The organism is Propionibacterium acidifaciens DSM 21887 (assembly GCF_000426605.1).
Classification (GTDB): domain Bacteria; phylum Actinomycetota; class Actinomycetes; order Propionibacteriales; family Propionibacteriaceae; genus Propionibacterium; species Propionibacterium acidifaciens.
Genome location: NZ_AUFR01000026.1, coordinates 1 through 44,298, shown reverse-complemented (window position 1 = coordinate 44,298; position 44,298 = coordinate 1). Strand labels below are relative to the sequence as shown.

Here is a 44,298-nt window from a genome sequence, read left to right as displayed (position 1 = left end):
ATCAACGGCTTCTCCCTCGTCGCCTCGCTCGGCGCCACGGCCTGGCTCTTCGAGGGCGGGCACCTCGGGCTGCCGAGGACACCCGGGCTGCAGACCTTCATCGTGGCCTGCCTGGCCGCCTTCGGCTTCGGCCTGGCGATGGACTACGAGGTCTTCCTGCTGGCCCGCATCAGCGAGTACTGGCGGGCCGGGTACGACAACGACGAGGCCGTGGCCCGCGGGCTGCAGCGCTCGGGCCGCATCATCACCTCGGCCGCCGCGATCATCATCGCCGTCTTCCTCGGCTTCGTCTCGGGCGAGATGATCTCCATCAAGGAACTCGGGGTGGGGCTGACCATCATGGTCGCCGCCGATGCGACGCTCGTGCGGCTGCTGCTCGTGCCGGCGACGATGACCGTGCTCGGCCAGTGGAACTGGTGGGCGCCGAAACCGCTGGCCGGGCTCTACGACCACTTCCGCCAGGAGAACTGAACCGCCGCACGACGGCCCTCCTGTCCGCAAGGCCGCGCGCAGATCCCACCCCCGCGGACGCCGCGTCCCACGAACGCCCGCTCCCCGGGCAGCCGAGAGCAGGTGCACCGACCCCGGCCCTGCCCGGGACGCGGGATCCGCTGACCCGCACGCCGAAAGGAAAGACCGATGAGAGCACTGATCACGGGCGCAACCGGATTCGTGGGCAGGAGCCTGGTGGAGGACCTCCTCGACCGGGGGCACGACGTCCGGGTCCTCGCACCAGACGCCCGGGGCGCGCGAGCACTGCTCCCGGAAGCGGTCGCCGTCCACCCGGGCGCGCCCGCCGACGAGGACTCCGTCCGGAATGCGAGCTCGGGGGTGGACACGATCTTCCACCTCGCCGAGAGCGAGCACCCGAGCTCCCACCGGAGCTACGAGTCCTACTCGAAGAACCTGCTCGGCACCGCGAACATCCTGTCCGCGGCCGAGCTGGACACGAGGATCTCACGCATCGTCATCCAGAGTTCGATCGCGGCCACCGGGCCCTCCAGGGACGGCCTCCCCCTCACCGAGGAGAGCGAGCTGAGACCGCTCACGAACTACGGCCGTTGCCAGGCGAACATGGAGGTCGCCGCGCTCCGGCACCGCGCCGAGACGGGAAGCCCCGTGGTCATCATCAGATCCGCCATGACATACGGCGAGGGCGACCGGAACTGGCAGCCCTTCTTCGAGCTCATCGAGAAGTCGTCCCGCCACGGCCTGCCGCTGCTCATCCCCGGCCGCCACCGGAATCTGTCGGATTTCTGCTATGTCAAGAACCTGACCCGCGGAATGATCGACGCGGCCCAGTCGGAGAACACCGTGGGAAGAACCTATTTCCTCTCCGACGCACGGCCGTACGCCTTTCAGGAGATCATTGATGCGGTGGCGGGGGCGTACCATCTGGAACCGCCCCGGAGAAGCCTCCCGCGGGCCCCGCTGCTGGGGGCCTCCCACGTGCTCGACGCCCTTGCCGGGATCTTCGGGTTCACCTCGCCGCTGACGCCGCGGGACGTCCGGTGGATGACGACGAACTACTGGATCTGCTCCTGCGGGAAGGCGCGCACGGACTTCGGCTACTCCCCGGAGTTCGACCTCGTGGCGGGCCTCGGGAGAACCGTACGGTGGCTGGAGAACGGCGCGGCCGTTCCGCGAGGAGCCGGCCGGGACGAGTCACCGGTGGAGGAGTAGTCGGCGGCCCCGTCACCGCGCCCACCGGGCGGACCGCCCATGAACCCGCCGGCGGGAACCGTCCGCGGCATCGACGGACGGACCTCCCGGCTCCGCCCGGGCCGCCGAGCGAACCGGATGCCGTCCGGCCCGACGCAGCCGAGTCCCATGATCGACCGGAGCCGTCCGGGCCCTGCCGTGCCCGGGAGAACCCCTCCGCGCCGGCGCCGGGTGCGCGCTGCGCAGTTGAGGGCCGGGCCCCGGGCAGACGGCGGCGCCAAGAACCCCTTGGCGCCGCGCGCCGCCGAGAACAGCCTTCCGGCGGGGCATCACCCATCGAACGAAGAGGAACTGATGAAATGCACAGAGTCGTGATCACCGGTGTGGGGGCCGTGTCGGCGTACGGGCTGGGGGCCCGCACGCTGTGGCGCTCCGTCGTGAGCGGCAGGAGCGCCGTGGACAGCCTGCGCTCACTGGCCGGGTACGAGATGTCCTCCCCGCCGCTCGGAGCGGAATTCCAGGACTTCGACTTCACCACGGCGCTCCCCGGGGCCGAGGCCTACGCGCACCTGACCGACCGCGGTACGCAGTTCGCCCTCGTCGCGGCCCAGGAGGCGTTCGACGACGCCCGGCTGGGGTCCGCCCTCGGGGAGACGATCCCGAACGACCGGTTCGGCGTCTACCTGGGAACGACGACGGCCGGGATTCTGAGCGCCACCGACATGGCCGTCTCGCATCTCACCCGGACCCCGCTCCCGGACTTCTCGCTCGCGCACGCCTTCTGCCCGGGGGCCTGGCCCGATCTGATCGCCCACCGCTTCTCCGCCGATGGGATCATGCGTTCGGTGAGCACCAGCTGCTATGCCGGTGGTGAATCGGTCGGGCTGGGCTTCCGGGACGTCAAGGAGGGCCGGACGACGGTGGCGCTCGCCGGAGGCTGCGACGCCCCCATCGCCATCACCAACTACATGAGCTTCCAGATCATCGGAGCGACGTCCCGGTGGACCGGCGATCCCGCCCGCGCCTGCAAGCCGTTCTCCGCCGATCGGGACGGCATGGTCTTCGGCGAGGGCTCCGGATTCCTCGTCCTCGAGGACCTGGACTCGGCGTTGGCGCGGAACGCGCGCATCTACGGCGAGATCATCGGCTACGCCGCGACATCCGACGGCGAGGACATGGTGCGTCCCTCCCACGACGGAAGCCGCTGGGCGGATGCCATCCGGCAGGCCCTCGCCGAGGCGTCCATCGCTCCGGACCGGATCGACTACGTCAGCTGCCACGGGACCGGCACCCGCGAGAACGACCGGGCGGAGGTCCGGGCGATCACGGACGCGCTGGGCCGGACCGATGTGCCGATCGGCTCCATCAAATCGATGATCGGCCATGCGTTCGGGGGAGCGAGCGCGTTGGAGCTGGTGTGCCTGGGCATGATCCTCGTCGACAAGATCCTTCCACCGACCATCAACTACTCCGCCCCCGATCCCGAGTGCGACATCGACTGCGTGCCGAACGAGGCGCGTCCCGTCACCCGATGCGACTACGCGCTGAAGACGGCGACCGGATTCGGGGGATCGAACATGGCACTCGTGATGGCAGGCTGGGAGGACTGACATGAGACTGCACGTGACCGGCCTGGGATACTCGTCCGGGGGCACCAGTGGGGCCGATTCCCTCTGGGACGGACTGATCGCGAAATCGAGCTCACTCAGGCACCACTCGCGGCCCTCGGGGAAGCGGTTCCTGTCCTCGGTGCCGGCGAGGGTGCCGCTGGACAGGTACCCCGAGCTCGGCAGACGCACCCGGTACATGGACGACCAGATCATCTACGCGACGACGACCGCGCTCGACTGCGCGGAGGCGATGTCCATCCGGAGGCTCTCCTCGCAGGATCATCTGGACCCCTCGGACATCGGCGTCATCATGGGGACGGCCTTCGCGCAGATAGGTTTCGGCATCAAGCAGGTGATGAAGGTGGTCGAGGGCAGGCCGAAGAGGATATCCCCGCGCACGGGCATGGCGTTCTACTTCGGATCGAGCGTGGGGGAGATCTCCTGCGCCCTGGGCACGAGGGGGGAGAACTGCGCCGTCACGACGGGGTCGTGCATCGGATCCGACGCCCTGGACCTCGCGTCCCAGACGATCGAGGGCGGGCGGAACAGGGCTGTCCTCGTCGGCGCGGCGGAGGCGGTCCCCCTGGATCTGCTCGTCGACTACTGCGCGGACTCCCTGACCTTCTGCGACACCGAGTACGAGCCGTTCTCCGCGCGACGGACCGGATTCGCGCCCAGCAACGGCGGCGCCGTCATCGGGGTCGAGGACCCGCGGGTCGCGGTCGAGAGGGGAGCGACCCCCCTCGCCAGCGTGACCGCCATCGGCACCCTGAACGCGGGCAGGGCGCTGTTCTCCCGCGACGCCCGCATCGACGCCGAGTACCGCAGGCTCATCACCGGGCTCGTCGACAGGGCGCGCATCGGCCTCTCGGACATCGACCTGGTCATCCCGACGGCGGACGGCGACCCGAGCACGACGGACTCGGAACTCGCCGCTGTCACCGGGCTCCTCCCGACCGCTCGGGGGCTGATCTACACGCCGAACCCGATCACGGGCTACGGAATCAGCTTCAGCATCATCACCAACATCATCACCGCCGTGCTCTGCCTGCGGCATCAGCAGGTTCCGGGGCTCGCCTGCAGCGCCGCGGAGAACCACGAGGAGTGGTTCGTCGGGGACGACACCGAGGACCGGACCATCAGGAACGTCCTCATCCTGCACCGGAGCCTTTTCGGAAGCAGGATCTCCGGGCTCGTGCTGTCGGCCGCGGACGGATGAGGCGCGGACGGACTCGTCGGTCGCGGCCCAGGACGGCTCGTCCGTCCGCGGCGGGGTCGCGGCCGTTCTCCGTGATCTCCGGGACCCCGCCGTCGGGGTGAGACGGCGCCCGGCCCGCGCGCCCGGGCCGTAGGACGGCGGGAGGCGGCCGGGCCCGGGCGCGGGTCCCCGATGCCCCCGTCGCGCGCCAGGGCCGCGCGACGGGGCCGCACGGCGCCGGTCGGGCCCGGCCGTCGGGGACGCGCCCTCGACGGCCGGCTTGAACCCGGGTCCGATAATTGAGCCGGTCGTCAGGCGGTCGCATCGGACGATCCGGGCAGCCGGCGGGTCGCCGGCCGGCGCCGGAGCCGACGAGGAGAACGAAGGAACAAGTGCCTTTCAACACGGAGAACCATCTCATCCGCATCGAGGACTCCCCGAGGGTCTTCAACCGCATGAAGATCCTGTTCACCCTCATGATCCTGCTGGCCATGGAGCTCATGGCCGTCTCGTCGATCAACGTCGCGCTGCCGACCATCGAAACGGCGATCGGCGCCTCGAACACCTCGATGCAGTGGATGCTCTCGGGTTACGCGCTGCTGTTCGGCATGGTCCTCGTCGCCGCCGGCCGCATCGGCGACGTGCTCGGGCGCGGCACCCTCTGGATCATCGGCGTGGCCATCTTCAGCCTCGGCTCGCTGGCGTGCGGCGTCGTCGACAACCCCCATCTGCTCAACCTGGCCCGCATCGCGCAGGGCTTCGGCGCCGGCGTCTACAATCCGCAGACGATCGGCATGATCCAGCAGTACTTCAAGGGCCAGGCCCGCGCGAAAGCGTTCAGTGTCTTCGGACTCGTCATCTCGGCGTCGGTGACGGCCGGCCCGCTGCTCACGGGCATCATCATCCGCATGGTCGGCCCCGAGAACGGCTGGCGCGCCTCCTTCATCTGGAACTTCCCGCTGGGCCTGCTCGGCATCGTCCTGGCGCTGCGCTGGTTCCCCTTCGAGAGCGAGCGGCGCCGGGCCCGCGAGCGGCGCGAGGGCACGGCGCGGGCCCGCCATCTCGACCTCGACCCGCTCGCCGTCGCCCTGCTCATGGCGGCGGTGCTGTGCATCATGCTGCCGTTCATGATCAAGACGGGCCCGTCCTTCGCCCTCCTGGCCCCCGGCGCCGCGCTCATGTGGCTGTGGGTGCGCTGGGAACGCTCCTACAAGGCCCGCGGCCGTCAGCCGATGGTCGACCTGGCGCTGTTCCGCCACCGCTCCTTCACCCACGCCACCGCCATCAGCGGCATGCAGTTCCTCGGCGGCACCTCGGTCTTCGTCCTCGTGGCCCTGTTCATCCAGAACGGCATGGGCGCCTCGGCCCTCGCCGCCGGCATGATCGGCCTGCCGAACGCGCTCGTCTCGGCCGTCACCTCGATCGCCACCGGGCGCATGGCGCTGGCCAAGGGCCGCACCATCGTCATCGTCGGCCTGTCGTGCATGGTGGCCGGTGTCGTCCTCACGGCGGCCACGGCAGCCTTCACGATCGAGCACGGGTACAGCTTCTGGTGGCTCATGGCCCCGCTGACCCTCATCGGCTTCGGCAACGGTTGCATGACGGGCTGCATCCAGACCCTCTCGATGATCGAGATCCCCCCGGCCGAGGGCGGTGTCGCGGGCGGCGTCAAGTCCACGGCCGAGCGCATCACGACGGCCATCGGCAACGCCGTGACGACCGCCATCTTCTACTCGCTCGTCTCCTCGGGCTGGACGAGGGCCCTCACGAGCGCCTATGCGGCGATCACCGTGTTCATCGCGATCTCGCTGGCACTGGCCGTCTTCGACCGCGTGAGCCTCGGCCGCGGCGCCCTCAAGGAACGCCGGGCGTAGGCGCGGAGCCGCTCGATGGGCGCCGGCATGGGCACGGCGAGCGCGCGTCCCGCTCACATGTCCACCGCCTACGATGAGCGGGTGCACTCAGCCGCGTCCGCGCAGACCCGGCGCGCCCGGCCGTCCTGGCCGGTCGCGCTGGCGGTGCTGCTCGCCCTCGTCGCGGGGCTGCTCGGCGCGGGCGCCGCGCCGGCGTCCGCCGACGGCACGAGCGCCGACCTCACGATCACCGGTCTGGACCCGGCGACCGTCCGCGTCCCGAGCGAGGTGACGCTCTCCGGGACGCTCACGAACACCGGCCCGAACCGGCTCGCCGGAGCCACGGTGCGCCTGTGGAGCGCCCGCGGGCCCATCACCAACGGCGACGCCCTCAGCAACGCGCTGTCCGCCGAGCAGGACGTCACGAGCACCCCGCCCGTGCCCGGTGCCGAGGCGTCCGCGACGGTCGCCGACCTGGACGCCGGGGCGTCGGCCCCGTACTCGCTCAGGGCCTCGTCCGAGGCGCTCGGTCTCATGAGCGCCTCCAGCGCCTATCTCGTGGGGGCGATGCTCGTCGACGCCGAGGGGGGGCTCATCGCCTCGGCCCGCACCGTCATCACCTGCCCGGGAGAGGGCGGCTACCAAGCGGCGACAGTCGCCGTGCTGTCCAGCGCGCCCTCGCTCGTGCCCTCCACCGACGACGGCGCGGCCGGCCAGGCCGTCCTCACCGACGACCACCTGGCCGCCGAGATCGCCGGGGGCGGCCGCCTCGACCTCATCGCCGACCTGGCGGAGGCCGACGACGTCTCGAGCCTCATCGACCCGCTCCTGTGGGACGAGCTGACGGCCATGTCGTCCGGCTACCAGGTGCGCACCGGGCCCGGCACGACCGCCGACGGCACCGGCCAGGCGGCGGCCGCCTCGTTCCTCGACCGGCTGCGGCGCATCGCCGCGAACGGGCGCAGCCACCGCACCCTGTACGGTTCCCCCGACGTCACCGCCGCTGCGGCCGCCGGGCGGGGCGAGCTCGTCGGCGCCGCGGAGGACGCCCTGCCGGCCGCCCACCCGCTGGCCGTCCTGCCCCTGGCCGTCGTCACGGACGGCTCGTCCACCTCGCAGGCGATCGTCGACCTCCTCGACGGGGTCGACCCCGGACTCGTCCTGGCCCCCGATCTCGACGCCGACGGCGAGTACTACCGGGTGGACGACCTCGCGATGCTGGCCACCCACGAGTCCATCGCCCAGGGCAGCGCCGGGGACGGCTCGGACTCCGACGCCCAGCGCGCCGCCCGCCTGCGGGCCGAGCAGCTCGTCTACTCGCTGTCGGGCTCCCCGGCGGTCGACGTCGTCGCCACGGCGGACGCCGCCCGAGCCGAACTGGCCGGCGCCGACGGGCGCGCCCGCGTCACCGTCGACGAGCTCACCGCCTCGCAGCAGCCGGTCACGACCAGCGCCCAGGACACGGCGCCGAGCAGCCCGACCGACCGCTCCGGGCCCGAGCGCACGGCCCGCGGCGACCTCGGCGTCTACGAGGAGCTCACCGGCCGGGGCCCGGGCATCGACGCGGACGCCCTGACGCTGGCCGCGTGGAGCTCGTCCTTCCCCAGCGACGCCGACGCGGACGAGTACGTCCGGACGGCCCTCGCGCCGATCAGCCAGGCGCTCTCCTCGGGCGAGGTGAGCGTCCACATCAGCGAGCGTCTCGTCATCCCCGACGACGACAGCGCCCTGCCCGTGTCGGTCACCAACACCATGAGCGTTCCGGTCAGGGTGCGCATCCACTTCGCGTCCGACAATCCGGGACGCATCTCCATCGACGACACCGACGTGCTCGAGATCGGGGCGGGCGAGTCGGTCACCGTGCGCATCGCCCCGCGGGCGACGAGCAACGGCGACGTGCAGATGAACGCCGTTGTCATGACCACCGGCGAGCACGCCACCGAGCTCGGGCCGCGCAGCGAGTTCGTCGTCTCGGCCAACAGTTCGGGGCGCGTCGCCTGGGTGATCATCATCGCCTCGGGCATAGTCCTCATGGCGGCGACCGCCCTGCGCGTCAAGCAGGTGCGTCACGAACGCGCCCGGGCCGTGGAAGACGCGGCCCGCGGCAGACGGGCCGCGGAGTGAGGAGCCGTTCGGCGGGCCGGTCGGGCGCCCGGTCGATTCGAGGGCACACTGGGACCAGTCCAGCCGACCAGGCCGGCCAGGCAGCGAGGAATGACATGGAGCGAGCGCAGCAGGGGCCCCGGCCCGGCGGTCCGGCGGCCGCGCCCGCCGGCGGCGACGTGCTCGCCGAGCGCTACCACCTCGACGAGCAGCTCGACGTCATCGGTTTCGCCACCACCTGGCGCGGCCGTGACGCGATGCTCTCGAGGTCGGTGATCGTCCACGTCCTCGATCCCCGGGCGCCCACGACGCCGGAGGTCCTCTCGGCCGCCCGGCGCGCCTCGGTGGCCACCGACTCGCGGTTCCTGAGGGTCCTCGACGCCCTCGACGAGCCGATCCCCTTCATCGTCTGCGAGGACAGCCCCGGCACGCGGCTGCGCGAGCTGCTCTCGTACGGGGCGCTGAGCGGGGTCGAGTCGGCCTTCGTCGTCCGCGAGATCGCCGACGCGCTCTCGCCCATGCACGCCCGAGGCATCTTCCACCGCCGCCTCACGCCCGAGAGCATCATCATCACGCCCAACGGCAACGTGAAGGTCGTCGGCTTCCTCATCGACGCGGCCCTGTCCGGCGAGGCCGCGATCCCCGGACGCGAGCCGGCGCTCCAGGAGGCCGAGGACGTGCGCGCGCTCGGCAAGATCCTCTACGCCTGCCTGACCCAGCGCTGGCCGGTGCCCGCCGAGCGGCCCCAGACCAAGGAGTTCGGCCTGGTTGCCGCGCCGATGACCTCGCCGGAGGTCTCGAACACGCCCCGCTGGGTGCCGCCGGCGACCATCAAGGAGTCGGTGCCGGCCCCGCTCGACGCCGTGTGCGTCTCGATCCTCACCCCGCGCGCCGGGACCAACCGGATCCGCAGCGTCGACCAGATCGTGCGCGCCATGAACCGGGTCATCGGCGCCGCCGACCCCGATGGCGATCTGGAGCAGCGGGTGCGCGCGCTGGCCGGGCGCGCCGGGACGACCGGCACGGGCATGACGCCGCGGGTCCACGCGCTCGCCGAGCCCGTGCAGGAGCCGCTCGTCGGAGACGACCTCGTCGAGCAGGCCGAGGTGCAGCGCATCACCCGCGAGGCGGCCGAGCAGCGCGAGGCCCTGCTCGCCGAGCGCGCCGAGGCGGCGGCCCGCATCCGGGACGAGAAGGAGCACCAGGCGCAGGCCGAGGCCCGGGCCCGCGAGCGCGGGAACTCCTGGGAGGGCACGCGCCTCTACCGGCTGCTGCGCTGGATGGCCCCTCTGTACGTCACGGCGATGCTCGTCATCGCGGTGCCGGGCATGATCGGCTCGATCAGGCACAACGACAACGCCGCCCGCCGGGCCGCTGCGGAGCGGAGCGCCACGCCGGCCCCCGGGCCCGTGGCCTTCACCGCGGAGTCCTTCGACCCGACCGCCGACGGCGGCGAGGGCGGCGAGAACGCCGCCGAGGCCGCCCTCGTGGCCGACTCGGACGCGGGCACCGTCTGGCGCACCGATCTGTACACCGGCTCGGCGACCTTCAGCGGTCTCAAGCCGGGCACGGGGCTGCTGCTCGACCTGGGACGCCCGGTCGGGCTCGACGGGCTGGACATCCGGTTCGTCGGCGAACCGACGGCCGTCCAGATCATGACGCCCAGGGACGCCGAGAACCCCTCGCGCGCGACGGTGAACGACTGGACGACGGTCGCCACCGACTACGGGGCCGGCGCGACGACCCGGTTCTCCTTCGACGACGGGCCCACCACCCGCTACGTTCTCGTCTACCTCACGAGCCTGCCCCGGGTCGACGGCGGCTGGCAGGGCGGCATCAGCGAGATCGCGGTCACCGCCTGAGCCGCCCACGAGACGCGCCCGCACCGCCGCGGTCCCGGTGAGGCGCGGCGGACCGCGACCCGCCCCCTCGCAGGAGCGCCCCTCGCGCGGGATCATGGCGTCCGGGTCCCCGCCCCGCGAGGCCCCGCGGGGAGCGCCGGCGGCCCCGCCGCCGCGGCCCTCCGACACGGCTGGACACCGCCCGCCCGGTGGCCGACCCCCCGGCATCGCCCTCCCAGGGCCCGGGGCCCCGCCTGCGTCGGGCCCGCCGAATACACTGCGCCCTGTGAAGCTCCTCCTGATCCGCCACGGTCAGTCGTCCAACAATGTGCTCACCGCCGCGGGTCACGCCTTCGCGGGGCGCAGCGCCGATCCCCTGCTCACCGCGCTGGGCCGCACGCAGGCCCGCCGTCTGGCGCAGGCCTTCGCGGACGGTCTGCTGCCGCGCCCGCAGGTGCTGCTGTGCTCGCCGATGGTGCGGGCCGTCCAGACGTCCGTGCCGGTCAGCGAGGAGCTGGACGTACCGGTCGAGCTGCTCACCGACGCCTACGAGGTCGGCGGCCTGTACGGCGGTCCGCCGAGCGCGCCGGTGGCCGAGCGCGGGGCCGGCGCCAGCGCGCTGCGCGAGGTGAACGAGCGCGTCGTCGTGCCCGTCGACGTCGACGACGACGGCTGGTACGACAAGGGCGAGTACGTCGAGGCCCCGGCCCAGGCGCAGGGCCGCGGCTTCGCCCTCTTCGCCGACCTGGAGCGCCGCTTCCACGCCGACGACCGGGTCGTCGGCCTCATCTGCTACGAATGGATCATCCAGTACCTGCTGCGCGCCTCGATGGGTGCGGCCAGCGTGCAGGGCGCCCCCGACCCGTGGGTCACCATGCTCAACACGGCGACGGCCCACCTCGAGACCGGACTGCCCGCCCCCGAGCCCTACGAGGGGGCCGGCGAGACCGTGATCCACTGGATCAACCGTTTCGACCATCTGCCCCCTGACGAGCAGACCCACTGAGAGCGGCCCGGTCGCCGCCGTGCCGGGGCGCGTCTGCCCCCGACGGGCGGCCGCCTGGGTGATCATTCCGTATCCATTTTTATTACGTAAAAAGTAGACATCATGATAATCGTCGATCGGCGCCGATCCCCTCGTATCCGTCTCTCTTCGACATTCGCAAGAGAGCACCATGGACGGCCGGAGCGGCGTCGACGGTAGAGTCGGATCGGACGCCGGCCCCGGGCACGGGGCTCCGGGCATCACCGGCACAAGGAGGCACCCGTGCGGCTGCAACGCAGGAAGCTGCTGAGGATCGGCGCCGCCGCCCTGGCCGCGGCCGCGCTGAGCGCCTGCCGCGACGGCAACGACGACTCCCGGCCCACCGCCACCGGCGCGAGCCCCTCGGCCAGCCCCGACTGGCACGACGCGAAGAGCACCGGTTCAGGCACCCTGTCGATGCTCTCGGCACTGCTCGGCACGGGCGAGCTCCAGGACCGCTACGCCAACAACGTCCTCACCGGCTTCTTCGGCACGAGCGCCTACCAGATGGCCACCACCTACACGACGAGCGACAAGTTGCCCGACAAGATCCTCACGGCCCTGACCGGCGGCATCCTGGCCGACGTCCTCATGCCCGAGTACGGCTGGCTGCACGCTCTGCGCCGTCGCAACGCGCTTGAGCCCCTCCCGGCCGACCTGCTCGCCGACCTCGGCGTCGACGAACGCTTCCTGCCCAGCTGCCGCATCGACGACGAGCTGTTCGGCGTGCCCTACGCGATGGACCTCCAGGTCGTCGGTTACCGCGTCGACCTGCTCACGCAGGCCGGCATCACCGAGCCCCCGAAGACGCTCGACGAGCTGCGCGAGATGGCCAAGCAGCTCAACGGCGAGGGCTTCAGCGGCTTCGACCCGTTCGGCCCCGGTCTGGTGCGCACCTGGGCCAACCTCGTCGGCGCCTACGGCGGCAGGCTGTTCACCGAGGAGGGCGACCTGGGCTTCAACGACGGCACGGGCGCGAAGGCCCTCGACTTCCTGGCCGGCCTCGTCAATGACGGGACAGCCGATCCGTCGTCGGTGCCCGGCACGGGCGAGCCGCGCCTCATCGCCCAGGGCAGGGCCGCCATGGCCCCCATGGGCACCGCCACCTGGGACGAGCTGAACGGCGCGGGCCTCGGCGACGAGGCCCACATGGCCTTCTTCCCCATGCCCCCGGGCGATGCCGGCGGCGAGCCGTCGATCCTGCGCACCGGCACCGTCCTGAGCGTCTCGCGTCAGAGCCGCTACCAGGACGTCGCCTTCCAGTTCCTCCACTACTGCCTCGAGGACCAGCCGCTGTCGACGACGGCGGCGATGATTCCGGCGATCCCCTCACGCACGGGCCTGCTCGTGACGAGCGAGCTCTCGTCCAATCGGATCGCCAACGCCGGTCTGGCCAGCATCGACCACGCCGGCGTCATGCTCGGCGGCAGCGACGCCTGGCTCGACCTGCGCCCGGTCGTCGAGGGCCAGCTGCGCATGACGCTCGAGGGCAAGCAATCGGCCGACGCGGCGATCGGCAACCTGGCCCGGGTCGTCACGGACTCCAAGAACGCCGGCTGAACGGGGCCCGGGGCGCCGACAGCGGAATGAGACCGCCGCCCACCGCGTTCCCCAACCAACGACCCGCGCCGGGGGACGGCCAGGGCCCCGACCGTCCCGGCACCGCGTAGGCTCGGACCACCGCCCGTCGGCCAGAGACGAGAAAGGCAACCATGAACGACCAGCTCCGTGACGTCATCATCATCGGCTCCGGCCCCGCGGGCTGCACCGCGGCCATCTACACCGCGCGGGCGGGCATGTCCCCGCTCGTCCTCGAGGGCTCGCTCGACGCCGGCGGCGCGCTCATGACGACGACCGAGGTGGAGAACTATCCCGGCTTCCCCGAGGGCATCCAGGGCCCCGAGCTCATGGACGGCATACGCCGCCAGGCCGAGCGCTTCGGCGCCGAGTTCATCACCGACGACGCGACCGAGGTCGATCTCGCCGGCGACGTGAAGACCGTCACGGACGGCACGGGCGCCGTCCACCGGGCGCGGACCGTCATCCTGGCGACCGGCTCCGGCTATCGCCATCTCGGCATCCCGGCCGAGGAGCGCTACTCCGGCAAGGGCCTGAGCTGGTGCGCCACGTGCGACGGCTTCTTCTTCCGCGGCAAGCCGATCGCCGTCGTCGGCGGCGGCGACGCCGCCCTCGAGGAGGCCCTCTTCCTCACGCGCTTCGCCGACTCGGTGACGCTCATCCACCGTCGCGACCGGCTGCGCGGCTCCGAGATCATGGTCGAGCGGGCGAAGAAGAACCCCAAGATCGACTTCGCCTGGAACTCGGTCGTCGTCGACCTGCACGGCGACGACCGGCTCGAGTCCGTGACCCTTCAGGACACCAGGGACGGCTCCACACGCGAGCTGGCCGTCGAGGGCCTGTTCGAGGCCATCGGCTCGGTGCCCCGCTCCGAGCTGTTCAAGGGCCAGGTGGCCCTCGACGAGGCCGGCTACGTCCTCGTCGAGGGTTCCTCGACGCGCACCGACCTGCCCGGCGTCTTCGCCTGCGGGGATCTCGTCGACCACGTCTACCGGCAGGCCATCTCGGCCGCCGGCACGGGCTGCCGCGCTGCCCTGGACGCCGAGAACCACCTCGCCTCCCTCCAGTCCTGACCCCGCGGGCAGGTCCACGGCCCCGCCCCCTGTGGCCTGCTCCCCCGCCGGGTCCGGCGCCGCCTCCCGGCCCCGCCGCGACCGGCTCCGTAGGATGGAGGCCGCACGCTCGACCAGCCGGGCAGGAGGAGTCTCATGAGCAACGTGATCGACGTCACCGACGCCACCTTCCACGACGTCGTCCTCGGATCGGACAAGCCGACCCTCGTCGACTTCTGGGCCGACTGGTGCGGCCCCTGCAAACGCATGAGCCCCATCCTCGACGAACTCAGCGAGGAGTACGGCGACCGCATCAACTTCGTCAAGCTCGACACCAACGCGAACACGGTCGTGCCGACCCAGCAGGGCGTCCTCGGGCTGCCCACCGTGCAGATCTACCGCGACGGCCGGCTCGTCGCGCAGTTCCAGGGCGCCAAGACCCGTGCGGGTCTGCTCAAGGTCCTCGACGAGTTCCTCTGACTCCCCTCGACGCGTCTCCGCGCGCCGGAGACCGCGCGGGCGAGCCGCGGGGACCGGCACCGCACTCCGCACCAGGGCCGCCTCACGGATCGGTTCCGCATGCTCGGCCCCGCCATGAGGCGCCGGTGCGTCCCACGCGCATCGCCTCTCCGCGGTCGGCCCCGCGTCCGAAGGCCGGCGGAGGTGCCGTGGTCGATGGTCCCACCCGCCCGATCCGCTCCGCGTCGGCCGAGCCGCACCGTCCGTGACCGTTCAGGCCCTCGGGCCCCGACGCGCAGCGCCGGTCCCGTACAACCCAGGACGTCCCGTCCGTTCGCGACCCCGGCGCCGCTGCGCGGGGATGTCGAGGCCGGTGGCACCCGGAAATGCTGTGGGTCGGTTCCGCCGACTGGACCTCGATTTGTCGATAAATCAATTCGTTGCCATGGCCGGAGCTCAGGGCCCGACCGGGATCGCCGTGGCGGACGCCGAGGCATCGGCATGGTCCGGGTGCTCTCGACGGATCGGCCGGCCCCGGGGGCGCCGGGCCGGGGCCCGTGCCCGGTCACTTCCCGAGGATGCCGAGGATCCGCTCGAGATCGTCCTCACCGGCGAAGTCGATCGTGATGCTGCCCTTCCGACGACCGATGGTCACCTTGACCCTCGTGTCGAAGCGATCGCCGAGCTCGTGGGCGATCGACTCGGCCCGCGGGTTCGGTGTCCTGGCCCTCCTCGTGCCGCGCGGCGCCTCCTGGCGGGCCGGGGCGAGCGTGACGATCTCCTCGGTCGCGCGCACGGAGAGGCCCTCGGCGACGATGCGCTGGGCCAGTCTCTCGACGGCGAGAGGATCGTCGAGTGACAGCAGCGCGCGCGCATGGCCGGCCGACAGGACGCCGGCGGCGACGCGGCGCTGGACGGTGGCGGGAAGTCTGAGCAGCCGGATCGTGTTGGAGATGTGCGGACGCGACTTCTTGATACGGGTCGAGAGCTGCTCCTGGGTGATGCCGAAGTCGCTCATGAGCTGCTCGTAGGCGGCCGCCTCCTCGAGGGGGTTCAGCTGCACACGGTGCAGGTTCTCGAGCAGGGCGTCGGTGAGCATCTTCGAGTCATCGGTGCTCCGCACGATCGCGGGGATCGTCCCGATGCCGGCCCTCTCGTGGGCGCGCAGCCTGCGCTCGCCCATGATCAGCTCGTAGTGCCCGTCATCGATCCTGCGCACGACGATGGGCTGGAGCAGGCCGACCTCCTCGATCGACTCGCTGAGCTCGGCGAGCTCCTCCTCGCCGAACACCTGACGGGGCTGCCGGGGGTTCGGGGTGATCGCTTCGACCGGTAGTTCGGCGTAGTACGAACCGTCGGGCATCGTCGCGGACGCGAGGTCCCCGACCCGGGACTCCTCGGCACGGGCCTCGTCCCCCCTCCCGGCGTCCGGTGCCGCCGCGGGGACGTCGGTGCGCTGGAAGAGCTCCCCGAGGCCACGCCCCAGCCCACCCGTTCGTGCGCTCATTCCTGCTCCTCAGCTGCTCGGGCGGCGAGTTCCGCCGCGACTGTGCGATAGGCGCAGGCGCCCACCGAGTGATCGTCGTAGGTGATGACGGACTGGCCGTAACTCGGCGCCTCGCTGACGCGCACCGACCGCGGGATGACGGTCTCGAGGGTCTCCTCACCGAAGTGGCCGCGCACCTCGTCGGCGACCTGGGCCGAGAGCTTCGTCCGACCGTCGAACATCGTGAGGAGCACGGCCCACAACCGCAGATCCGGATTGAGTTCGCCCCCGACGAGCTGGATGGTTCGCATGAGCTGGGTCACGCCCTCGAGCGCGTAGTACTCGCACTGGATCGGGATGAGGATGTCCGTCGCTGCGACAAGGGCATTCACCGTGAGGAGCCCCAAGGAGGGCGGACAGTCGAAGAAGACGTAGTCGATGTCGTGATCCACCAGGTACTCGCGCAGCGCCTTGAGGAGCTTCTGCTCCCGGGCGACCTTCGACACGAGCTCCAGCTCGGCCCCCGCCAAGTCGATGGTCGCCGGAAGGACGAGGAGCCCTTCGGCCTCGGGAGAGCGAACCACGGCGTCCTCGAGCCTCATGTCGTCGAGCAGCACCTCGTACATGCTCGCCGTCCCCTCCCCGTGGGGGATGCCGAGCGCCGTCGAGGCATTGCCCTGCGGGTCGATGTCGACGACGAGCACCCGGAGGCCCCCCTGGGCGAGGGCGACGGCGAGATTGACCGCCGTCGTCGTCTTGCCCACCCCGCCCTTCTGGTTGGCCACGACGATGCGGCGCGTCGTCACCGGCCTGGGGAGAGGTCCGACGGACGACGTTGTTTCACGTGAAACATCCCCGAGGGTTCCCTGCCCCTGCGGACGCTCGGTCGTTCCCTCGTCGTGCGTCGCGGTCCCGTCGGACGCACCGGTCGCCGGTCCCGGCCTGGACCCACCGAAGTCCCCCCACTGCGGGGCGTCGACGCCGAGGACGGCAGCCGCACCTGTTCCGGGCGCGGCGTCCGGCTCGTCGCCGGTGGTTCCACTGCCCGGGACGGGAACCGGATCGTCACGATCGGGGGCGGGGTCGTCCACGAGCGGCACCGTCGGGATCCCCGCAGAAGAGGCGGGAGCCTCGGTCCCCGGGTTCGTCGGGGCGGGGAAGTGCCCGGCGGGACCGGTCGGAGCCACCGACGTTTCACGTGAAACATCACCACGTCGTTGTTCCAGCAGCGCTGTGCTGCCGGGATAACCGAGCGGACGCGTCCACGTGCGCCGTTTGAGTGGAGGCCAGCCCAGGGGCACATCCGTCACGCGAACACCACCGATCCCTCGACGACAATGACGAGGTCAATCCTAGCGTCCGGGACCGGGACGGGGAGACGGGATCCTCCCCCGGAACGTCGTGACGACACGCCTTGTCAAAAGTCATTCCTGGTGTCAGGCGCATGGCACCGGGAGATCTGGGCGGGCGGGTCGTGACACATCCCCACCCGCCCGGGAGCGGAACCGGCCACCCGAGGGTCCGTGGTGGGGAGACCACTCCTCCACCCGCACGGGAGCCACGGAGCCGCCGAAGACCGTCCGCGGCGAATCGCATCCCCATCGGCACGGGAAGCCGATCCACGGAGAAGCCGGCTATGGGTCGTCGCCGCCTCACCGACGGCGCGGGGGGACGCTCGGCCGGCGACGGGCCCGACGACGGGACCCCGTCCTCATCGCCGACGCACGCGAGGTGCACGGGCCACCGTCACGACGTTCGTCGCCTCGGCGTCCGGGTGCGCGCGTACGGGGACGACGTCGGCCACGAGACCCGATGCCCTCAGCAGGGGCGCCGCCTCGTCGATCTCGTTCCGGGCCGAGTCCCCCTTGAGAGCGAGGAGACGGCCACCGGGGGCGATGAGGCGGGCCGTCCACTCGAGGAGTCTCGGGAGTCTCGCCACGGCACGGGCCGTGACGATCTCATGGGCTCCGGTGCAGTCCTCGGCGCGCCCCCGCGTCACGGTGATCCGGCCGGACAGGCCGAGTTCCTCGACGACCTCACCGAGGAAGGTCGTGCGTCGGAGCATGGGCTCGAGCAGAGTGATGCGCAGATCAGGACGCGCGATCGCCACGACGAGGCCAGGCAGGCCCGCACCGCTGCCGATGTCGATGACCTCGGACCCCTGAGGGAGCAACCCGCACAGGGCCGCGCAGTTGAGGATGTGCCGAGACCAGATGCGCGCGGGCTCTCGGGGCCCGAGCAGGCCCCTGGTGACCCCCACTGAAGTCAATATGTCGACATAACGTTTCATCTGCTCATCGTTCTCGCGCAGGAGTGCAGCCGCCTGGCCCCTGGCCACGTCCTCGCGCGTCTCCCCGCCACGGGCTCCGGCCTCGACGCTGTGCTGGTGCGGCTGTGTCACGACGCTCCTTCCGGGAACTGCCCGGGCCCTCTTCCCGAACGCCCCCCATCCTGCCCCATGAAGAACCCGGTCAGCACGTTCACCCGAGGTGTCGCCGCCGACGGGGCGAGGGCTCGGCCCGGCCGGGCCGACCGGCCCCGGAACCAGCGGGCCGGGACCGCGGATCGCCGCACGACGAGGACAGACGAGGGCTCGGGGAGGTCACCGCCCACGGTGGAGGACAGCGGGCCGACCACGCCCGGATCGTTCGCGTGGGCGGCCTGGACGCGGGACGGCGGCGCCACGCATCGGTCGGGAAGCACGGTCCTCGCCGGGCGCACTCCCGGTCGCCCCACCCGGCGCGCCAGTCCACCGTGCGCCCCCCAGCGGCCGTTCCTCGATGTCCGATGGCACGGCCCCGTGCGGTGCTCCAGTCCGGCGTCGGCCGGTGCGGTCCGCCCCGGTGACGCCCATGGTCGAGGACGGACCCGGGGCCTCTGGTCCGCCCGCGGTCCGCCGGGAGGGGACTGTCTGCGACAACCGCGCCCCGGCTCTCCGGCCCTCGCCTTGACGCCCGGCACGGCAGTGCGTTGCTGAGCGGGGCCCGCCGGGAACGACGATCCCGAGGCCGGACAACTCGGCCCAGAATCGCTCCCAGAAAACTCGTTGAAATACAAATTTAACTGGTGGCTTTCGAATCTCAGTTCCCGAGCAGAGAGCTCGACCGAAGTGCGCAGACCCCCGGGGAGGGAGAGCGGAGAAGAAACGGGGGCGGGCCGGAGGAGGGAAGCGTCGGGGCCTCGAGCCTCCCGCCGGATCCGGGCCGAAGCGATGCGTGCGGCCGGCCCCGGATCGTCGGTCGGGCCCGGGCCCGTCTCACCGGGCGGGCTGGACGACCACGCGGCGCTGGGGCTCAGTGCCCTCGGACTCGCTGAACAGACCGGCCGCCGCGACGGCGTCGTGGACGATCTTGCGCTCGAAGGGGTTCATGGAGGACAGCCGAACGGGCTCGCCGGTCTCGTTGACCTCGTTTATGGCGTCCTGGGCGAGCAGCTGCAGCTCCTTGCGGTGCTTCTCGCGGTGACCGGCGATGTCGAGCATGAGGCGGCTGCGGTGGCCGGTCTCGGTCATGACGGCCAGACGGCTCAACTCCTGGAGGGCCTCGAGCACCTCGCCGTCCCTGCCGACGAGGGTCTCGTCCTCGGTGACGACCGCGACGTGGGCCCGGTCCCCCTCGGTGTAGGTGTCGATGTCGCCGTCCATGTCGACGATGTCGAGCAGCTCCTCGAGGTAGTCGGCGGCGATGTCTCCCTCGGCGACGAGCTCCTCCTCGCGCTCGTCCTTCCGGGAGCGCTGCCCGTCGGGATCTGCCGCGGGGGCCTCGGCGGTGTTCTCCTCGTCGGCGCCCTCGGCGGGGGCGCCGTCCACGACATCCTCTCCGGGGGTCTCGTCGACCAGTTCCTCGTGCTCGGTGCTCTCGCTCATGAGTCCTCCTCGTGACTGGGCTCGCGCCCTGGGGGGTCGTTGCGTCCGTCCGTCGGCCGGACGAGTGGTTCAGGATCGGCGGCCGTGCGGGCCCTCACCTCTTCTTCCGCTGCGACTTGGTCTGACGCACCGGCTGGCGGCGGACGACCTGGCGCTGGGCGCCGCTCGTCGTCCGGCGGGCGGTCTGCCGGGTGGTGCCCTGCCGGTTGACGACGGCACGACCGCTCTCGTCCGTCTTGACGGTCTCCGTCGGGCCAGCGGTGCGCGGCTTCTTGCGGGCGCGGTCGGCCCGGGTGCGCTCGATCTTCTTGGGGTCGCGGCCCTTGGCGCGCATGCGCTCCTCCCACTCGACGTAGGCGGGCGTCCCGGGGGTCGGATAGTTCCGGATGATGACGTACTGCTGGACCATCGTCCAGATGTTCGTCGTGAGCCAGTAGAGGAGGACGCCGATGGGGATCGCGACGCCGCTGAACAGGTACATGAGCGGGAACAGGTAGAGCATCATCTTCTGCTGCTGGGCCATCGGGCCGGTCTGCGAACTCGGTGGCATATTGCGCCGAAGCATGTGCAGCTGCTGGAAGAACATGAGCGCAGTCATGGCGATGACGAGCACCATCGCGAAGAGCTGGGTGGGGCCGAAGCCGTTCGTCATCGGCCAGAAGGTGCCCGACAGCTTGGCGCCCAAGATGTGCGCACTGCTCAACGAATGAACCAGATCGGGATCGCGACTCAGCCAGTAGCCCTTGACGTTCGTGCCCCGCGAGGCCGAGTTGAGCACCCGGAACAGCGCCCAGAAGATGGGCAGCTGGATGAGCAGCGGCAGGCACGAGGAGGCCGGGTTGACGCCCTCCTCCTGATAGAGCTTCATCGTCTCCTGGCCCAGGCGCTCGCGGTCGGCGCCGTACTTCTTCTGCAGGGCCTCGAGCTTGGGCTGGACCGACTGCATGGCACGCGAGGAGTTCAACTGCTTGGCGTACAGCGGCATCATGAGCAGCCGGACGAAGCAGGTCAGCAGGACGATGGCCAGCAGCCAGGTGGCGCCGGAATCGGGGTCCATGAACTGCGCGAACAGCCAGTGGGCCGCGACGATGATGCCGCTCACCGCCCAGTACAGCGGCTGCATGATGGCCGAGCCGATGTCGCCCAGGCCCATCATTGTCAGGAGAAGGTTCAACTCATTCACCTCATAGGGATGCACTCGTCGGGAGTGCTCGTGGGGGCCGCGGCCCCTGCTGTTTCGTCCGCGCCGGCCGCGAGGGGGGATCCGGGCACGGGGTCGACCCCGCCCGTGGACCATGGGTGGCAGCGCACCAGGCGCCGCACGATGAGCCAGCTGCCCTTCACCGCGCCGTGCAGCTGAAGCGCCTCGAGCCCGTAGGCCGAGCACGTCGGGTAGAACTTGCACACGTCGCCGTACAGCGGCGAGACGACGGTCCGCCAGACCTTCACGAAGGCGATGAGCAAGTGCTTCACGTCCCCGCCTCCAACCGTTCGAGGGCGCGGCGCCAAGCCTGCGAGAAGTCCTCCTCGAGCCGCTCGGGCCTGGTGGCCGCCGCGGGGAGCGCGCGAACGACGACGCGCAGGTCGTTGCGCGCCCCCTGCTCGAGCCGCGCCGCGGCGAGATGCCGGAGGCGGCGCTTCACGCGGTTGCGGGTGACGGCGTTCCCGACCCTCCTGGACACGACGAAACCGACCTGCGCCGGGAGCGGATCGTCCTCGGGGACGACGTGCTCGACGAGGTCGGCATGGACGACGAGCGTCGGACGACCGGCCCGTACGCCGTGACGAACGGTGGTCCTGAAGTCCTCGGAGCGTCGGAGCCGCGCCGGGGCGGGCAACACGGCTCGCTCAGGCGGACAGCTCGGCGCGGCCCTTGCGGCGACGGGCCGACAGGATGGCACGGCCGGCGCGCGTCCTCATGCGGGAACGGAAGCCGTGGGTGCGTGACCGACGGCGATTGCTGGGCTGGTACGTGCGCTTGCTCACGGGACGACTCCCTAGTGCTCGATGAGATGAAGGGCTTTTCGCATCGCCATCGCGGGCTCGCCGCCAGGCTCCGAGGACCCGGAACCCGTTCATGAACCCGCGAGGGCGCCCGCTGACGTCAGCGGCCCGTCAAGTGTAGGCCCTGGCGATGGCATCCTCAAAGAGGATCGACACCGGGAAGGAGTTGCCCAGCTGTGATCCTTCTCGTCAAGTCCAGCCAACACGCCGCATGGACCACAGATTTCATCGTGCCGTGTTGCGTGACGGGACCATCGTCGATAGCGTTGCCGGAGCCGTTGCAGTACTCCATGACGGGCGCTTCCCTGCGTGTCGACCTGGTTGTCCACACGCATCCGCGGTTGTGGACAGTCCTGTGGACAGGTGTATCAGGTGTATAAACGACTGAACGACTGGACGGAGCAGGTACGTCGGTCCACGCGGCACCGTCCGTGGTGGGCGACGGGCGGGTTCCCGGAGGGGAGGCGGCGTGGCGACCGAGCCTGGCACATCTCGCAACGAGCCAGACTTCACCCGGGCGTGGGAGCACGTTCTCTCCGAGTGCGGTACCAGTGGCGGCGCCTTCCTGAGGAACGCGAAACCTCTGACCGTCCACGAGTCGACCATGATGGTCGCCGTCCCCAATGACTTCACCCGCGAACGCATCGAGACGAAGATGCGCGGCGCCCTCGAGGAGGCGCTCAGCGACTACTACCGCCGGTCGATGCACCTGGCGCTCACGATCGAGCCGGACCTCGAGCTGGATCTGCGCGCCCCCGACCACGACGACGAGGGGACCGACGAGGCCAGGAGGGAGGAGTCCGCTCCCCGTTTCGTCCCGCGCAAGGGCGCCCCGTCGCTGCTGCTGAGCGAGTCGGCCGGTCCCTCCTCGTCCGCCCCGGACCCGAACGGCTCCGAGCAGCGCCTCAACCCGCGATACACCTTCGACAACTTCGTCATCGGCGCCTCGAACCGCTTCGCGCACGCGGCCGCCGTCGCGGTGGCCGAGGCCCCTGGCAAGGCCTACAACCCGCTCATGATCTACGGCGAGTCGGGGCTGGGCAAGACGCACCTGCTCCACGCCTTGGGCCACTACGTCATCGACTACTACGAGGGCGTCCGCGTGAAGTACGTCTCGACCGAGGAGATGACCAACGAGTTCATCAACGCGGTCGGCGAGAACCGCACGGTCGAGTTCCGCCGCAAGTACCGCGACGACGTCGACGTGCTGCTCGTCGACGACATCCAGTTCCTCGAGGGCAAGACGCAGACGCAGGAGGAGTTCTTCTACACCTTCAACGCCCTGCACAACGCCCAGAAGCAGATCGTCCTCACCTCCGACCGGCCACCCAAGGCGCTCGAGCAGCTTGAGTCGCGGCTGCGCAGCCGCTTCGAGTGGGGCCTCATCACCGACATCCAGCCCCCCGACCTGGAGACCCGCATCGCGATCCTCCAGCGCAAGGCCCTCGCCGAACAGCTGCTCGTGCCCGCCGACGTGCTCGAGTTCATCGGCTCGCGCATCCAGACGAACATCCGCGAGCTCGAGGGCGCGCTCATCCGCGTGACGGCCTTCGCCTCGCTCAACCGGGAGCCGGTCACCCACGACCTGGCGGACCGGGTGCTCGCCGACCTCATCCCCGACGGGACCGACGCCGAGGTGAGCGCCCAGCTCATCATCGCCGAGACGGCCGGGTACTTCGATGTCTCGGTCGAGGCCCTGTCGGGCTCGAGCCGGACGCAGCCGCTCGTCCTCGCCCGTCAGATCGCCATGTACCTGTGCCGCGAGCTCACCGACCTGTCGCTGCCGAAGATCGGCCAGGAGTTCGGCGGCAAGGACCACACGACCGTCATGCACGCCGACCGCAAGATCCGCGAGCTCATGCGCAAGCAGCGCAGCGTGTTCAACCAGGTCTCCGAACTCACCAACCGGATCAAGCAGGCCGCCGCGCGCGGATGAACTGCGCCGGCCGCACCCGAGCAGTACCCGACGGAACCGTTGGGCGGGGCCGGGGGCGACTCACGATCACGGGTCCGACTCCCAGGGCTCCCACCGCCTCGTTCCGCCCCGCCCCTTCGGTGGGAGATCCTGTGGACAACTCGTCGACCCCGTGGATTCGTTGTGGTCCGTCGTCCTCAGGCCCGGGCCCGATCCACCGACCCCGGCCCGGCGTCCACCTCCTGTCAACAGCCCGTCCTCAACCGGTGGACGCGCTGGTCAGGGAGAACGAACGTTGTCCACAGTTCCCACAGTCGTTAAGAGGACTGCAGTTCTTAACCGTGTGAAGGATTCCTCAACACAGGACACCGGTGGATCGGTGGACGGTCCGAGCAGAACGAGACGATCGGAGTGGAGCCGGGGGCGATCCGGAGGGAGATCGTCGGGATAGGCTGGTCTGACCGTCGAAGCATGGAGGCCCGTCATGATCGCACCGGAGATCCCGGCGCCGCGGATCGCTGCGCGCACGCGCGGTCTGACCAAGGTTTACGGCCAAGGCGATGCCCGGGTCGTCGCGCTCGATCACGTCGACGTCGACTTCAGCGGCGGGCGGTTCACCGCTGTCATGGGCCCCTCCGGTTCCGGGAAGTCTACGCTCATGCACTGCGTGGCGGGGCTCGACAGGCCGACCAGCGGCGATGTCCTCATCGGCGAGACCACCATCAGCACGCTGCGGGACGCCAAGCTGACGGCCCTGCGCAGGGACCGCATCGGCTTCATCTTCCAGGCCTTCAATCTGGTGCCGACGCTGACCGCGCGCGAGAACATCGAACTCCCGATGGCCATCGCCGGCCGCAGGCCCGACCGGGACTGGTTCGACCAGGTGATCACTGCGGTCGGTCTGGCCGACCGCCTCGCCCACAAGCCGTCCCAGTTGTCCGGCGGGCAGCAGCAGCGCGTCGCCTGCGCGCGCGCCCTCGTGAGCAAGCCTGACATCATCTTCGCCGACGAGCCCACGGGGAACCTCGACTCGCGCAGCTCCGCCGAGGTGCTCGCCTTCCTCGCCCGTTCGGTCGCCGATCTGGGGCAGACGATCGTCATGGTCACCCACGACCCGGTGGCCGCCGCCCACGCCGACCGCGCGCTCTTCCTCGCCGACGGGCGCATCGTCGGCGATCTTCCCGATCCCACCCGCGAGAGCGTTCTGGACTACATGGCCCGTCTGAGCCCCGACGACGAGCTCGCCGATGCCGACACGACCGAGATCCCCGCGATCACGAACCCCATCAAGGCTCCGATCCCGTCGCCGGCGGCCTCCGCCGGCGACGGGATCGGTCGCAGGATTCCTGCTTCCGCCGGCACGGCGTCCTGCCGCACCGGCGACCGGTCCGGTACCCGGGTCCCCGCCGGTCGTGCCGTCCCCGCCATGCGGCCTGTGGAGCACATGCGGCCGGCGCCGGCCTCCGCTCCTGCCGCCTCGGCCGCCCGGCCCGCGGTGCGTCCGCCGGCCCCCCGCCCGGCGCCGGCCGCCTCATCCTCCGTCGCGCCGTCGGTCCCCGCCGCCCGGATGCCGGCCCCGGCGCCCCCGATGACGCGGCGGATGACGTCCTCCCCGACGCCTGTGACGCGTCCGGTGCCCCACCCGGCGGACCCGACCCATCCGACGAGTCCGGACACCGCCCGTTCGGTGATTCGTCGTGAGCCCGTCGTCCCCCGGCCGGCACCGACCGCCCCGGTGAGCGGTTCCATCCCGCCCCGTCCTGCGTCGGCCGGGGTCGCGCCGATCAGCTCCGTGTCGACGACCGGTTCCGCCGGATCCGCGCCGCGGCCGGAACACGCGTCCGGGACTGGCGGCGCCGCGCGGAGCGCCGTCGCACGGAACGGCGCTGCGTTGAACGGCTCCGGGCCGGACGGTTCCGGGATGCGCGGCGCGAGGCCGACCAGTGGCGCGGGACCGACCGATGGCGTCGAACCGGCTCGCGGCGGGGCGAGCGGTGCCGGGGCGATCGGCACGACGGCCCCCGCCGCCGAGCGGTCCTGCTTCCCGAATCCGTTCGCGCCCATGACCAGGCCCGCAGCAGCACCGATGAGCCGACCGGGCGCCGTGCCCGCGGGCGGGGCCGTCCCCCCGCTCGCGACCAGCCCCGCGCCCCCGCCCACAGGACGTCCCGGGGACATCCCCCCGAGCCGTTCGGAAGCCGTGCCCAGGAGGAGGCCGGAGAACGGGCCCGTCGACGGGAACCGCGGGCTCGACGGGCACGGCGCCCCGGGCACGGCGCGGTCGAACCCGTTCGTCCCCGGCGCCGCCGCTCCGGCGCGCACCGGCCCGTTCACCGCGGGCCTCGGCGCGGGCGGTCCCCTCGCGAGGCGCGCGGCCACCGGCGCGTCCGCCACGAGCAGCCCCGCCTCGACCCGCCCGGCCGTCGACGCCCCCACCACCCCCGGCCCCGCCGGCGCCGGGGGCCCGTCCCCCGCCGTTCCGACGGTCGACGGCCGGTCCCGTACTGCCCCGCCCGTTCGGATCCCCGAGGGGAGCGGGGCCGGTCTTCGTCCGATCGTCCCGGCCCCGCTGCCCGGCGCCGGGGCACGCATCACCGTCGACGGTCACCACGCGGGGACGGGGGCGCCGTTCCCCGGCACTCCCGCATCCACGCCCGGCACCGCTGCCCGCGGACCGGTCGACGGGTCCGCCCGCCGGCAGGATGCGTCCGCCCCGGGACGCGCCGCGCCGCTGCGCCGGGTCGACCCCGTCGTCCCGCCGCCCCTCCGGGGCGCCCCGCCGGTGGTTCCCGTCTTCCCGCCGCACGTGCCGACGGTCCCGCCGCATGTGCCGCCGTTCACCCCCGCGGCCCACTCGGGTGTGCCGCCCGCCCCGCAGTCCCGGCGTACGGAGCCGTCCCCCGCGGCGGGTGCCCCCGGCGCACCACCATCCCCGCCGACGCAGGGTCGCACCGGCCGGCCGTCCCCGGTACCCGCGATGTGGGCCGAACCCGACGAACCGGCCCCGGACCGCGCCACGGCCTTCCCGGCCCGGGCGCCGGTGACGCCCGCGGTCGACGGGGCCGACGCGGGGAGCGAGCAGGTCTACGACGCACCCGTCCAACTGCCGCGGACTCGCCCGGCGCGTTCGATGCCCGACGAGAGACCGGCCCGCTACCGCCCCGCGAGGCGCGCCTGACATGTGGCGGGCCGCCTGGAAATCCCTCATGGGCCACAGACTGCGGCTCGTGCTGTCCACGCTGTCGGTCGTGCTCGGCATCGCGTTCATGTCCGGGACACTCACCTACACGGCGATGCTGTCCGACAGCTTCGACTCGATGAGTCGGGGATCGCTCACCGACATCTCGGTCTCGGTGCGCTCCGACGACAGCCGTCTCGGCACCGCGGCGGGCTCCGTCTCGGGCTCCGCCGCGGCCACCGTCCCGGCCGGTGAACTCGACACCGTCAGGGGGGTCGCCGGCGTCGAGAGCGCCACGGGCATCATCTCGGCCTCCGACCGGGTCTACCTCCTCGACACCGGCGGCCGGATCGCCGGGGCCTCCACGACCAGCGTGGCGATGAACTACCACGGCGAACCGTCCATGGGCCACCGGACCGGTCTCCAGGTCGAGCAGGGGCGGGCACCCACTGCGGACGACGAGGTGGCGGTCGACCCGGCCACGCTCGCCGACTCCGGCCACTCGGTCGGCGACCGGGTCACCGTCCTCGCCTCCGACGGCTCGCGCGTGCAGCTGACGATCGTCGGCGCCGCCGGCTACGCCCACGGCGCCACGGCCGGAGCCAGCTACCTCTTCTTCGACGAGGCGACGGCCTCCCGGCTGCTGCTCGACGGCTCCAGCGGCTACAGCACGATCGGCGTCACCGTCGCCGAGGGCTTCGACGTCAATGCCGTCAACGACGCCGTCAACGCCGTCCTGCCCGACGGCCTCCAGGCCACCACCGGTGAGACGACCGCCGGGCAGATCTCCGACACCATCGACGAGGCGATGAGCTTCATCAACGTCTTCCTCGGCGTCTTCGCGGCGATCGCCCTCGTCGTGGCGGGTTTCATCATCGTCAACACCTTCTCGATCCTCGTCGCCCAGCGCTGCCGCGAACTGGCGCTCTACCGCGCCCTGGGCGCCTCCCGCCGCCAGGTGCGCGACTCGGTCGTACTCGAGGCCGTCGTCATCGGATTGTTCGGCGGCGCCGCCGGGATCGTCCTCGGCGCCGTCCTCGCCTGGGGCATCAGCCGGGTCGTCGCCGCCCTGGGCATGGAGCTCGGCAGCTCCGTGCCGATGCCCAGTCCCGCCAACGTCGTCGGTTCACTCGTCCTCGCCGTCGTCGTCACCGTGTTCTCCGCCTGGGGGCCGGCCCGCAGGGCCTCCCGGGTGCCGCCGGTGGCCGCCATGAGCGGCGAGTTCTCCACCGGCGCCGAGGGCCTCGGCCGTCGCGCCCGGGTCGGTGCCGTCTGCACCGTCGTCGGCGCAGCGGGCGTCGTCGCCGGGGCGCTCGGCGCCTTCGACGCCCACCTGTGGGTCCTCGGCATCGGCGCCTTCGCCGTCCTCATCGGCGTCGCCCTGTCCAGCCCGGTCGTCGGCAGGCCCCTCATCTGGCTGCTCGGACGCCTGTGGCGCCTGCTGTTCCACGAGTCCGGCAGGCTCGCCGAGCTCAACTCGATCCGCCAGCCGCGCCGCACCGCGGCCACCGCCTCGGCCCTCATGATCGGGCTGATGCTCGTCACGATGCTGTCGATCATGAGCTCCTCGGCCTCGGCGTCGATCCGCCGGTCCGTGCACGAGGACCTGCGCGGCGACTTCATCGTCAGGCCGGTCAACCACAATCCCCTGCCGAAGGGCACGACGGAGCGGATCGCCGCGCTCGACGGCGTCGCCGACGTCCACCCCGAACGGCAGGTGGTCGCCATGACGGTCGGGCAGCAGCCGCTGCTCCTCGGGGCCTTCGCCGCCGGGGACTTCAACAGGATCGTATCCGAGGAGATGCTCTCGGGCCGGATGAGCGACGACCCGAACACGGCGATCGCCCAGAAGGGCTTCGCCGACGCCAACGGCCTGGCGGTCGACGACACGATCACCCTGCTCGACGCCGCGGCTCCGCTGCCGATCACGCTGCGGATCACCGGCGTCTTCGAACCGGCCGACGGCGCCACGAGTGCGGACGTCGTGACGAATCTGACGACCGTGGAGCAGTTCGGCGGCGGCGACGCGGACGCCTTCCTCACCGTCGACGCGGCCCAGGGCGTCACCGTCGACGAGCTGCGCACCAGGATCGGGTCCGTCACCGACTCGGATCCGCTCATCGTCGTGCAGTCCATGGACGACTACGCGGCCGAGCGCACCGCGATGATCGACCGGGTCATCACGATGGTCTACGCCCTGCTGGCCCTGGCCATCGTCATCGCCGTCCTCGGCATCGTGAACACCCTGGCCCTGTCGGTCATCGAGCGCACCCGCGAGATCGGCCTGCTGCGGGCCGTCGGCATGAAGCGCCGGCAGATCCGCACGATGATCACCCTGGAGTCGGTCACCATAGCCGTGCTCGGCGCCGTACTCGGCGTCCTCATGGGCGTCGGCTTCGGCATCGCCCTCCAGCACGTGCTCATCGGGCAGGGCCTCACGGTGCTGGCGATCTCGTGGCCGACGATCGGCGTCTACCTCGCCTCGGCCGTCCTCGTCGGCGTCGTGGCGGCCCTGTGGCCCGCCCGCAAGGCGGCGCGGCTCGCCATGCTCCAGGCCATCGCCAGCGAATGACCCCGTCACCCGGGGATCCGGTCGCCCCGGGCCCGATCGCGACACCCCGTCCACGGTGCGGACGAGCACGGTGCGGGCCGTCCGCGGTCCCTAGTGTCTGGGTCATGTCCCGCAGCGAAGACCTGGTGCAGCGCAGGCACGTCGACCTGTGCCTCGTCGCCGGCGCGCTGTGTTGCTGACCGACCGGCGCCCCTGAACACTCGGGGACCACGACTTTGTCCTCGGACCGACGGCGGTCACCGGCCGGTCGCCCCACCGGCGCGGCCCTGCGCACCGGTGCGTGGCCCACCGCTCCCGTGAACCGTCCGCCCGATCCGCGACCCTGTGCAGAACACCGGACCACAGCGGGGCCATCCGGCCCCGCGAAGGAGGCATGAGACACCATGGCGAACACGACCTCCGCGGCGACGCCGTCCCGACCGCGACGCAGCAACGGCCAGTGGGCCGTCGACGGGCGCGCCCCGCTCAACCCGAACGAGGAGTTCAAGCAGGCCGGTGGCAGTCCGCTGGCCGTGCGCGAGCGCATCGAGCGGATCTACTCGAAGCGGGGCTTCGACTCGATCCCCTCCGACGACCTCCACGGGCGCATGCGCTGGTGGGGCCTGTACACCCAGCGCGCCGAGGGCATCGACGGCCACCGCACCGGCACCCTCGGCCCCGACGAGCTGAGCGGACGCCACTTCATGATGCGCGTGCGCCTGGACGGGGCCGCGCTCACCGGTGAGCAGCTGGGCGTCCTCGCCGGCATCTCCCGCGACTTCGCCCGGGGCACTGCCGATCTCACCGACCGTCAGAACCTGCAGTTCCACTGGGTCGAGATCGAGTCCGTGCCCGAGATCTGGCGGCGGCTGGAGTCGGTCGGGCTGCGGACCGTCGAGGCATGCGGCGACACCCCGCGCGGCTTCCTCCTGTCGCCCGTCGCGGGCGTGGCCGCCGATGAGATCATCGACCCCGCCCCGATGCTCGCCGAGATCGCCCGCCGTTACCTCGGCAGGCCCGAGCTGGCGAACCTGCCCCGCAAGTTCAAGACGGCCGCGACCGGCCACCCCAGCCTCGACATCGCCCACGAGATCAACGACCTCTCCTACGTCGGCGTCGTCCACCCGCGGCTCGGGCCCGGCTTCGACCTGTGGGTCGCCGGCGGCCTGTCGACCTCGCCGCGACTGGGCGAGCGGCTCGGCGTCTTCTGCACCGAGCAGGAGGGCCCCGAGGTCTGGTACGCGATGGTCCGCCTGTTCCGCGACTACGGTCACCGGCGGCTGCGCAATCGCGCCCGGCTGAAGTTCCTGCTCGCCGACTGGGGCGTCGAGAAGTTCCGCCGGGTCCTCGAGGACGAGTACCTCGGCCGGCGTCTGACCGACGGCCCCGCTCCGGCGCTGTCGGTCGGCAATCCCGACCACATCGGTGTGCACGACCAGAAGGACGGTCGCAGGTACGTGGGTCTGGCCCCCCGGGTGGGGCGCCTGTCCGGCGAGGTGCTGGCGGGTCTGGCCGATGCCGTCGAGGTCGCCGGCGGCGCCCGCGTGCGCCCGACCCCGCTGCAGAAGCTCGTCGTCCTCGACGTCGCGCCCGACAGGGTGACGGACCTCCTGGCCCGGGTGGAGCCCCTCGGGCTCACCGCCCGACCCGGGCCCTTCCGCCGCGCGACGATGGCGTGCACCGGCATCGAGTACTGCAAGTTCGCCTTCGTCGAGACGAAGGCCGCGGCCACGGCGCTCGCGGCCGAACTCGACAGCCGCTTCGAGGGCGTCGGGATCGACCCGCCGATCGGCCTGGCGGTCAACGGTTGCCCCAACTCTTGCGTGCGCATCCAGCTCGCCGACATCGGGCTCAAGGGGCAGCTCTCCCGGACGGACGGCGGCGAGGGCTTCGCCTACCAGGTGCACCTGGGCGGGGGGCTGGCTACGATGGGCCGTCCGGAGGCCGGTTTCGGGCGCACGGTGCGCGGCCTGCGCGTCACGGCCGACGAGGTCGCCGACTACGTCGAACGCGTCGTGCGCCGCTACCTGGCCGGCCGGGACGGGGACGAGACCTTCGCCCAGTGGTCGCACCGCGTCGACGAGGCCGCACTGCGCTGAGACGTGCCGCGCCGGGGTTGTCCACAGATGTTGTGCACAACTGCGGTCGACTGTGGACGACCCTCTCAGCGGGCGTCGGGGCGGGGTCGGCACCGCCCCGGCCTGTGCGCTGCGGTCCGGGTGGCCAGTCGAGTCGATATGATGCAAGCACCGCCGCTCGCCCGCGCGAGCGGCGTCAACCGAACCGGTTCTCACAGGACGAGGAGCACAGTGAAGATCACAGTTGATCGCGGTGTCATGGCCGAGGCGGTCGCGTGGGTGGCCCGCAGTCTGCCCAGCCGTCCCAGCGTCCCGATCCTCGCCGGCCTGCTCATGCGTGCCGAGGGCGACCAGGTCGTCATGTCCGGCTTCGACTACGAGACGAGCGCGAGGATCACCATCGGCGCCCAGGTCGACGAGTCGGGCGAGGTGCTCGTCTCGGGCAAGCTGCTGGCCGAGATCGCCAAGTCGCTGCCCGATCGTCCCGTCCGGCTCACCGCCGGCGCCTCGAACGTCGAGCTCGTGTGCGGTTCGGCCCGCTTCACACTGCAGCTGCTGCCCGTCGAGGACTACCCGGACCTGCCCGAGATGCCCGCCGCCACCGGTTCGGTCGTCTCGGAGGACTTCGCCAGGTCGGTCGCCCAGGTGGTTATCGCCGCCGGCCGCGACGAGCTGCTGCCCGTCTTTACGGGCGTGCGCCTGGAGATCGACGGCGACCGGCTCTCCCTGCTGGCCACCGACCGTTACCGCATGGCCCTCAAGGAACTCACCTGGAACCCCGCCACCACCGGGGCCGAGGGCGCGGCGCTCGTGCCGGCCCGGGTGCTCGGCGAGGCGGCCCGCTCGATGAGCAGCGGCGAGACCGTCCAGCTCGCCCTGGCCAGCGAGGGGGCCGGCGAGGGCCTCATCGGTTTCGAGGGCGACGGGCTCAACGGCACCCGCCAGCTCACCACCCGCCTGCTCGACGGCGAGTTCCCCAAGGTGCGCCACCTCATGGACATCAGGGGCAACGTCGTCGTGCGCTGCAGCACCGCCGAGCTCATCGACTCCGTCAAGCGCGTCTCGCTCGTCGCCGAGCGCAACACCTCGCTGCGCATGGCCATCGACGAGGACAGCATCGCGCTCGACGCCGCCACCGGCGACCAGGCCCAGGCCACCGAGGCGGTCGAGGCCGTCATCACACGCGGCGGCGACGAGGTCACGGCCGTCGGCTTCAACCCGCACTACCTGTCCGACGCCCTCGGCGCGCTCACCCAGCCCTACGTCCAGTTCTCCTTCACCGCCCCCGGCAAGCCCTGTCTGGTGCAGGGCCTGCCCGAGCTCGACGGCGAGCCCGACGCCGACTACAGGCACGTCATCATGCTCATGAGGCTGCCCGGCTGAGCCGATCGTGTTCGTCGATCATCTCGAGCTGGTTGACTTCCGCAGCTATCGGGCCGTCTCGCTGGCGCTGCGGCCGGGCGTCAACCTGCTCATCGGTCCGAACGGTCACGGCAAGACGAACCTCGTCGAGGCCGTCGAGTACCTCTCGACGCTGGGCTCGCACCGCGTCGCCTCTGACGCCCCGCTGCTGCGCGCCGGCACGGAGCAGGCGATCATCCGCGCCGTCGTCGTGGCCGGCGCCGACGACCCCCGCCGGCTGCTCCTCGAGATCGAGCTCAATGCCGGGCGGCCCAACCGCGCCCGCATCAACCGCGTCCCGCAGCGGCGGGTGCGCGACCTCGTCGGCGCGTTGCGCACCGTCGTCTTCAGCCCCGAGGACCTGACCATCGTCAAGGGCGACCCGGCCGATCGGCGCGGCTTCATCGACGCCCTCATCGTCACCCGCTGGCCGCGCATGGCCGCCGTCAAGGCCGACTACGAGCGCGCCCTGCGTCAGCGCAACGCCCTCCTCAAGCAGCTCGCCAGGCGCGGCGGCCGGCCGGGCGGGGGCTCGGCGGCCACCCTCGACGTCTGGGACGAGCGCCTCGCCGGTCTCGGGGCCGAGCTGCTCGCCGCCCGTCTGGTCACGCTCGCCGACCTGCTGGCCCCCACCCGCGCCGCCTACGCGGCGATCGCCCCCGTCAACGACGTGGCCGGGATCGGCTACAAGTCCTCCCTGCCGGGGCTGGCCGAGCTCTGCGCCCCCGACGACGACGGCCGTCCCGGGACGCCGGCCCCCGCCGTCCTCGACGACCTGCTCCGGCGTCAGATGGCCGCCCGCCGCCACGACGAGTGCCTCCGCGGCGTCTCGCTCGTGGGGCCCCATCGCGACGACGTCGAGCTGCGCATCGGCCCGCTGCCCGCCAAGGGTTACGCCAGCCACGGCGAGAGCTGGTCGCTGGCGCTCGCCCTGCGCCTGGGCAGCCTGCGGATGCTGCGCGCCGAGGGCATCGAACCGGTCCTCGTGCTCGACGACGTCTTCGCGGAGCTCGACGCCACCCGACGCGACCGGCTCGCCGACGCCGTCGCGGACGCCGAGCAGGTGATCGTCACGGCGGCCGTCGCCGAGGACGTCCCCGCCCGGCTCGAGGGCCTGCGTCTCGACGTCGCGATGCGCGTCGCGGCGGTGCCCGAGCGCGTCTCGGTGCTCAGCGGCCCGGGCGTCGTGGACCTCGACGGGCCCGAGGGGCCCGGTGAGGGGGAGGGCGCCCGCGGTGACGGCGATGACGGGTGCGACCGCGACGGGCCCGCACCCCCCGTGCCCGATGGCGCCGACGAGGACGGCGCCCCGGATGACCGGGACGAGGAGGACGGCCGATGAGCACCCGCGGCCCCGACGGCCCGGCCCCCGGGCCCGGGGGGAGCGGGCGGGACGCCGCGCGCTCGGGCGGCTTCGGCTCCGGGGAGTTCAGCGGTGCCTCCGCGCCCGGCGCGGACGAGGACTCCATGACCGGCGCCGCCTCCGGCGGGGGCCGTCACCTCAGGGTCGTCCCGGACCCGGTCGAGCAGCACGATCCCGAGGGCTTCGACGTGGCGAGCCGGGTCGCCCACCGGCTGTCCGGGCTGCTGCCCCCGGCGCGTCTGGGGCCGGGCCGCGGGGGCCGCCGGCGTCGTCGCGTGACCGGCGAGCAGCGCTCGGGCCCGCGTCCCGACGCCCGCGACCCGCAGCCGCTCGGCGCGGCCGTCGACGAGCTCATCGCAGCCCGGGGCTGGCGCCGGCAGATCGGGCTGCGACTCGTCGTCCAGCGCTGGGACGAACTCGTCGGTCCCTCCAACGCCCGGCACTCGACGCCCGAGAGTTACCACGACGGAGTCCTCGTCGTCCGCGCCGAGTCGAGCACCTGGGCCAGTGCCCTGCGCGCGATCGCCCCGCAGCTCGTCGCGGAGCTCAACCGTCGCCTCGGCGACGGTGCCGTCACCCTCGTCGACGTCCGGGGCCCGAGCGCCCCCAGCTGGCACCATGGTCCCCGCTCGGTGCCGGGGCGCGGGCCCCGGGACACCTACGGGTAGTGCCCGTCCCCGTCCTGTCGGCTCGGTCCGGCATTCCACGATCCCGCGCTCACGGCGGCCTGCCGCCCCGCATAGGCCCGCCCGGCGTACGACAGTCCACGATCCCGCGCTCACGGCGGCCTGCCGCCTGCCGCCTCCTCGTCCCCACCTCACGTCTGCGTTCCTGCCTCGGACATGTCCCGGGTCCCGGCGCGAACGTGAGGTGGGGACGGGGACGAGGAGGCGGGACCCGGAGGGGAGAGAGGTACAGGACCTGCGGGGCGGGTCAAGGACCGGGTCGGTCAGGGTGGCGGGGCGTGGTGCGGGCCGAGGAGGACGACGGGGCGCGAGGACCGGGCGCGGTTCGGGCCCCGGAGAACGGGACGGCGGATGCCGCGCGGGATCCCGACATGACGCGGGGTCCCCCACGCGAGAAGGGGTCGATCGCCGCAGAGGGCCGTTCCAAGGCCTTCAGCGGGTAGAGAGGTGTCGCATCGGGGCGCGGAAGCCTCGGGGTGGGCGCCCCTTACTGGTAGAATCGGGCGCTGGGTGGCGCCCGTGCACACCCGTGACGGACAGGAGCACCATCCGGTGAGCGAAGAGCTGAACGAAGACGTCGACCCCGAGACGGCCGACTCCACCCCCGCCGGCGGCGATGACATCGTCCTGACGGAGAGCGCCGATGACTCGGTCGACGGCGACTACGGCGCCTCGGAGATCCAGGTCCTCGAGGGCCTCGAGGCCGTTCGCAAGCGCCCCGGCATGTACATCGGCTCCACAGGGGAGCGCGGCCTGCACCACCTCGTCTACGAGATCGTCGACAACGCCGTGGACGAGGCCCTGGCCGGCTACTGCTCGACCATCCGGGTCGAGCTCCTCGACGGCGGCGGCTGCCGCGTCAGCGACGACGGCCGCGGCATCCCGGTGACCGAGCACCCCGTCGAGCACATCAGCTCGCTGACCCTCGTGCTCACCGTCCTGCACGCCGGGGGGAAGTTCGGCGGCGGCGGCTACAAGGTCTCCGGCGGCCTGCACGGCGTGGGTTCCTCGGTCGTCAACGCCCTGTCCGAGCGCTTCCGCGCCGACGTCCGCCGCGACGGCTACCACTGGGCGCAGGACTACGTGCTCGGCGAGCCCACCGGCCCGGTCGAGAGGCTCGAGAGCAGCACGACGACCGGCACGACGATCACCTTCCACCCGAGCGCCGAGATCTTCGAGACCACGAACTTCAGCTTCGAGACCCTGGCCACCCGCTTCCGCGAGATGGCCTTCCTCAACAAGGGCCTGCAGATCGAGATCACCGATCTGCGCGCCGGCCACGTCGACGAGGACGGCTCCCCGCTGCACGAGGTCTTCCGCTTCGACCGCGGCCTGGTCGACTACGTCAACTACCTCAACGGCAGCCGCGAGGCCCTCTCCCCGGTCATCGACGTCGAGGCCCACTCCGCCGAACTCGGCATGGGCGTCGAGGTGGCGATGCAGTGGAACTCCGGCTACACGACGAGCCTCCACACCTTCGCGAACGCCATCAACACCCAGGAGGGCGGCACGCACGAGGAGGGCTTCCGCACCGCCCTGACCACCACGGTCAACAAGTGGGGCGAGGCCTGGGGCCTCATCAAGAAGCGCGAGGACCGCGTCTCCAACGACGACATCCGCGAGGGTCTCACCGCCATCGTCTCGGTCAAGCTCGTCGAGCCGCAATTCGAGGGCCAGACGAAGACCAAGCTCGGCAACACCGAGGCCCGCGGCTTCGTCCAGCGGGCCGTCAACGAGCGGCTCGGCGACTGGATGGAGCGCAATCCCGGAGAGGGCAAGGAGATCGTCCGCAAGGCGCAGGCCGCCGCCAGCGCCCGCATCGCCGCCCGCAAGGCGCGCGACATGGCCCGCAACCGCAAGGGCCTGCTCGGCTCCAGCGCGCTGCCCGGCAAGCTCGCCGACTGCTCCAGCAACGAGCCCGGCGAGTGCGAGATCTTCATCGTCGAGGGCGACTCGGCCGGCGGCTCCGCCAAGGGCGGCCGCAACCCGCGCACCCAGGCGATCCTCCCGCTGCGCGGCAAGATCCTCAACGTCGAGAAGGCCCGGGTCGACCGGGCCCTCCAGTCGGACACCATCGAGGCCATCATCAACGCCCTCGGCACCGGCGTGCACGAGGAGTTCGACATCAACAAGCTGAGATACCACAAGATCGTCCTCATGGCCGACGCCGACGTCGACGGCGCGCACATCCGCACGCTGCTGCTCACGCTGCTCTTCCGGTTCATGCCGGCCCTCATCGAGGGCGGCTACGTCTACCTGGCCCAGCCGCCGCTGTTCCGACTGCGCTGGACGAACTCGCCCCACGAGCTCGCCTACTCCGACGCCGAGCGCGACGCCCTGCGCGACGCGGGCCTGACGGCCGGCAAGAAACTGCCCAACGTCAACCCGATCCAGCGCTACAAGGGCCTCGGCGAGATGGACGCCCAGGACCTGTGGTCCACCACGATGGACCCGGACAACCGCATCCTGCTCCAGGTGAGCATCGACGACGCCGCCCAGGCCGACCAGATGTTCCAGATCCTCATGGGGGAGGACGTCGAGCAGCGCCGGCGCTTCATCCAGCGCAACGCCAAGGACGTCCGTTTCATCGATGCGTAGTCCCCAGGCACCCGGTCCCCGCTCGGCACCCGGCGCGCACGATCCCCGAATCGAGGAAGAATGATGAGCGACAACTCGAACAATGCCAACGACGGCGGCAAGGACGAACTGGTCGGACCCGGCAAGGGCACGATCGAGACCGTCGGGCTCAAGGGCGAGATCCAGAGCGCCTTCCTCGACTACGCCATGAGCGTCATCGTCGAGCGCGCCCTGCCCGATGTGCGCGACGGCCTCAAGCCCGTGCACCGGCGTGTCATCTACACGATGTACGACGGCGGCTACCGGCCCGACCGCGGCTGGAACAAGTGCTCGCGCGTCGTCGGCGACGTCATGGGCAAGTACCACCCGCACGGCGACTCGGCCATCTACGACACCCTCGTCCGCCTGGCGCAGCCGTGGGCGATGCGCTGCACGCTCGTCAACGGGCAGGGCAACTTCGGGTCCCCGGGCAACGACGGCGCCGCGGCCATGCGCTACACCGAGTGCCGCATGGCCCCGCTGGCCATGGAGATGGTCCGCGACATCGACCAGGACACCGTCGACTTCCAGCCCAACTACGACAACCGCGACACCGAGCCGACCGTTCTGCCGGCCCGCTTCCCGAACCTGCTCGTCAACGGCTCCACCGGCATCGCCGTCGGCATGGCGACGAACATCCCCACGCACAATCTGCGCGAGGTCGACGAGGCGGTCCAGTGGTTCCTCGCCCACCCGCAGGCCACCGACGAGGAGCTGCTCGAGGCGTCGATGGCCCGCATCAAGGGTCCCGACTTCCCGGGCGGCGCGCTCATCGTGGGCCGCAAGGGCATCGAGGACGCCTACCGCACCGGCCGCGGCTCGGTCATCATGCGCGCGGTCATCAGCATCGAGGAGGACGCCAAGGGCCGCACGCAGCTCGTCATCACCGAGCTGCCGTACATGTGCAACCCCGACAACCTGGCCCAGAAGATCGCCGACCTGGTGAACTCCGGGCGGATCAGCGGCATCGCCGACATCCGCGACGACACCTCGACGCGCACCGGCCAGCGCCTCGTCATCGTCCTCAAGCGCGACGCCCAGCCGCGCGTCGTGATGAACAATCTGTACAAGCACACGCAGCTGCAGGACACCTTCGGCTGCAACATGCTCGCACTCGTCGACAACGTGCCCCGCACGCTGAGCCTCGACCAGTTCATCCGCTACTGGGTCGACCACCAGCTGCAGGTCATCGAGCGCCGCACCCGCTACCAGCTGAACCAGGCCGAGAAGGAGGCGCACATCTACCGCGGCCTGGCCAAGGCCCTCGACATGATCGACGAGGTCATCGCGCTGATCCGCCGCTCGCCGAACTCCGAGGTCGCCAACCAGGGCCTCCAGGAGCTGCTCGACATCGACGAGGTGCAGGCCGCGGCCATCCTCAACATGCAACTGCGCCGCCTGGCCGCCCTGGAGCGCCAGAAGATCCTCGACAAGCTGACCGAGCTCGAGGCCCTCATCGCCGATCTCAAGGCGATCCTCGCCAGCGAGGACCGCCAGCGTCGGATCATCTCCACCGAGCTGGGCGAGATCGTCGACAGGTACGGCGACGAGCGCCGCACCAGGATCATCGCCGCCGAGGGCGACTTCTCCGAGGAGGACTTCGTCCCCGACGACGGCATGGTCGTGACGATCACTCGCGGCGGCTACGCCAAGCGCACCCGCACCGACCAGTACCGCCCCCAGCGCCGGGGCGGCCGCGGCGTGCGCGGCGCCACCCTGCGCGCCGACGACGAGGTGCAGCACCTGTTCGCCACGACGAACCACCAGTGGATCCTGTTCTTCACGAACATGGGCCGCGTCTACCGCATCAAGACCTGGCAGCTGCCCGAGGGCGGCCGCGACGCCAAGGGCGGCCACGTCGCCGGGCTGCTCAGCTTCCTACCCGGCGAGCGGATCGCCCAGGTGCTGGCGCTGCACGGCTACGAGGACGCCCAGTACCTCGTCCTGGCCACCCGCAGGGGCCTGGTCAAGAAGACGGCGCTGAGCGTCTACGACTCGCCCCGCCAGGCCGGCCTCATCGCCCTGAACTTCCGCGACGCCGACGACGAGCTGATCGGCGCCGAGCTGGTCGACGCCGACGATGACATCGTGCTCGTCTCCCGGCGGGCCCAGGCGCTGCGCTTCCACGCCACCGACGAGCAGCTTCGCCCGATGGGCCGCACCACCTCCGGCGTGACGGGCATGCGCTTCCGCGAGGGGGACGAGCTGCTGAGCATGGGCATCATCCCGGCCGGCACGGACGAGGGCGGGCTGTTCGTCTTCACCGTCACCGACGGCGGCTACGCCAAGCGCACCCCGGTGGGCGGCTACCGCGTGCAGAACCGCGGCGGCCTCGGCATCAGGGCCATGCGCATGGACGACGACCGCGGCCGGCTGGTCGGCGGTCTCGTCGTCCGCGCGAGCGACGAGATCATCGCCATCAAGGCCTCCGGCCAGGTGACGCGCTCGTCCGTCGGCGAGGTGAACCCGACCGGCCGCGACACGATGGGCGTGCGCTTCGTCGGCGTGCGGGGCGGGGACGAGGTCATCGCGATCGCCCTGAATCCGGAGCACGAGGAGCCCGCCGCCGAACCCCCCGGGGCTGTCGGGCCCGCAGGCCCGGACGAGCCCCCCGAGACCGCCGACGCCGGGGCCGGGCGTCCCGACGCTGGTCGGAGCTGACGGGCGCGGCGCACCCGGGTGTGAGAAGCTGGTCATCAGGACGCCAGGGAAACGGTGTCTACGGCCGGCCTCCAACCCTCGGGCGTCCAGCCGGTCATCAGGACGCCCGCGAAACGGGCCACGAACAGGAACTCACGAGCCAGAACTCAGGAGGACCAATGGCGAAGGCCAAGGCGAAGTCCGCCGAGCAGGACCCCGACCGGACGCGCATCGTGCAGCGCCAGACCGTGGACGCGTCCGCGGGCGGCATCGGCGTGAAGCTGTCGGGCACCGGCAGGAACGTCCGCCGCCCCACCCGCAAGGCCCGGCTGCGCATCGCGCGCTTCGACCCCTGGTCGGTGATGAAGACCTCGTTCCTGTTCTCGATCGCCGCCGGCATCATCCTGTTCATCGCGGTGTGGGTCGTGTGGGGCATCATCTCCCTGTCAGGCGCCCTCGACCAGGCCCAGGAGGCGTTGACCGCCCTCGTCGGCAGCTCCTCGGGCTCGGGCCTCGAGCTGTCGAACTACGTCAGCCAGTGGCGCGTGCTCGGCTTCACCGCCATCGTCGCGGTGCTCAACGTCGTGTTCATCACAGCCGTCTGCACGCTGCTGAGCTTCCTGTACAACCTGGCCGCCAACGTCATCGGGGGCCTGGAGGTCACCCTCGCCGAGGACTGAGCGCCCGGCTGCCCACGCGCCCCCGCCGTCGGGCGTTTCCCGCCCGCGGCGCGGATGATGCGGCCCTCCTCGGCGGACACCCCGCGCAGCGGGCGCCATGGGACGGTGCGTTGCGGGGTTCTTCCGGTCGGCGAGGTTCCCAGAGCCCCCGGCGCGCCGCTCCGGGAACGGGTCGGGTCCTGATGACAAGAAGCTCGCCGACGAGCGGCGGACGGTCGGGTGGGCCTAACTGGACTTGAACCAGTGACCTCGTCCTTATCAGGGACGCGCTCTGACCAACTGAGCTATAGGCCCATCGGTGCCGCCACCGGCAGCACCGAGCTAGTACTGTACAGCACGGCGCGCGCAGGGCCCAAATCGTCGCCGACCGCCGGATGACGGGCCGTCGGAGGACCGGGTCGTCCCCGACCGGACCGCCTCCGTACGGGTCGGACCCCGCGCCGTGGGCCGGCCTCCGAGCGGCGTCCCGTAGCCGGTTCCGGTGCTGGCCGGACCCGTACCACGGGCCTGACCACGGGGCCGGGACGGGGTCGACCCCGGAGGCGTCCCTGATGGGTGAACCAGGGGTGGGGAGGGCGACGACCGCCCGTGCCGCGGCAGAACGGGCCAGGGTGCCCGGAAATTTCGTCATCCCGACGCCCGCCACGCGTCAGGACAAGGCAACACGCCGTAGGCGGGATAAAATGACGGTGGACGGGGGAAATCCTGCCTGTCGGTCCCCACCACCCCCGGTGGTCCGGAGCGATGTTTCGTTCTGCAGGAGAACGCCGTCCGCAGATCCGGGCATACAGAAGAAGATTCCGCGAGCATCCGTTCGCCAGGGTTCGAGCACCCCCACCCTCTCGGGCCCGGGAACCCCGCGGCAGCAGGCCCCCTGTCGTCGTGCTCGATTCCCAGCGCAGCGCCCGCTGTGCGGAGCCCAACAGCGGGAGACCGCAGGAAGGTCCGAGCGAGTCATGGAGCATGTCGACGTCATCAGCGCCCTGGCGCCTCGACTCGCCGTGTCCCTCGGCATGGTCGACCGCGCGATCATCCATGCGCCGCAGGAGTTCTTCCCGATCGAGACCACACGCCGGGCGCTGGAGCAGACCGAGGGCCCCGGTCCCCGCACCGTCGTGACGGTGCGGGCCGCCTCCGACGTCGAGTCCCTCGCGGCGGCGCTCAGGGACCAGAGCGGGCCGCTGCTCGTCGAGTGGTACGGCCTCGACGAGCAGCTGGACGAGCTGCTGCGGGCCGTCCTCGCCGCCGGCGACTGCACCCGCGTCCCGCAGCACTCGATCATCGTGGCGGCGGCCGTGGACAGGCGGCCCGGCGCCGACCTCGACGCGATGTTCGACGTCGTCCTCGGGTCGAGCTCGCTCGTCATCGACTCACAGACCCTCGCCGAGATCGGCCCCGCGCAGGCCGTCGACAGCGCCTGGCGCTTCCGCGCGCTGCGCGTGACCGGCGGCGTCCCGGCGCTCCTCGAGGCCTTCCTCCTCGACCTCGACGCCCACGACGACCGGGACCTCACGCAGCAGTGGGTGCGGATGGGGGCCCTCCCCGCGCCCGGCCGGAGCGCCGACGCGGCCGCCGCCTGGGCCGACCGCGCCTACCCCCGCCTGGCCGACGAGCCGCTCGTCCTCCTGCACGCCTGGGCGTACTTCATCTCCGAACCGATGATGGCCGGCATCTCCTCGTACCTGCTCAACCGCAGGATCACCCCCGCCGAGGTGCGCCGGGCACGGCTCAACGGCGCGATCACACGGCCCGGCACGAGCGAGCCCGGCTTCCCGATCCTCCTCGCCGCCCAGCTCGTCGAGCGCATGATGATCGACCCGGACAGCCCGGCCCGCCTCTGGCGCCGGCGCCTCCGGATGGCGATGGCCGACCGCACCGTCCCCGTGCCCGACGCGGTGCGCATCTGCATCCTCACGATGATCCGCGACTGGTCCCTGCTCGACCGGGTGCTGGCCGCCTCGATGCACATCCTGGCGACCTTCGCCTCGAACGAGCGCCTCGGACTCGCCGATGCCTGGGGCGACCAGGTGCCCGCCGTGTGGACGCACATCGCCTACGCCCGCGAGTTCCTGCTGGGCACCTGGCGGCCCAACGCGCCGTTCCTGCCGCTGCCCTGGCTCGAACTGGCCCACCTCGTCGACGGCGAGGACGAGCAGTCCGTCCACCCGCTCATCAAGGAGCTGAGGGGCAGGCTCGCGCTCGGCCTGAGCACCCTGCGCCCCGACTCGGTCGAGGACGTGCGGCGCTTCGCGCTGTCGGCTGAGAGCGTGCTCACCGAGCGCGTCTCCCGGCACCTGGAGGCCTGCACGCGGCACCGCCGCCTGGACGCCCGCTTCACGGACGACTCGGCGGTCCTCGCGATGTGCCTCATGGGCATGGCCGATGGCATGCTCTTCACCGCGCTGCTGTCCGACGCCCAGGCCTGCCTGGGCATGGCCGCCAGCATCTGCGCGCGGAGCCGCGTCGACGTCGTCGGTTACCCGGGCCTCATGCTCGGCATGGCCGCCCGTAACGCCGTGCTCTCCGGCAAGACGGCCCTCCACGAGCAGGCCCGCCTCTACATCGAGGAGTACGGGCGGCTGGTCGCCATCAGCGGCTCCCGAGACGAACTGCCCGAACAGCTCATCCGCATCGCCTCCCGCTACGGCGAAGACTGGGACGCCGACGGCCTGTCGAGCGCCGAGATCTCGCCGAACGCCCCGTTCGCCCCGCTCCAGGTCGAGGCCGAGGGGTGGGCGCTGCTCGTCAACCGCGGCACCCTGCCGGCCTACCAGTGGCTCCAGGCCTTCCTCGGGCGCGCCCGGTGGAGCGACCTGTGGCCCTTCGAGTGGTGGCCCCTGCACGCCACCCTCGCCATGATCGATGCGCGCGAGGGCCGGCTGCACGAGGCCCAGCGCCGGCTCGAGGACGGGTCGATCCCGTCCGAGATGGCGCTCGTCATCCGCGCCTCGGTCGAGCTCGTCCAGGGCCACCGGGAGACGGTGCGCGCCCTCGTCGATCGCGTCCTGGCGATGTCGACGACGACGAGCCGCTGGCGGATGATCGCCTACGGCCTCAAGCTCGGCGCGGTGGCCGGCGGGCCCGACCCCGACGACCTGGCGGGCATGATCCTGCGCCTCTACGACTGGTCCGAGGCGCTCGGCGCGGTGGCGTTGCTGCCCGACGCGGCGCGCCGGCCCGTCCTCGAGGCCGTCGGGCGGCCCTACCGGGAACTCGCCGGCCTGCGCGTGGACGGGCCCGGGGACTGGCCGTCCGCCGGTGCCGTCCGTCTCACGCCGCGGCAGGTCGATGTGCTCCGGGGCCTCGCCGAGGGCAAGACGCTCGGCCGCATCGCCACCGACCTCGGCCTGGGCAAGGAGACGATCCGCTCCACCGCCAAGCAGATGTACAAGCGCCTCGGCGTCCACGACCGGGCCTCGGCCGTGCTCATGGGCCAGGCCCTCGGCATGATCTGA

At 71.7% G+C, this 44,298-nt stretch carries 28 protein-coding genes, 1 tRNA gene and 2 pseudogenes; 22 read left to right on the top strand and 9 right to left on the bottom strand.

What is annotated here, in order from left to right; genetic code table 11:
• From K336_RS0109445 to trxA, 11 genes are all read left to right on the top strand, one after another.
• Nucleotides 1–471, top strand: a 471-nt coding sequence (locus K336_RS0109445) for an MMPL family transporter (RefSeq protein WP_028706891.1), incomplete at its 5' end; no start/stop codon positions are given.
• Nucleotides 472–639: 168 nt separating this feature from the next.
• Nucleotides 640–1,683, top strand: a complete 1,044-nt coding sequence (locus K336_RS0109440; protein WP_028706890.1) for an NAD-dependent epimerase/dehydratase family protein — start codon at nt 640–642, stop codon at nt 1,681–1,683.
• A gap of 338 nt (nt 1,684–2,021) precedes the next feature.
• On the top strand, nt 2,022–3,272 hold the full coding sequence (locus K336_RS0109435) for a beta-ketoacyl-[acyl-carrier-protein] synthase family protein (protein ID WP_021798240.1): 1,251 nt from the start codon (nt 2,022–2,024) through the stop codon (nt 3,270–3,272).
• 1 nt (nt 3,273) lies between these two features.
• Nucleotides 3,274–4,491, top strand: a complete 1,218-nt coding sequence (locus tag K336_RS0109430) for a beta-ketoacyl synthase N-terminal-like domain-containing protein (protein WP_028706888.1) — start codon at nt 3,274–3,276, stop codon at nt 4,489–4,491.
• A gap of 371 nt (nt 4,492–4,862) precedes the next feature.
• Complete coding sequence (locus K336_RS0109425; protein WP_028706887.1) at nt 4,863–6,344, top strand: MFS transporter; 1,482 nt, start codon at nt 4,863–4,865, stop codon at nt 6,342–6,344.
• 27 nt (nt 6,345–6,371) lie between these two features.
• Nucleotides 6,372–8,447: a DUF6049 family protein gene (locus K336_RS0109420; RefSeq protein WP_155945053.1), complete on the top strand. Its 2,076-nt coding sequence runs from the start codon at nt 6,372–6,374 to the stop codon at nt 8,445–8,447.
• Between the two features lie 95 nt (nt 8,448–8,542).
• On the top strand, nt 8,543–10,288 hold the full coding sequence (locus tag K336_RS0109415) for a protein kinase family protein (RefSeq protein ID WP_028706886.1): 1,746 nt from the start codon (nt 8,543–8,545) through the stop codon (nt 10,286–10,288).
• 265 nt (nt 10,289–10,553) lie between these two features.
• Nucleotides 10,554–11,273, top strand: coding sequence for a histidine phosphatase family protein (locus K336_RS17095; protein WP_051245594.1), 720 nt, complete (start codon nt 10,554–10,556; stop codon nt 11,271–11,273).
• Between the two features lie 261 nt (nt 11,274–11,534).
• Entirely contained in the window at nt 11,535–12,851 is a 1,317-nt protein-coding gene (locus tag K336_RS0109405; protein WP_028706885.1) for an ABC transporter substrate-binding protein, read from the top strand.
• A gap of 152 nt (nt 12,852–13,003) precedes the next feature.
• Nucleotides 13,004–13,942, top strand: a complete 939-nt coding sequence (trxB, locus tag K336_RS0109400) for a thioredoxin-disulfide reductase (protein ID WP_028706884.1) — start codon at nt 13,004–13,006, stop codon at nt 13,940–13,942.
• 135 nt (nt 13,943–14,077) lie between these two features.
• On the top strand, nt 14,078–14,401 hold the full coding sequence (trxA, locus tag K336_RS0109395) for a thioredoxin (RefSeq protein WP_021798751.1): 324 nt from the start codon (nt 14,078–14,080) through the stop codon (nt 14,399–14,401).
• Nucleotides 14,402–14,945: 544 nt separating this feature from the next.
• Here trxA and K336_RS0109390 read toward each other — a convergent pair.
• From K336_RS0109390 to rpmH, 8 genes and pseudogenes are all read right to left on the bottom strand, one after another.
• The gene (locus tag K336_RS0109390; protein ID WP_021798752.1) at nt 14,946–15,887 is read right to left on the bottom strand and encodes a ParB/RepB/Spo0J family partition protein; all 942 of its coding nucleotides are present in this window, start codon (nt 15,885–15,887) and stop codon (nt 14,946–14,948) included.
• Nucleotides 15,884–16,791 (bottom strand): annotated as a pseudogene (locus K336_RS15725) (ParA family protein). Before K336_RS15725 ends, K336_RS0109390 begins: the two are co-directional and overlap by 4 nt.
• Nucleotides 16,792–17,577: 786 nt before the next feature.
• Nucleotides 17,578–18,156 carry a 16S rRNA (guanine(527)-N(7))-methyltransferase RsmG gene (gene rsmG, locus K336_RS0109380; RefSeq protein WP_081660740.1) on the bottom strand — a complete coding sequence of 193 codons (579 nt, stop codon included), beginning with the start codon at nt 18,154–18,156 and terminating at the stop codon, nt 17,578–17,580.
• Nucleotides 18,157–19,122: 966 nt separating this feature from the next.
• Entirely contained in the window at nt 19,123–19,731 is a 609-nt protein-coding gene (locus tag K336_RS0109375) for a Jag family protein (RefSeq protein WP_021798761.1), read from the bottom strand.
• Nucleotides 19,732–19,825: 94 nt separating this feature from the next.
• Nucleotides 19,826–20,884, bottom strand: coding sequence for a membrane protein insertase YidC (yidC, locus tag K336_RS0109370; protein WP_051245598.1), 1,059 nt, complete (start codon nt 20,882–20,884; stop codon nt 19,826–19,828).
• Nucleotides 20,885–20,910: 26 nt separating this feature from the next.
• A complete protein-coding gene (yidD, locus tag K336_RS17090) occupies nt 20,911–21,204 on the bottom strand; it encodes a membrane protein insertion efficiency factor YidD (protein ID WP_021798749.1) in 294 nt (97 codons plus the stop codon).
• Complete coding sequence (rnpA, locus tag K336_RS0109360; RefSeq protein WP_028706881.1) at nt 21,201–21,572, bottom strand: ribonuclease P protein component; 372 nt, start codon at nt 21,570–21,572, stop codon at nt 21,201–21,203. The genes yidD and rnpA overlap by 4 nt, the downstream gene beginning before the upstream one ends.
• Nucleotides 21,573–21,579: 7 nt before the next feature.
• A complete protein-coding gene (gene rpmH, locus K336_RS17800; RefSeq protein WP_021798759.1) occupies nt 21,580–21,717 on the bottom strand; it encodes a 50S ribosomal protein L34 in 138 nt (45 codons plus the stop codon).
• A 487-nt stretch (nt 21,718–22,204) separates the two neighbouring features.
• Between rpmH and dnaA the strand changes: the two genes are divergently transcribed.
• The 10 genes and pseudogenes from dnaA to K336_RS15705 all read left to right on the top strand — a co-directional run bounded on the left by dnaA (nt 22,205) and on the right by K336_RS15705 (nt 40,843).
• Nucleotides 22,205–23,671 carry a chromosomal replication initiator protein DnaA gene (gene dnaA, locus K336_RS0109355; protein ID WP_028706880.1) on the top strand — a complete coding sequence of 489 codons (1,467 nt, stop codon included), beginning with the start codon at nt 22,205–22,207 and terminating at the stop codon, nt 23,669–23,671.
• 463 nt (nt 23,672–24,134) lie between these two features.
• Entirely contained in the window at nt 24,135–26,828 is a 2,694-nt protein-coding gene (locus K336_RS20205) for an ABC transporter ATP-binding protein (protein WP_411431124.1), read from the top strand.
• Between the two features lie 28 nt (nt 26,829–26,856).
• Nucleotides 26,857–29,400, top strand: a complete 2,544-nt coding sequence (locus K336_RS0109345; RefSeq protein WP_051245590.1) for an ABC transporter permease — start codon at nt 26,857–26,859, stop codon at nt 29,398–29,400.
• Nucleotides 29,401–29,783: 383 nt separating this feature from the next.
• The gene (locus K336_RS0109340) at nt 29,784–31,478 is read left to right on the top strand and encodes a nitrite/sulfite reductase (RefSeq protein WP_028706878.1); all 1,695 of its coding nucleotides are present in this window, start codon (nt 29,784–29,786) and stop codon (nt 31,476–31,478) included.
• A 210-nt stretch (nt 31,479–31,688) separates the two neighbouring features.
• Entirely contained in the window at nt 31,689–32,840 is a 1,152-nt protein-coding gene (gene dnaN / locus K336_RS0109335) for a DNA polymerase III subunit beta (RefSeq protein ID WP_021796412.1), read from the top strand.
• 7 nt (nt 32,841–32,847) lie between these two features.
• A pseudogene (recF, locus tag K336_RS15710) lies at nt 32,848–33,987 on the top strand (DNA replication/repair protein RecF); the annotation flags it as partial.
• Nucleotides 33,988–34,196: 209 nt separating this feature from the next.
• Entirely contained in the window at nt 34,197–34,889 is a 693-nt protein-coding gene (locus K336_RS0109325; protein WP_411431123.1) for a DciA family protein, read from the top strand.
• Nucleotides 34,890–35,528: 639 nt separating this feature from the next.
• Nucleotides 35,529–37,505 carry a DNA topoisomerase (ATP-hydrolyzing) subunit B gene (gene gyrB / locus K336_RS0109320; protein WP_226906084.1) on the top strand — a complete coding sequence of 659 codons (1,977 nt, stop codon included), beginning with the start codon at nt 35,529–35,531 and terminating at the stop codon, nt 37,503–37,505.
• A 63-nt stretch (nt 37,506–37,568) separates the two neighbouring features.
• The gene (gyrA, locus tag K336_RS0109315; RefSeq protein WP_028706876.1) at nt 37,569–40,184 is read left to right on the top strand and encodes a DNA gyrase subunit A; all 2,616 of its coding nucleotides are present in this window, start codon (nt 37,569–37,571) and stop codon (nt 40,182–40,184) included.
• A gap of 158 nt (nt 40,185–40,342) precedes the next feature.
• Nucleotides 40,343–40,843: a DUF3566 domain-containing protein gene (locus K336_RS15705; RefSeq protein ID WP_051245588.1), complete on the top strand. Its 501-nt coding sequence runs from the start codon at nt 40,343–40,345 to the stop codon at nt 40,841–40,843.
• A 220-nt stretch (nt 40,844–41,063) separates the two neighbouring features.
• Here K336_RS15705 and K336_RS0109300 read toward each other — a convergent pair.
• Nucleotides 41,064–41,137, bottom strand: a tRNA-Ile gene (locus tag K336_RS0109300).
• Nucleotides 41,138–41,799: 662 nt separating this feature from the next.
• On the opposite strand from K336_RS0109300, the gene K336_RS17085 reads away from it, so the two are divergent.
• Nucleotides 41,800–44,298 carry a helix-turn-helix transcriptional regulator gene (locus K336_RS17085; RefSeq protein WP_051245586.1) on the top strand — a complete coding sequence of 833 codons (2,499 nt, stop codon included), beginning with the start codon at nt 41,800–41,802 and terminating at the stop codon, nt 44,296–44,298.

Bases quoted from the DNA above. Each gene is read 5' to 3' on its own strand.
- K336_RS0109440 (WP_028706890.1), top strand. From the start codon at position 640: ATGAGAGCACTGATCACGGGCGCAACCGGATTCGTGGGCAGGAGCCTG.
- K336_RS0109435 (WP_021798240.1), top strand. From the start codon at position 2,022: ATGCACAGAGTCGTGATCACCGGTGTGGGGGCCGTGTCGGCGTACGGG.
- K336_RS0109430 (WP_028706888.1), top strand. From the start codon at position 3,274: ATGAGACTGCACGTGACCGGCCTGGGATACTCGTCCGGGGGCACCAGT.
- K336_RS0109420 (WP_155945053.1), top strand. From the start codon at position 6,372: ATGGGCACGGCGAGCGCGCGTCCCGCTCACATGTCCACCGCCTACGAT.
- K336_RS0109415 (WP_028706886.1), top strand. From the start codon at position 8,543: ATGGAGCGAGCGCAGCAGGGGCCCCGGCCCGGCGGTCCGGCGGCCGCG.
- trxB (WP_028706884.1), top strand. From the start codon at position 13,004: ATGAACGACCAGCTCCGTGACGTCATCATCATCGGCTCCGGCCCCGCG.
- trxA (WP_021798751.1), top strand. From the start codon at position 14,078: ATGAGCAACGTGATCGACGTCACCGACGCCACCTTCCACGACGTCGTC.
- K336_RS0109390 (WP_021798752.1), bottom strand. From the start codon at position 15,887: ATGAGCGCACGAACGGGTGGGCTGGGGCGTGGCCTCGGGGAGCTCTTC.
- rsmG (WP_081660740.1), bottom strand. From the start codon at position 18,156: ATGAAACGTTATGTCGACATATTGACTTCAGTGGGGGTCACCAGGGGC.
- K336_RS0109375 (WP_021798761.1), bottom strand. From the start codon at position 19,731: ATGAGCGAGAGCACCGAGCACGAGGAACTGGTCGACGAGACCCCCGGA.
- yidC (WP_051245598.1), bottom strand. From the start codon at position 20,884: ATGGGCCTGGGCGACATCGGCTCGGCCATCATGCAGCCGCTGTACTGG.
- K336_RS20205 (WP_411431124.1), top strand. From the start codon at position 24,135: ATGATCGCACCGGAGATCCCGGCGCCGCGGATCGCTGCGCGCACGCGC.
- K336_RS0109345 (WP_051245590.1), top strand. From the start codon at position 26,857: ATGGGCCACAGACTGCGGCTCGTGCTGTCCACGCTGTCGGTCGTGCTC.
- K336_RS0109340 (WP_028706878.1), top strand. From the start codon at position 29,784: ATGGCGAACACGACCTCCGCGGCGACGCCGTCCCGACCGCGACGCAGC.
- K336_RS0109325 (WP_411431123.1), top strand. From the start codon at position 34,197: ATGAGCACCCGCGGCCCCGACGGCCCGGCCCCCGGGCCCGGGGGGAGC.
- gyrA (WP_028706876.1), top strand. From the start codon at position 37,569: ATGAGCGACAACTCGAACAATGCCAACGACGGCGGCAAGGACGAACTG.
- K336_RS15705 (WP_051245588.1), top strand. From the start codon at position 40,343: ATGGCGAAGGCCAAGGCGAAGTCCGCCGAGCAGGACCCCGACCGGACG.
- K336_RS17085 (WP_051245586.1), top strand. From the start codon at position 41,800: ATGGAGCATGTCGACGTCATCAGCGCCCTGGCGCCTCGACTCGCCGTG.